Source organism: Vreelandella alkaliphila, from assembly GCF_016107625.1.
Taxonomy (GTDB): domain Bacteria; phylum Pseudomonadota; class Gammaproteobacteria; order Pseudomonadales; family Halomonadaceae; genus Vreelandella; species Vreelandella alkaliphila.
On record NZ_JABASV010000001.1, the window covers coordinates 173015 to 230008 of the forward strand.

The 56994-nt window shown below is 52.3% G+C and carries 55 protein-coding genes, 2 pseudogenes and 1 riboswitch (2 of these 58 only partly in view); of the genes and pseudogenes, 22 read left to right on the forward strand and 35 right to left on the reverse strand.

Features of this window, described 5'->3' with window-relative positions; translation table 11 throughout:
- Together JFC11_RS00765 and JFC11_RS00770 are read right to left on the reverse strand one after the other, a co-directional pair.
- Positions 1-122, reverse strand: partial view of a 6-pyruvoyl trahydropterin synthase family protein gene (locus tag JFC11_RS00765; protein ID WP_198348479.1) — the 5' end (the start) only. The gene continues 277 nt to the left of window position 1, outside the view; the window shows 122 of its 399 coding nt (coding positions 1-122); the start codon lies at positions 120-122; its stop codon lies beyond the left edge, outside the window.
- 77 nt (positions 123-199) lie between these two features.
- A complete protein-coding gene (locus JFC11_RS00770) occupies positions 200-1189 on the reverse strand; it encodes a zinc-dependent alcohol dehydrogenase (RefSeq protein ID WP_198348480.1) in 990 nt (329 codons plus the stop codon).
- 212 nt (positions 1190-1401) lie between these two features.
- On the opposite strand from JFC11_RS00770, the gene JFC11_RS00775 reads away from it, so the two are divergent.
- From JFC11_RS00775 to JFC11_RS00785, 3 genes are all read left to right on the forward strand, one after another.
- Positions 1402-2148, forward strand: a complete 747-nt coding sequence (locus JFC11_RS00775; protein WP_198348481.1) for a CDP-alcohol phosphatidyltransferase family protein — start codon at positions 1402-1404, stop codon at positions 2146-2148.
- A 500-nt stretch (positions 2149-2648) separates the two neighbouring features.
- The gene (locus JFC11_RS00780) at positions 2649-3209 is read left to right on the forward strand and encodes a manganese efflux pump MntP (protein WP_198348482.1); all 561 of its coding nucleotides are present in this window, start codon (positions 2649-2651) and stop codon (positions 3207-3209) included.
- A 155-nt stretch (positions 3210-3364) separates the two neighbouring features.
- Positions 3365-4186 carry an aldo/keto reductase gene (locus tag JFC11_RS00785; RefSeq protein ID WP_198348483.1) on the forward strand — a complete coding sequence of 274 codons (822 nt, stop codon included), beginning with the start codon at positions 3365-3367 and terminating at the stop codon, positions 4184-4186.
- A 133-nt stretch (positions 4187-4319) separates the two neighbouring features.
- On the opposite strand, the gene JFC11_RS00790 is transcribed toward JFC11_RS00785, so the two are convergent.
- From JFC11_RS00790 to JFC11_RS00820, 7 genes and pseudogenes are all read right to left on the reverse strand, one after another.
- The gene (locus tag JFC11_RS00790; protein ID WP_198348484.1) at positions 4320-4583 is read right to left on the reverse strand and encodes a Txe/YoeB family addiction module toxin; all 264 of its coding nucleotides are present in this window, start codon (positions 4581-4583) and stop codon (positions 4320-4322) included.
- Positions 4580-4822 (reverse strand): type II toxin-antitoxin system Phd/YefM family antitoxin, encoded by a 243-nt coding sequence (locus tag JFC11_RS00795; RefSeq protein ID WP_009722422.1) that lies wholly within the window; start codon positions 4820-4822, stop codon positions 4580-4582. The genes JFC11_RS00790 and JFC11_RS00795 overlap by 4 nt, the downstream gene beginning before the upstream one ends.
- A 144-nt stretch (positions 4823-4966) precedes the next feature.
- Positions 4967-5281, reverse strand: coding sequence for a HigA family addiction module antitoxin (locus JFC11_RS00800; protein WP_198348485.1), 315 nt, complete (start codon positions 5279-5281; stop codon positions 4967-4969).
- Positions 5282-5294: 13 nt separating this feature from the next.
- Positions 5295-5576 (reverse strand): type II toxin-antitoxin system RelE/ParE family toxin, encoded by a 282-nt coding sequence (locus JFC11_RS00805; RefSeq protein ID WP_198348486.1) that lies wholly within the window; start codon positions 5574-5576, stop codon positions 5295-5297.
- A 221-nt stretch (positions 5577-5797) separates the two neighbouring features.
- A pseudogene (locus JFC11_RS19165) lies at positions 5798-6090 on the reverse strand (transposase); the annotation flags it as partial.
- Between the two features lie 295 nt (positions 6091-6385).
- Positions 6386-7114, reverse strand: a complete 729-nt coding sequence (locus JFC11_RS00815) for a TIR domain-containing protein (RefSeq protein WP_198348488.1) — start codon at positions 7112-7114, stop codon at positions 6386-6388.
- An 86-nt stretch (positions 7115-7200) separates the two neighbouring features.
- Positions 7201-8301 carry a hypothetical protein gene (locus tag JFC11_RS00820; RefSeq protein WP_120385565.1) on the reverse strand — a complete coding sequence of 367 codons (1101 nt, stop codon included), beginning with the start codon at positions 8299-8301 and terminating at the stop codon, positions 7201-7203.
- A gap of 169 nt (positions 8302-8470) precedes the next feature.
- Here JFC11_RS00820 and JFC11_RS18930 point away from each other — a divergent pair.
- A pseudogene (locus tag JFC11_RS18930) lies at positions 8471-9122 on the forward strand (IS110 family transposase); the annotation flags it as partial.
- Positions 9123-9550: 428 nt separating this feature from the next.
- Here the strand turns inward: JFC11_RS18930 and JFC11_RS00835 are convergent.
- The gene (locus tag JFC11_RS00835; protein ID WP_120385566.1) at positions 9551-10030 is read right to left on the reverse strand and encodes a hypothetical protein; all 480 of its coding nucleotides are present in this window, start codon (positions 10028-10030) and stop codon (positions 9551-9553) included.
- Between the two features lie 125 nt (positions 10031-10155).
- Positions 10156-10869, reverse strand: a complete 714-nt coding sequence (locus JFC11_RS00840; protein WP_120385567.1) for a hypothetical protein — start codon at positions 10867-10869, stop codon at positions 10156-10158.
- A gap of 242 nt (positions 10870-11111) precedes the next feature.
- Here JFC11_RS00840 and JFC11_RS00845 point away from each other — a divergent pair, with 242 nt between their 5' ends.
- The 3 genes from JFC11_RS00845 (at position 11112) to thiC (ending at position 14328) form a co-directional block, all read left to right on the forward strand.
- On the forward strand, positions 11112-11300 hold the full coding sequence (locus JFC11_RS00845) for a phage integrase N-terminal SAM-like domain-containing protein (RefSeq protein ID WP_232482739.1): 189 nt from the start codon (positions 11112-11114) through the stop codon (positions 11298-11300).
- Positions 11301-11389: 89 nt separating this feature from the next.
- A riboswitch (TPP riboswitch) is annotated at positions 11390-11548 on the forward strand.
- 90 nt (positions 11549-11638) lie between these two features.
- Positions 11639-12337: a thiaminase II gene (gene tenA / locus JFC11_RS00850; RefSeq protein WP_198348491.1), complete on the forward strand. Its 699-nt coding sequence runs from the start codon at positions 11639-11641 to the stop codon at positions 12335-12337.
- Positions 12338-12381: 44 nt separating this feature from the next.
- Positions 12382-14328, forward strand: a complete 1947-nt coding sequence (gene thiC / locus JFC11_RS00855) for a phosphomethylpyrimidine synthase ThiC (RefSeq protein ID WP_232482729.1) — start codon at positions 12382-12384, stop codon at positions 14326-14328.
- A 59-nt stretch (positions 14329-14387) separates the two neighbouring features.
- On the opposite strand, the gene JFC11_RS00860 is transcribed toward thiC, so the two are convergent.
- From JFC11_RS00860 to JFC11_RS00880, 5 genes are all read right to left on the reverse strand, one after another.
- Entirely contained in the window at positions 14388-15467 is a 1080-nt protein-coding gene (locus tag JFC11_RS00860) for an NAD(P)-dependent alcohol dehydrogenase (RefSeq protein WP_198348492.1), read from the reverse strand.
- 223 nt (positions 15468-15690) lie between these two features.
- Positions 15691-16620 (reverse strand): carbamate kinase, encoded by a 930-nt coding sequence (gene arcC / locus JFC11_RS00865; protein WP_038482165.1) that lies wholly within the window; start codon positions 16618-16620, stop codon positions 15691-15693.
- 12 nt (positions 16621-16632) lie between these two features.
- The gene (locus JFC11_RS00870; protein ID WP_198348493.1) at positions 16633-17643 is read right to left on the reverse strand and encodes an ornithine carbamoyltransferase; all 1011 of its coding nucleotides are present in this window, start codon (positions 17641-17643) and stop codon (positions 16633-16635) included.
- A gap of 11 nt (positions 17644-17654) precedes the next feature.
- Positions 17655-18911 (reverse strand): arginine deiminase, encoded by a 1257-nt coding sequence (gene arcA, locus JFC11_RS00875; RefSeq protein WP_198348494.1) that lies wholly within the window; start codon positions 18909-18911, stop codon positions 17655-17657.
- A gap of 103 nt (positions 18912-19014) precedes the next feature.
- Positions 19015-20454, reverse strand: coding sequence for a YfcC family protein (locus JFC11_RS00880; RefSeq protein WP_198348495.1), 1440 nt, complete (start codon positions 20452-20454; stop codon positions 19015-19017).
- 406 nt (positions 20455-20860) lie between these two features.
- On the opposite strand from JFC11_RS00880, the gene JFC11_RS00885 reads away from it, so the two are divergent.
- Complete coding sequence (locus tag JFC11_RS00885) at positions 20861-22327, forward strand: DASS family sodium-coupled anion symporter (RefSeq protein ID WP_198348496.1); 1467 nt, start codon at positions 20861-20863, stop codon at positions 22325-22327.
- 65 nt (positions 22328-22392) lie between these two features.
- Here JFC11_RS00885 and JFC11_RS00890 read toward each other — a convergent pair whose 3' ends face one another.
- The 5 genes from JFC11_RS00890 to JFC11_RS00910 all read right to left on the reverse strand — a co-directional run bounded on the left by JFC11_RS00890 (position 22393) and on the right by JFC11_RS00910 (position 26652).
- Positions 22393-22572 carry a CsbD family protein gene (locus JFC11_RS00890; protein WP_038486547.1) on the reverse strand — a complete coding sequence of 60 codons (180 nt, stop codon included), beginning with the start codon at positions 22570-22572 and terminating at the stop codon, positions 22393-22395.
- 106 nt (positions 22573-22678) lie between these two features.
- Positions 22679-23752 (reverse strand): DUF2955 domain-containing protein, encoded by a 1074-nt coding sequence (locus JFC11_RS00895; protein WP_198348497.1) that lies wholly within the window; start codon positions 23750-23752, stop codon positions 22679-22681.
- Positions 23742-24803 (reverse strand): HlyD family secretion protein, encoded by a 1062-nt coding sequence (locus tag JFC11_RS00900; protein WP_198348498.1) that lies wholly within the window; start codon positions 24801-24803, stop codon positions 23742-23744. Before JFC11_RS00900 ends, JFC11_RS00895 begins: the two co-directional genes overlap by 11 nt.
- Positions 24804-25104: 301 nt before the next feature.
- Complete coding sequence (locus JFC11_RS00905) at positions 25105-25614, reverse strand: porin family protein (protein ID WP_038482147.1); 510 nt, start codon at positions 25612-25614, stop codon at positions 25105-25107.
- A 117-nt stretch (positions 25615-25731) separates the two neighbouring features.
- Positions 25732-26652 carry an EamA family transporter gene (locus JFC11_RS00910; RefSeq protein ID WP_095602502.1) on the reverse strand — a complete coding sequence of 307 codons (921 nt, stop codon included), beginning with the start codon at positions 26650-26652 and terminating at the stop codon, positions 25732-25734.
- A 154-nt stretch (positions 26653-26806) separates the two neighbouring features.
- Here JFC11_RS00910 and JFC11_RS00915 point away from each other — a divergent pair, with 154 nt between their 5' ends.
- Together JFC11_RS00915 and pta are read left to right on the forward strand one after the other, a co-directional pair.
- Entirely contained in the window at positions 26807-27991 is a 1185-nt protein-coding gene (locus JFC11_RS00915; protein ID WP_198348499.1) for an acetate/propionate family kinase, read from the forward strand.
- Entirely contained in the window at positions 27988-30171 is a 2184-nt protein-coding gene (gene pta, locus JFC11_RS00920) for a phosphate acetyltransferase (RefSeq protein ID WP_198348500.1), read from the forward strand. The genes JFC11_RS00915 and pta overlap by 4 nt, the downstream gene beginning before the upstream one ends.
- Before the next feature lie 179 nt (positions 30172-30350).
- Here pta and cyoE read toward each other — a convergent pair whose 3' ends face one another.
- From cyoE to JFC11_RS00950, 6 genes are all read right to left on the reverse strand, one after another.
- Positions 30351-31274 (reverse strand): heme o synthase, encoded by a 924-nt coding sequence (gene cyoE, locus JFC11_RS00925; RefSeq protein WP_038482136.1) that lies wholly within the window; start codon positions 31272-31274, stop codon positions 30351-30353.
- Positions 31232-31561 (reverse strand): cytochrome o ubiquinol oxidase subunit IV, encoded by a 330-nt coding sequence (gene cyoD / locus JFC11_RS00930; protein WP_009722391.1) that lies wholly within the window; start codon positions 31559-31561, stop codon positions 31232-31234. Before cyoD ends, cyoE begins: the two co-directional genes overlap by 43 nt.
- Position 31562: 1 nt before the next feature.
- Positions 31563-32174, reverse strand: coding sequence for a cytochrome o ubiquinol oxidase subunit III (cyoC, locus tag JFC11_RS00935; protein ID WP_038482132.1), 612 nt, complete (start codon positions 32172-32174; stop codon positions 31563-31565).
- A complete protein-coding gene (gene cyoB, locus JFC11_RS00940) occupies positions 32174-34201 on the reverse strand; it encodes a cytochrome o ubiquinol oxidase subunit I (protein WP_120385582.1) in 2028 nt (675 codons plus the stop codon). Before cyoB ends, cyoC begins: the two co-directional genes overlap by 1 nt.
- Positions 34202-34203: 2 nt before the next feature.
- Complete coding sequence (gene cyoA, locus JFC11_RS00945; protein ID WP_038482127.1) at positions 34204-35259, reverse strand: ubiquinol oxidase subunit II; 1056 nt, start codon at positions 35257-35259, stop codon at positions 34204-34206.
- Between the two features lie 274 nt (positions 35260-35533).
- On the reverse strand, positions 35534-36301 hold the full coding sequence (locus JFC11_RS00950; RefSeq protein WP_120385583.1) for a DeoR/GlpR family DNA-binding transcription regulator: 768 nt from the start codon (positions 36299-36301) through the stop codon (positions 35534-35536).
- Positions 36302-36561: 260 nt separating this feature from the next.
- Here JFC11_RS00950 and JFC11_RS00955 point away from each other — a divergent pair, with 260 nt between their 5' ends.
- The 7 genes from JFC11_RS00955 (at position 36562) to cdd (ending at position 43431) form a co-directional block, all read left to right on the forward strand.
- Positions 36562-37404: an outer membrane protein OmpK gene (locus tag JFC11_RS00955; protein WP_198348501.1), complete on the forward strand. Its 843-nt coding sequence runs from the start codon at positions 36562-36564 to the stop codon at positions 37402-37404.
- 33 nt (positions 37405-37437) lie between these two features.
- The gene (locus JFC11_RS00960) at positions 37438-38721 is read left to right on the forward strand and encodes a NupC/NupG family nucleoside CNT transporter (RefSeq protein ID WP_038482121.1); all 1284 of its coding nucleotides are present in this window, start codon (positions 37438-37440) and stop codon (positions 38719-38721) included.
- 83 nt (positions 38722-38804) lie between these two features.
- Positions 38805-39623, forward strand: a complete 819-nt coding sequence (gene deoC, locus JFC11_RS00965) for a deoxyribose-phosphate aldolase (protein ID WP_198348502.1) — start codon at positions 38805-38807, stop codon at positions 39621-39623.
- Positions 39624-40976 (forward strand): thymidine phosphorylase, encoded by a 1353-nt coding sequence (gene deoA / locus JFC11_RS00970; protein WP_083001712.1) that lies wholly within the window; start codon positions 39624-39626, stop codon positions 40974-40976.
- Positions 40976-42220 (forward strand): phosphopentomutase, encoded by a 1245-nt coding sequence (locus tag JFC11_RS00975; protein ID WP_198348503.1) that lies wholly within the window; start codon positions 40976-40978, stop codon positions 42218-42220. The genes deoA and JFC11_RS00975 overlap by 1 nt, the downstream gene beginning before the upstream one ends.
- Before the next feature lie 54 nt (positions 42221-42274).
- A complete protein-coding gene (deoD, locus tag JFC11_RS00980; RefSeq protein WP_038482109.1) occupies positions 42275-43000 on the forward strand; it encodes a purine-nucleoside phosphorylase in 726 nt (241 codons plus the stop codon).
- Between the two features lie 23 nt (positions 43001-43023).
- Entirely contained in the window at positions 43024-43431 is a 408-nt protein-coding gene (gene cdd / locus JFC11_RS00985; RefSeq protein WP_038482106.1) for a cytidine deaminase, read from the forward strand.
- A 4-nt stretch (positions 43432-43435) separates the two neighbouring features.
- Here the strand turns inward: cdd and JFC11_RS00990 are convergent, their stop codons facing one another.
- The 6 genes from JFC11_RS00990 to JFC11_RS01015 form a co-directional block, all read right to left on the reverse strand.
- Entirely contained in the window at positions 43436-44428 is a 993-nt protein-coding gene (locus JFC11_RS00990) for a LacI family DNA-binding transcriptional regulator (protein WP_038482103.1), read from the reverse strand.
- A gap of 76 nt (positions 44429-44504) precedes the next feature.
- Positions 44505-45767: an ABC transporter substrate-binding protein gene (locus JFC11_RS00995; RefSeq protein WP_120385586.1), complete on the reverse strand. Its 1263-nt coding sequence runs from the start codon at positions 45765-45767 to the stop codon at positions 44505-44507.
- A gap of 60 nt (positions 45768-45827) precedes the next feature.
- Positions 45828-46877, reverse strand: a complete 1050-nt coding sequence (locus tag JFC11_RS01000; protein ID WP_038482097.1) for a Gfo/Idh/MocA family protein — start codon at positions 46875-46877, stop codon at positions 45828-45830.
- Positions 46874-47653, reverse strand: a complete 780-nt coding sequence (locus JFC11_RS01005) for a ThuA domain-containing protein (protein WP_038482094.1) — start codon at positions 47651-47653, stop codon at positions 46874-46876. Before JFC11_RS01005 ends, JFC11_RS01000 begins: the two co-directional genes overlap by 4 nt.
- Before the next feature lie 194 nt (positions 47654-47847).
- Positions 47848-48537: a CBS domain-containing protein gene (locus JFC11_RS01010; protein WP_038482091.1), complete on the reverse strand. Its 690-nt coding sequence runs from the start codon at positions 48535-48537 to the stop codon at positions 47848-47850.
- A 123-nt stretch (positions 48538-48660) separates the two neighbouring features.
- On the reverse strand, positions 48661-50091 hold the full coding sequence (locus JFC11_RS01015) for a hypothetical protein (protein WP_038482088.1): 1431 nt from the start codon (positions 50089-50091) through the stop codon (positions 48661-48663).
- Positions 50092-50203: 112 nt separating this feature from the next.
- On the opposite strand from JFC11_RS01015, the gene JFC11_RS01020 reads away from it, so the two are divergent.
- Both JFC11_RS01020 and JFC11_RS01025 read left to right on the forward strand, forming a co-directional pair.
- Positions 50204-51202 (forward strand): J domain-containing protein, encoded by a 999-nt coding sequence (locus tag JFC11_RS01020; protein ID WP_198348504.1) that lies wholly within the window; start codon positions 50204-50206, stop codon positions 51200-51202.
- A gap of 65 nt (positions 51203-51267) precedes the next feature.
- Positions 51268-51699: a hypothetical protein gene (locus JFC11_RS01025; RefSeq protein WP_038482082.1), complete on the forward strand. Its 432-nt coding sequence runs from the start codon at positions 51268-51270 to the stop codon at positions 51697-51699.
- Here the strand turns inward: JFC11_RS01025 and JFC11_RS01030 are convergent.
- Positions 51616-54114, reverse strand: a complete 2499-nt coding sequence (locus tag JFC11_RS01030) for a mechanosensitive ion channel family protein (protein ID WP_038482079.1) — start codon at positions 54112-54114, stop codon at positions 51616-51618. The two genes, JFC11_RS01025 and JFC11_RS01030, sit on opposite strands and share 84 nt — an antisense overlap.
- 128 nt (positions 54115-54242) lie before the next feature.
- Here JFC11_RS01030 and JFC11_RS01035 point away from each other — a divergent pair, with 128 nt between their 5' ends.
- Together JFC11_RS01035 and JFC11_RS01040 are read left to right on the forward strand one after the other, a co-directional pair.
- Positions 54243-55250, forward strand: a complete 1008-nt coding sequence (locus JFC11_RS01035) for an amidoligase family protein (protein ID WP_038482076.1) — start codon at positions 54243-54245, stop codon at positions 55248-55250.
- Between the two features lie 29 nt (positions 55251-55279).
- Complete coding sequence (locus JFC11_RS01040) at positions 55280-55951, forward strand: gamma-glutamyl-gamma-aminobutyrate hydrolase family protein (RefSeq protein ID WP_038482073.1); 672 nt, start codon at positions 55280-55282, stop codon at positions 55949-55951.
- 21 nt (positions 55952-55972) lie between these two features.
- Here JFC11_RS01040 and tpx read toward each other — a convergent pair whose 3' ends face one another.
- Positions 55973-56476, reverse strand: a complete 504-nt coding sequence (gene tpx / locus JFC11_RS01045; protein WP_038482070.1) for a thiol peroxidase — start codon at positions 56474-56476, stop codon at positions 55973-55975.
- A gap of 136 nt (positions 56477-56612) precedes the next feature.
- On the opposite strand from tpx, the gene JFC11_RS01050 reads away from it, so the two are divergent.
- A protein-coding gene (locus tag JFC11_RS01050; protein WP_038482067.1) for a glutamine amidotransferase crosses the window boundary here: on the forward strand, positions 56613-56994 show its 5' portion. It continues 335 nt past the right edge of the window; 382 of the gene's 717 nt are visible here — the first part of the coding sequence; it begins with the start codon at positions 56613-56615; its stop codon lies beyond the right edge, outside the window.

Below are 56994 nucleotides of genomic sequence, written 5' to 3' on the forward strand. Positions count from 1 at the left end.
GGGCGCTGAAACACCACGTCTACTACATAGGTGGCACCGTGAGTGCGCTGGGCAGGGCCGAATATTTCCCCATTAAAACTGTGGGCAATCATGAAATGGTCGCGAACGCATAAACGATACATAGACACTCCTGTCGTATTAACCAGACCTTTTTAGCGAGGTCGTTCTAACTAATTCGCACTTAATTAAGCCGCATTAATTAAGCGGGTAATGGATAACGAATTCGATGGCAAAGCGCTGTGCTACCTGGCCCAAACAGAGCAGGTGCCAGCGTTGGAAAATCGGCAAAATCGCTCTCACCGCTGATCAGTGCATCTAACCGCTGGTCGGTGAGTAAGCGTAAAGCGAGCGCTAAACGGCGGCGATAATTCCAGCGTGGCTGCAACTTGGCAGGCAATTGCCCAACCTGGCTGGCACGAAGCGTTAAACGCTGGGAGTGAAAAGCGCCACCGAGCGGCAGCGACACATCGCCTTCGCCAAACCAGCTCATTTCAATCACGCGGCCTTCGTTGCCCAACAAGCCCATAGCCAGCCTCAGGCCATCCGGCTGACCACTAGCATGGATCACGCAATCTTGGTCGGTGGGTGCCTGTTCCAGCGTACAGAAAGGAATGCCTAAATACGTTGCCAGGGTTTCTCTCTGAGGATTAATGTCGATCAGGCGTACTTCTACACCTGGAATTTGCGCACACAGATACGCCACCAGTACACCGACGACGCCAGCGCCCACCACACACACACGCTCGCCAAGCATGGGGTTAGCATCCCACACACCGTTAATGGCAGTTTCCATATTGGCGGTTAGCACGGCACGGTAAGCGGGCACATCGTCGGGGAGCGCTAAAACAGCGTCGGCAGGCACGACGTAGTAGTCCTGGTGCGGAAAAAGGCAAAAAACGGTTTTATTAAATAAATGATCTGGCCCCTGCTCCACATAGCCAATGCTGCAGTAGCCATATTTCACAGGCGTAGGAAACTCCCCCGCTTGAAAGGGGGCGCGCATACGCGAATATTCACTTTCCGGTACTCGCGCGTTAAATACGAGCGATTCAGTGCCGCGGCTAACACCGCTGTATAGGGCACGAATCAGGACCTCATTTTCAGCGGGTAACGCTAGTGGCTCCTGCTTGAGCTCACCATGCGTAGGGTGGGTCACCCAAAAAGCCGTAGCGGTATCAGGCGGCAACATGACATTTCCTTATGGTTTAAGCGCTTCATCCATCCATACAGCGTAGCCTAGAAAGCGAAGCGGTTGCTTAACCCATGTAAGCGTGAAGATGATTTAAAACAAATGTATCCACATCATGGACAACCATACCTTCTTATACAAGAATGGTACATAGGAAATAATTTGCACACTTTAATTCAACCGCGGACCATTAAGCCGCTCTGCGAGTAAGCATGCCCTCTTTCTCCAACACCTCCAGCATCTCTTTACCCAAGCGGCTTTACACCTTGGCTGAGATAGCGCTGGCTAGCTTATTGCTCGTAGGCTTGGGCGCGATGCTGCCGGGATTAGTCGCCAGCGCTGCAAATTGGTGGTTGGCAGCTGGCTTCTACGTCGTGATGGGCGCACTGGTAGTAAGTTTTTGGCCCCATGGCCCGCTCGGTTGGGCAAACCGGGTAACGCTTGGGCGCGGCATACTCGTCGCCATCGTGGCAGGGGCGCTGGCAGCGAATGCTTTTACCAACGCGATTTGGCTATGGCTAGCGGTCGCTGTTATCGCGCTATTACTGGACGGTGTGGATGGATGGATTGCTAGACGCACAAAGACTCATACCCCGTTCGGTGCGCGCTTTGATATGGAACTGGATGCAGTATTAATCCTGATACTCTGCATCGGATTATTGCAGAGCGAACATCTAGGCGCTTGGGTACTACTCATTGGCGGCATGCGTTATTTGTTCATCGCCGCCAGCTGGCCTTTTCCGTGGTTAAAAGCACCGCTCTTTGACAGCTTCCGCCGTAAAGCAGTGTGCGTGTGGCAGGTTGTTGCATTGCTGCTGGCGTTAACGCCACTCACTTCTCCTTTCGCTGCAGGCCTGCTGGCACTGAGTGCATTAGTCACACTCAGCTACTCATTTGGCTTCGATGTGTGGTGGCTGTTTAAGCAGCACAAATGCCAAATCTCCTCTGCCGCTGATTGAAGAAAAACGATAATGACATCTAAAAATATAATCATGAAATAAAAGTCGTATTTAATTTTATTTTTAAGAATATTAAATACGACATAGGATTAGAAACAGCTCGCTATGTACTGCCGCCGATTATTGCACGCTTTAAACAGACATTCCCCAAGGTGCATCTAGAGCTTCATTAGTGTAACCCTGAGAAGATCTTCTCACTGTTAAAGGAGGAGTGATCAACCTACCGACCTTCCTTATAAAGACTATTTTTATATCTGAACATCATCAATATAAAAATCAATAAATAAACAAACTATTTAAGCTCAAAAAGCCAACAAAATCAGCTAACAGACACATTGTTAGCCAAGGCTATATTTATTCGTTATAACTAACTTTATTTTTTATTGACCAACTTGTTATCAAAGTAAAACCTGATAGGATTCAGCGCTATTCAAACCCTACTTTTATCACTCGAGCATCTTGTTTCACACCTTTTGTCTCATTAAACGAGCCCTTCTATCATGACACCTGTTGCCCTGCTTTTTTTAGCGGTTTCCATGTCAGCGGATGCGTTTGCGGCATCCATCAGCAAAGGGGCAGAGCTGCGCAAGCCCCGCTTCCGACACGCGGTAGGCATTGGTTTAATATTCGGCATTATCGAGGCCATCACCCCGGTACTCGGCTGGGTGGCTGGCAAGGCTTCTCAGCAGTACGTAGAAACCTGGGACCACTGGGTCGCGTTTACGCTACTGACCATTATCGGCCTGCACATGATAGTCGAAGGGCTGAAGAAAGAAGAAAAAGTAGAGCATCGCAAACAAACCCTGTGGCTGCTGGTACTAACCGCCACTGCCACCAGTCTAGACGCCATGGCCGTGGGCGCCAGCCTTGCGTTTATTGATGTGAACATCATTACCACCAGTCTCGCCATTGGCCTTGCTACTACGGTGATGGCTTCCATGGGAACGCTGCTAGGCCATAAATTTGGCAAATACGTAGGCCACTGGGCAGAACTCGCAGGTGGCGTTGTATTGATTGGGATTGGCGCGATGGTGGTGGTAGAGCATACGGTATTGATGTGACCTCCCCATCGATAACATAAATACTCCCTCGACGACTTAAACACTAACTTAACAGTGGTCGGTGGCGATGGTCTTACATGCCTCCTGGCCCGACGTCCCCCCCAATTTGAGTAGCGCTACACTTTATAGTCCGACCCTATACTAAGGAGATAGACATGCAGACGATTGAGCTAGGCGGAGACAGCGTACCCCGTATCGGCCAGGGCACCTGGCATATGGGCGAGGATGCCGGGCAGCGCCAAGCTGAAATCAGGGCGCTGCGTGAAGGCCTGGAACTGGGCATGACACTGATTGATACCGCTGAGATGTATGCCGAGGGCGGCGCTGAAGAAATTGTTGGCCAAGCGATTCGTGACCGGCGCGATCAGGTGTATCTAGTCAGCAAGGTTTACCCGCACAACGCCAGCACCCAGGGTGTTCAAGCTGCCTGCGAGCGCAGCCTACGCCGATTGGGCACCGATACGATTGATCTCTACCTGCTGCACTGGCGCGGACAGTACCCGTTACGCGAAACCATAGAAGCGTTTGAGCGGCTGCGCGAGCAAGGCAAGATTCTGCGTTGGGGCGTATCGAACTTTGACGTTGACGACCTAGCGGAGCTAAACGCGCCCGCGTGCGTCACTAATCAGGTGCTCTACAACCCCGAAGCACGCGGCATTGAATACGACCTGCTACCCTGGCAGGCGCAACACAACATGCCGCTAATGGCTTACTGTCCCATTGGGCAAGGTGGCGCGCTGCTGCGTAACGCCACCCTACAACGCATCGCTGACAAACACAGCGCCACCCCCGCGCAAATCGCCCTTGCCTGGGCACTGCGCCACCCCGGTGTGATTGCCATCCCGAAAGCCGTGAGCCTGGATCACCTCAAACAGAACGCCTACGCAGATAGCATCCGGCTCGACGAAGATGATCTGGCACAGGTAGACGCCGCTTACGCGCCACCAGTACGTAAACAGGGTTTAATGATGGTGTGAACAAGCGCGGCCCTTTCGAAGGTGTTAAACCAGCGCCCCAAAGACAGACTCGCGGGTTAATACAGAGCGTTGCGGCAATTTTGGAGCCGCGAGGCGGTGGAAAAACGGTCCGGCAACAGCGGCCAGTTATGCATTATTCGTAGTAGCTCCATAGCCTGAGGACTTTCACTACTTGCTCGTCTTCTAGCACTTGGTAGACCAAACGATGCTGAATATTGATGCGGCGTGAATAGGCGCCCGCAAGATCACCTATGGACTTCTCAAACGGGGGCGGCTTGCGGTACGGAGCTTCTGCAATTAGGGCCAACAACTCTTGGGCTTTTGGCTTGAGGCCGCTTGAAGCCAGCTTCTTTGCGTCCTTCTGGGCTTGTTTGGTGTAAACCAACGTCCATGTCACCAGTCCAGCTCCTCATCGCACTCATCCACGGAGGTATCCATTCCCTCACGAATAGACTCCCGCATACCCGGTACGGAGAGCAGGTAAAGCGTTTCCTGAATGGCGGACCAGTCTTCCTCGGAAACCAGGACGGCTTTGTTCCGCTTACCCATGATGACGATGGGTTGGTGGGACTCGGCGGTCTCGTCAATCAACCGATAAAGGTTGCTCCGCGCCTCCGTTGCTGTGATTCCGGTCATGACGTACCTCTTGCGTGTTTAATATTTTATCAGTTGTACGCCCTTTGGTACGTACGTCAAAACGAACGCTATGAATAACGCCGGCCGTCACCGGTGACAAAGCCGGAGCGAAGCGGAGGTTTTAGCATCCGGTGCACGGCTTGGTTATGAAGCATGTAGCGGCTTGATTCGATCCACTTCTTCCTTGACCGACTGAGCGGCAGTCCAAAGATCAACAGATCGCTGTGCGTTCAGCCAGAATTCCGGCGAGTTACCAAACAAACGCGCAAGCCTGAGCGCCATTTCAGGGCTGACAGCACGACGTTCGCGCAATAATTCATTAACTGACTGACGAGAGACACCCAGAGATTTGGCCAACCCCGAAACCGTCAGGCCATAGTCTGGAAGAAAATCTTCCCTCAGCATTTCGCCAGGATGAGTGGGTTTGCACTGCATACCGGTCGTATTAAGAATAGCCATATCATCACCTCACTCAGTGGTAGTCACACACTTCGACTTCATACGCATCGCCACCTTCAAAACGAAAACAAATACGCCACTGATCATTGATTGAAATTGCGTGCTGCCCCTGCCTGTTTCCCGACAGTGTGTGAAGGCGATTGCCGGGCGGCACTTTCAAATCCTCAAGCTGTACGGCCAGATCCACGTATTCAAGTTTTCTAGCAGCTCTCGGTGCGACATCCGCAGGAAATTTCTTTGACTTGCCCTTGGAGTAGAGTTCTTGGGTTCGTTTGTCAGCGAAGGATTTGATCATGGGGATAAGTGCATTCTGTCACGTGACACTTGTCAATGCGGCATAGAAGTGACTGCATAACGAGACTGTAGAAAAACCCGATCCACCGCCTGTTGTCCTTATTCATTTACCCAGCCGATCATCTGGCTGAGTAATCTTAATATCGGTATTTAGCCACTTGGGCACCCAGCTAAAGCTTGTTGAAGACGGCCTTTTGCTCTTAAAAAGCAACTTACCCCGCCCTAAGCCCTACATGACGCAGCCAAGTGGCCGTAATTCGCCAACTTCTCAATATTATGCACCAAGCAGTAGAGCTGCCACTGACCTTGCACTTTTTTCTTACCCCGAAGGCTGAACCGGTCCAGTCGTTCCGTCGTGCCAATATTGCCGAACACCGGTTCCACGACTGACATACGATGGCTGTAAATTTCTTTGCCCCTGGGCTATCCACTCGCTGCTTCATCCAATCAGTGTAATTGGGCAAGCGCTTGTTCTCGATAATAAAAGATACCTATCGACTGGCACCGTTCCGATGGCGCTTGCCACATTTGTCTTATGGAAAACCGATAAGTCGAGTTTATGCTCGATCAGGTAGTGCACAGCGTGTTCAAAGGTGCCTGGCTGGAGCTGATCTTGATAGTTGATCACCACCATGGCGTTCTGATCGTAGTTATAAGCCTTGAAGCGCGGCGTGCTGACCACTCCACGTATGTTTCCTCGATCCTACCAAAACTTAGCCGTCAGCGAAGTTTTTAAACAGGCTCAACGCATTGCGTCACAGGAGAGGACCGAAGAGAGCGAGTCCAGTGAGTGCATTTTTTATAAACCACCTAGAAATAGCTTCTTTCAACGTGAAACTTGAAAACATTGCCACCAGCAACGTTTATATTGAATATAGTGTTTCTCTTGAAAACCACGGGCAGTAGCCTCTTGGTAGATCCGAGTTCAAGCTTCAAATGATTATCAACATCTATATACTTTATCGCCACGCCTTCCTGAGCTTCGTTGTTTAACCAAGCTTCAAGCAGTGCTATTTTGTCTTCTTCGTCATAATTATCGTGATCATTGCCTGGAATTTTTTGCGGCTGTGATGAGGATTCGTTATGCAGTCCTTGCAACTTCATAGCTTGGCGTATTTCATGGCAAGCAGGGCCTAAGGCAGCAGCAATTTCTGAACTTTCTCGCTCACCAGAGTATTTTGCTGGTGTAACACCAACTAAGTCGCTTGGAATATGTAGTTCAACATTATCAGGCATGACTATAAAGCAGCGTCTTTTCCCAAGCCTTCCAACAAATAGGCCTAGCTCAAAAATGACATTATCTCGTACAGTATCTGTCACATTGCCACGCATCTTGGTTTCATCATCAGGACTAAATACGAATATACCAAAATCCGAAGAATGTAATGCTTCAGTTATAGAGTCAATAGGTGTAACTGAAAGCGAGAACACCCCCTGACTCCAAATTGTGATATCTGCATCGTGTTGAAGATTAACTTGCAGGGGATAAGCTATGTCTAATCCCTCAACTGATGATGCAACAAATGCTTTTGGTTTCAAATTATCACCTTACTTAAAGTAGTTTATAACTCCGCCATAATTTGCCGCCTGAAGTGCAGCGTAAGGCGGTCAAATTGATGACTTTGTTACACGTTTCTCATGCCAGAGTAATGTGCAATAACGCGGTCATTCCACTTTAAAATTAATTTTTTGCTCTTTGCATGACTCAGTTCTAGCTCTCTATTTTCTGCTAAAAACTTTCCCTGTTTGTAGATGAAATTTTGAAATTCATATACCTGCTGTACAAGTCTATACATTGGTTCTGAGTGTATTCCTGTACAATTTTCGAACTCTATCGGCTGATCAATATCATATATTGGTTCAACTCGATCCAAATGCTGGAAGTACAATATGCCTTTTCCCGAGGGGTAAGGCGGAAGCGTATTTTTAGCCAAATATGAATCAAAATTATTGTAATCACCTACGAAACCTGATTTAAATCTCTTATCTTCGGACTTGCCCATAATCGGTTGGTAAAGATGTATGGAGGGTTTAATTATTTTTTTTCTTATAAGTGGGTGTTTGATTTTCCTGGTGATCGAAAAATCACTAGTATGCATCATGTAAGGGTTTGCTCCATCAAGCATAGTGAAACAGCTTTTTGGAAATGGGAAACCGCAACGTGCGGAAAACAAAAAATCACTGGACATATTAATGATGAAGATATTATTTATTCTCAATCCCATACAAGATGGCTGACTATGAAATACTAGTGATTCTGTTCCTAAGGCATTTAAGCCAACCCCGTCACCCTCGATCGGGTAGATAGCAATCATTCGATCTTTTTGACTTATTCTCGTCTTAATATGGAAGCTGGGCTGAATTTTAGTGGGGTTACCTTGAATGAAATGATATGCAATCCAAAGACCAACTCGAACTTTATCCATCCAGTCCATAAAATCAATGTATTCAATGCTTGTTAGTGTGCCTCTATCAAGTAACGTCAGAACATAGGATTTAGCTCTACCTTCCAGATTTGAGTATTCCGTATTGCAACTCTCGCACGCTGGAACACAGAAATTTAACCAATCAAATCTAATAGTTCGCCCGTCTCTAAAATTAGTACCAAAATTCACAACCCTTTTTGGATCTCCAGTTAACTCAAGCAGCCACTGAGGAAGTATGTGCTCTCGATTCTTTTTTTCTGGTGGGTTTCCACAAAAAACACAGAATCTATTTGAGGTCATTCGCTATATCCATTGATGTATAACGCGGAGCTTTGCGGCAATTTTGGAGCCGCGAAGCGGTGAAAAAATTGTCCGGCAAGAGCGAATTGATACTCATTGAGCCTTCTCCCCCAACTCAGCCCGTTTGGCTAAGCTGAAAAGGCGACCAAACCTAGCAGGAGAAGACTCAATGAACTTTTACAATAGCACTCATCGTCACTACTGTGGCATTAATCTACATGCCAGAAGCCTTTATGTCTGTATCCTCAATCAACAGGGAGAAACCCTGTTGCATAAAGAGACTCCCGCTAGCCCAGAACCTCTACTTCGGCTAATCGACACCTACCTGGATGATCTAGTGATCGGCATCGAATGCATGCACTGCTGGTACTGGGTCGCTGATTTCTGTGAAGACCACGGCATTGCTTTCATTCTCGGTCATGCCCTTTATATGACAAATTCTTCTGGAAAGAATTTGGACAGCTTTAGCTGGCCCGAAGGGAAAAGTACAGGACGTACTTTTCAATGCCATTCATGGCGGTAAAACCAAGAATGATCGCGTGGATTCTTACAAAATTGCCGCGCTTATTCGCGGTGGCAACTTCCCCCTCGCTTATGTCTACCCACGCAACATGCGAGCTACCCGTGACCTGCTTCGCCGCCGAACTGGGCTCGTTCGCCACGGTGCTGATCTCAAAGCCCATGTAGTCAACACAACGAGTCAGTACAACCTGCCACCCAACAAGGTCAATTTAAAAAATGTCAGTGCCAGAGAACAATTGGGCAGGACCTTTGATGACCCGCTTGTTCAGCGCAATATCGATGCCGAAACTGGGTATCTACTGACTGGTTATTCAGACCTAAAACCCTGCTTATACACCCAACTCGAAGCCCGTCGCCTTGATTATCCATCCTGCTGGCGTGCACCAATACCCTGAGCGAGTGCGCTCACACCGGCGCTGAACCTGAAACTAACTGGGACTGTAAAGTAACCCGCTGTTTGAATAGGACAGATGCTGGTTAACTGATGAATGTCTAGTGCCCCAGACCAACTTGCAGGGAGCAACCCGGTTTGGCAGTGGTGAACTACCACGTTAGAGAGCCTCAATAGGCGATCGAAGGAAGTACCCTTGCGGTATTTTTGCTGTAAGCCATTCACAGCCAACGATGACAGATGAAGTAGGATCACTGGCTCAGGGACTTGATATTGACCACTTACGCGGCCAATAAAAACACTACGGCCTATTGACAGGCAGAAGGCTCATAGGTGTTATGCCCTTAATAGGGTTGAAATCAAATACAAAAGAGAACTCGCAAAAGCCAAAGCAGCTACTAATAACAGACTTCTGACAATGGTTCTTAAATTTCCGGTTAGTTCTTGAGCTTGTGCCAATTCACGTGACAGCTCGGAAACAGATGAGCGGTTCGTAACAATTGCAGTTGAAATCAAATTGGCACCAATTGCTGCGGTTGCAATAGGAAATATATATGTCCAAACCTCGTTATTGTGTTTTAGCTGCATAATCATTTCTTGTGTTAACTCTTCCCCTGGCTGCAGATTGCTCAATGGCACCTGCAAGCCAACTAACAAATCGAGACCGTGAACCCCAACTAGAATTAGAAAAAAGCCACAAAGAAACAATAGTATCGGTCGATCTGCAACCAACCGACCTAGATAAAAAAAATACAGTGTAGGAAGTCCTGCTCCTACCATAAGTACACTCAAAATATACCAATCAAACTTTGACACTGTGTCTCCTTTTACACGGCATAACGCCGCCAGCATGCGCGCCAACGGAATGGAGGCGAAGCCGCAATGTAGCTGGCGTCGCCATGCCTGGCTTGGTTATAAGTTGTCTGGCAGGAAACCAAGATCTATGCCGATTTCTCAAGCTCTTTAATGGCATCCCGTAAACTGCTTTGGCTCCAGCTACTCCGCATGCGATTAATGAGCTTTTCTGCATCGTATTCGAAATCGACCTCAATAGCCGACCGCTCTCCTTCCAAAAAATACTCAGCAGTTAATGTCGCGCCAACAATCGGACTTTCCCGCAATGCCCTGGCCAGTTTTACTCGATCTTCGATGTGGCCTTCACCTTCAAGGTTCACATCTAAGATTTTGGATTCTTTTGGCCCAATCTCAGCGCAAGACCCTACTGACTCTCCTGACCCCCAAATCAGCTTTGGCCGGCCTTTCAGTTTGAGCCAGGACGAACCCTGCTTTAAGTGCACTGCCACATTATCAAGTGCAATGGCTTTTTCAGAATTATTAGAGACAGCGAGCCTGACTGATACATTACTTTTCCTGAAAATATTTCCGGTGCCGGAGGAAAACGTAACGGTGCCTTTATCAGCTTTAAGAACAAGCGGCTCTCCTTCGTCCGGAGGCAAACTCTCTTCCCATGTCTTATAACCAGCCCAATAAAATGCGGCGATTCCGCCAACATATAGAGCCAGTGATACATAATCAGACACCTCCAAAAACACTGGCAGCACAAGGACCAGTACAAAGGAGATTGCACCTAAGTACACAGATCCATGGTGAAGGAGCTGCTTCAAATATCGCCGATGACCAGTGTCGCTGCTCATAAAGTCCTTTGCGTTGGGGATGACTTATAACAGTGATTATACGCCTCGCTACAAAACCTCAATAAACGCGACGGCACATTCATTGGGGTTTTATAGCCACCCAATTTGACTCTACCCCATTGATTCCCAAGAGAGCAAAGCCAATTTTGGCAGCCTATCCAAAATTCGCGTGCTTGCGTGTTTTTCCCTGCTCAATAATACTGTATCCATGAACAGTTACAAGAGTGGCTCTTATGAAACTAATGGAACGCGTCAAGGCGATCCTGCGGGTCAAGCGCTACAGCCTCCGTACTGAGAAAAACTATTGTTACTGGGTTTGCTTTTTCATTCGTTTCAACAGAATGCGTCACCCTGCCGCCCTGTCAGGCCATGAAGTGCGGCAACTTTTAGAGTGTCTGGCAATCGAGAGACGCGTGGCGACGTTAGGTTAGCCAAGAGCATCAACGTTTCTAAGAAGCCTGCTATTCACTCACTATCCCCCTTGCATCTCTTCTCTCCTCCTCCTAGACTGCTTGGCACTAACTGCTTGACGGGGTGCCGGTGAATCCGGCTGAGATGGCGCAGGGCGTATCCTCTTGATACTGCCAAAGCGCTGGTCCCGCTGAACCTGATCCGGCTAATGCGCTGCTCCTATGACGAGCACGCGGGTACCGGCGTAGGGATCAAGCGATGGCCTTGGCTAGCTCTTTCTCACGATCGCACGCCACCTTCAGCGCCATTCACTCGATCTCAATCGCTCGCCCTCCGGATCATTACTACCGGAGGCACCATGGGCTACCGCTTTGCTGATCTTACTAATTCCTGCCATGACGACTGGCGCGCCTATATTGAGCATGATTTTGTCCGTCAGTTGGGTACCGCCGCGCTACCAGAAGCATCCTTTCGACACTATTTGAAGCAGGACTACCTGTTTTTGATTCACTTCGCCCGCGCCTACGCGTTGGCCGCCTATAAAAGCCCTACGCTGGCTGATCTGCGCCAAGCCCATGAAGGTTTAAAAGCCATTGTGGATGTAGAGCTAGGCCTGCACGTGGGCTTTTGCCAGGAGTGGGGGATTTCCGAGCAAGAGCTGGCGGAGCTTCCCGAAGCCAGAGCCACCTTGGCGTATACCCGCTACGTATTAGACACCGGCAATCGCGGCGACCTGCTCGATTTACATGTGGCGCTGGCTCCTTGCTTAGTGGGCTACGGCGAAATCGCCAACTGGCTAAACGCTCAGCCTTCTACCCTACGCGGCAGCCAAAACCCGTTTGATGCCTGGATAGCGATGTACGAAAGCGAGGAGTTCCAGGCCGCCATGCAGGCTGAGCTTGAATGGCTCAATGCCCGCCTGGCCGATGTTACCCCCGCCCGCTTTGCCGAGCTGAGCAATATCTTCCGCGACGCAACGCGTCTGGAAATCGATTTCTGGCAGATGGGTCTGGATCTGATAGACAGCGATCTAACAGACAAAAGCCTCACCCATTAAGCCAACACAATAACCATAATCAACAACGAAGGAAGACGACCGTCATGACGAAGACTTTAGAAACTGAAACTGTAAAAACTAAGACCTCAAAAAGTAAAACCAGCCACTTTTTAGCGGAAACTGCCCAGGTCGATGCCGCTGCCATTCAGCCGCTGCCCGCCTCGCGCAAGGTGTACGTTGAAGGCTCACGGCCCGATATCTGCGTGCCGTTTCGGGAAATCACCCTATCGCCCACTAAAACCAGCAGCATTGATGAAGAGAACCCGCCGCTGCTGGTGTACGACACCTCTGGCCCTTACACCGACCCAGCCGCCAACAACGATTTACGCAAAGGCCTACCCGCCCTGCGCCGCGCCTGGATTGAAGAGCGCAACGATACCGAGTTCCTTGACGGCCCCACCAGTGAGTACGGCAATCGCCGCGCTAACGACCCCACGCTTGCTCAGTTGCGTTTTGATTTAACGCGCACCCCGCGCCGGGCAAAACCAGGTAAGAATGTCACCCAACTGCACTATGCGCGCCAGGGCATTATTACCCCTGAAATGGAATTTATTGCCATTCGCGAAAACCAGCGCCGCCAAACATTAGGCACCGCTGAAGTTGAGCGTATTCTTGGTCACCAACATCCTGGCCAAAGCTTTGGAGCAAAACTGCCGGAAGAGATCACGCCGGAATTTGTGCGCGACGAAGTCGCCCGGGGTCGCGCAATTATCCCCAACAATATCAACCACCCAGAATCCGAGCCGATGATTATTGGCCGTAACTTCCTGGTGAAGATTAACGGCAACCTGGGTAACTCGGCAGTTACCTCGTCGATTGAAGAAGAAGTCGACAAAATGACCTGGGGTATCCGCTGGGGATCGGACACCATCATGGACCTTTCCACTGGCCAGAACATTCACGAGACCCGTGAGTGGATTATCCGTAACTCGCCGGTGCCAATTGGTACAGTGCCGATCTATCAAGCGCTTGAGAAGGTTAACGGCATTGCCGAAAACCTGACCTGGGAAGTGTTCCGCGACACTTTGATTGAACAAGCTGAACAGGGCGTGGATTACTTCACCATTCACGCGGGTGTGCTGCTGCGCTATGTGCCACTAACCGCCAACCGGGTGACCGGCATTGTCAGCCGTGGCGGTTCCATTATGGCCAAATGGTGTCTGTATCATCACCAGGAAAGTTTCCTGTATACCCACTTCGAAGAGATCTGCGAGATCTGCAAACAGTACGACGTAGCGTTTTCGTTGGGCGATGGCCTGCGTCCCGGCTCAGTCGCCGATGCCAACGACGAAGCGCAGTTCGCCGAACTCGAGACCCTGGGCGAACTAACCAAGATTGCCTGGAAACACGACGTTCAGGTGATGATCGAGGGCCCTGGCCATGTGCCCATGCACTTGATCAAAGAGAACATGGATAAGCAACTCGAGGCGTGCCATGAGGCACCTTTCTATACGCTTGGCCCACTGACCACCGATATCGCTCCCGGCTACGACCATATTACCTCGGGCATCGGTGCAGCCATGATCGGCTGGTTTGGCTGTGCAATGCTCTGCTATGTGACGCCGAAAGAGCATTTGGGCCTGCCGAATAAAGATGACGTCAAAACCGGCATCATCACCTACAAGATTGCTGCCCACGCAGCGGACTTGGCCAAGGGTCATCCGGCAGCACAGCGTCGCGATAACGCGCTTTCCAAGGCACGCTTTGAATTCCGCTGGGAAGACCAATTCAATCTGGGGCTAGACCCGGACACCGCCCGTGAATTCCACGACGAAACCCTGCCGAAGGACTCTGCCAAAGTGGCTCACTTCTGCTCTATGTGCGGGCCGAAGTTCTGCTCCATGAAGATCAGCCAGGAAGTACGCGATACCTATCGGGACCGCGCGCCGGAAAATACCGCTGAAAGCGATTCCGAGGCAGTCAAACGTGGCATGCAGGAGCAAGCGGAGAAGTTCCGCCGCGAAGGCAGCGAGCTGTATCAGGAGGTGTAACGTAGCACCTTGCTGAACAGCCTCGCTGACTAACGTGGCCCTTGAATACAAAAGAAGCGCTATGAGACCTCAAGGGCCACTTTCAACACGCCATCACGTTGGTGGGAGAACAGGTCATAAGCATCGACAATTTTCTCCAACGCATAGCGGTGCGTGACCATAGGGCCAAGATCTAGTCGCCCTGCAGCAATGATGCTCATCAGCCTGCGCATTCGCTCTTTGCCGCCGGGACATAGCGACGTAATAATCTTGTGGTCACCTAGCCCAGCACAGAAAGCGCCCAGCGGAATCGTCAGGTCTTCAGAGTAAACGCCCAGGCTTGAGAGCGTGCCGCCAGGTTTTAGCACCCGCAAGGCCGATTCAAAGGTTTGCTGCAGGCCGAGTGCTTCAATGGCCGCATCCACACCGCGCCCGCCGGTCAGCTTTAGAATTTCCTCTACGACATCAACTTTGCGGAAATCCAGCGTCACGTCAGCGCCCATCTGCTTGGCCATTGCCAAACGTTCATCAACACCGTCGACAGCAATAATCATCCCCGCCCCACGTAACCGCGCACCTGCTGTCGCACACAGTCCAATCGGGCCTTGCGCGAACACCACCACCGTGTCGCCAATATTGATACCCGCTTTTTCGGCACCCGCAAAGCCGGTCGACATGATATCGGGGCACATCAGCACTTGTTCGTCGGTTAAGCCGTCTGGCACGGGCGAGAGATTGGCCTGGGCATCGGGCACCAATAGGTATTCAGCTTGGGCACCATCGATAGTGTTACCAAAGCGCCAGCCGCCCATCGGTTTATAACCGTGGCTGTGGTGGCCACCATCTTGCGAGGAGCAACCATCTTGGCAGGCATAAGAGGTGAAGCTCGGGCAAATCGCTCCGGCGATGACGCGCTGGCCTTCCTGGTAGCCCTTTACGTTGGCGCCCAGCTTTTCAATCACGCCCACCGGCTCATGGCCGATGGTTAAGCCTCGCTCAACGGGATATTCACCCTTGAGGATATGAATATCGGTGCCGCAGATTGTGGTAGTGGTGACACGCATCAGCGCATCATTGGGGCCAATCTCGGGAATGGGCTTGTCGTCAATCTCAATGCGGCCAGGCTCAACAAAAATAGCCGCTTTCATCATGGTAGGCATGGGACGATTCCTCTGTGCAGGGAGTCATAGCGCTTCACCACTCAGCTTAGGCGATTAATCGATGGCTGACGGCGGCTAAAATTGCGCCATATCAAGCTTTAGGCTACTAGGTGGGCAGCTTATTATTTGTCATAAGAAGCCACCACAGGAATACTTTTAAAAACAAAAGCTAATGCGAGGTTGCCAAACAAAGCTCTCTAACAAAGCTTCCTAGTAAAAGCACCTAACGGAAGTTAATGCCCTGTGTGTTGGTGCTAACACGGGTGCCGGCGGCTCCCTGAAGAATTTCTTCGATATCAGCCAATGCACCAATAACCGCTTCTTTACCGGTATTCCTGCTGTAGCTGCATGCTGCCTCTATTTTTGGCCCCATGGAGCCCGCCGCAAACTGCATGTCATCCAGCACATCCGGATGAGCACTCGCGATCGCCTTGTGGTTTGGCCCATTCCAGTCGACATACGCGGCATCAACATCCGTCGCAATGATCAGTAAATCAGCCTGCAACTGCTCAGCGAGTAGGGCCGAACAGAGATCCTTATCGATCACTGCCTCTACACCATTGAGTTTATTATTTTCGTCGTAGGCAGTAGGAATCCCCCCCCCGCCAGCACAAATGACGATCGTACCTTTTTCGAGAAGCCACTTTACCGGGAGAATCTCGAAAATCCTGTTGGGACGCGGACTGGCAACCACACGACGGAATTTGTCCCCGTCGGGTGCAATGCTCCAACCTTTCTCCTTAGCCAAGCGTTCGGCCTCGTCCGCTGTATAAACCGGACCTATCGGCTTGCTGGGGTGCTGAAACGCAGGGTCATCAAGGTCAACTTCCACTTGTGTTAATAAGGTAGCCAGCGGAACCTCAACAGGCAACAGGTTGCCGAGTTCCTGCTCAATCATATAACCGATCATGCCTTCCGTTTCTGCACCTAGAACATCCAGTGGGTAGGCACTAACATCCGTGTAAGCAGCCCCCTGCAGTGCCAGCAACCCAACTTGCGGGCCGTTGCCGTGGGCGATTACCAATTCATTACCTGGTGCGATCCTGGCAATTTGTTCACAGGCAATTCTAATATTTCCACGCTGAGCCTCTGCTGTCATCGGCTCTCCACGACGTAGTAAGGCATTTCCACCCAGTGCAACGACAATTCGCATCGACATTTCTCCTCAGACCCCACCCAAGGTGGCAACAAGCACCGCCTTGATGGTGTGCATGCGATTTTCCGCCTGTTCAAATGCAATACAGGCCGTCGACTCGAAGACCTCCTCGGTCACCTCAATGCCATTTGCCAAGTGCGGGTATTGATCAGCCACCTGCTTGCCGATTTTAGTTTCCGTATTGTGGAAGGCTGGTAAACAGTGCATGAATTTGACGCGCGGATTACCTGCACACTGCATCAGGCTGCTGTTTACCTGATAAGGCAGGAGCTGCTCAATCCGCTCCCCCCAGGCTTCGACTGGCTCACCCATCGAGACCCACACGTCCGTGTGGATAAAGTCGACACCTTTAACCGCCGCTTCTGGGTCCTCGGTCAACGTAATAGTGGCACCACTTTCCTCCGCAAAGCGCTGGCAAGCATCGATGTGTTCTTGAGAAGGCCACAACGCTTTGGGGGCAGCAATGCGTACATCCATGCCAAGCTTGGCACCAATTAATAGTAACGATTTGCCCATGTTGTTGTGGGCATCGCCCACATAGGCATAGCTGATCTGGTGTAACGGCTTTTGTGTATGCTCCCGCATGGTCATCACGTCAGCGAGCATTTGTGTCGGGTGATACTCCTCGGTTAAACCGTTGTAAACCGGCACGCCCGCATAGCTGGCCAGCTCTTCGACAACTTCCTGTTTAAAGCCGCGATACTCAATAGCGTCGTACATGCGGCCCAACACACGAGCGGTATCCTTCATGCTCTCTTTATGGCCAATTTGCGAGGAGCCTGGGTCAATGAAGGTAATATTGGCGCCTTGGTCGTATGCGGCCACTTCGAAGGCACACCGGGTACGGGTTGATGTCTTCTCGAAGATCAGCGCAATATTCTGCCCCTTGAGAAGTTGCTGCTCCGTACCAGAGTACTTGGCGCGCTTGAGGTCGCGGGCAAGATCAAGCAGATAGCAAAGCTCACGCTCGCTATGATGCATGAGGCTAAGCAGGCTACGGTGATGAATATTAAATGCCATGATGAACGCTCTCAGTAGTCAATGGGGTCACGAATGATCGGGCAGGTCATGCAGTGGCCACCGCCACGACCGCGACCAAGCTCACTGGCGCTAATGGTGATGACCTCTACGCCTGCCTTGCGTAGCAGCGTGTTCGTCGATGTATTGCGGTCGTAGCCAATCACCACGCCGGGCTCGAGTGCCACAACGTTGTTACCGTCATCCCACTGCTCACGCTCTGATTCGAAACTGTCACCGCCCGTTTCCACCACACGCAAGGCGGGCAAACCGAGCGACTCAGCGACCACCTCAAGGAAGCTATTTTCTTCTCGGCGTACATCGATCCCCCCTGGGCGACTTTCATCTGGCCGGAGGCTGAAGGCGACGATATTGCGTACGACTTCAGGAAAAATGGTTACCAGATCGTGGTCACAAAAGCTGAATACGGTATCCAGATGCATCGCCGAGCGCGATTTTGGCAGGCCTGCGACAACGATTCGCTTGGCCGCACCGGCAGAGAATAGCGCTTGTGCCACTTGGCCAATGGCCTGACGAGAGCTGCGTTCGCCCATTCCAATCAGCACAACGCCGTTGCCTATCGGCATCACGTCTCCACCTTCCAGAGTCGCTAGGCCATGATCCACATCAGGATCGCCATACCAGACCTGAAAGTCGGCTTTTTCAAACTCGGGATGAAATTTGTAGATCGCCGCGGTAAGCAGCGTTTCTTGGCGCCGAGCCTGCCAGTGCATAGGGTTCAATGTCACACCGCCATAGATCCAGCATGTCGTGTCACGGGTGAACTGAGTATTCGGTAGTGGCGGTAGAATAAAGCTTGAATGGCCCAGGTAATCACGAAACATTTTGAGGATTTCACCTCCCTGAGACCCCGCCATATCATTGGCTGACACCCCGCCGATAAGAAACTCAGCGAGTCGGCGCGGCTCCATCTCATCAAGCCAAGCACGTACTTCATCCTGTAGCCCTAACCCCACTTGATTGGCAGTAATCTTGCGGTCCAGGAGCCAACTGCGCGCCTCAGGAATTTTGAGGGTGTCCGTCAACAGGTTGTGCATTTCCAGCACTTCCACGCCACGTTCACGCATTTTGGTCACAAAATCGAAGTGATCACGCTTGGCTTGGCTGACCCACAGTACGTCGTCGAACAACAAATCATCACAATTACTCGGCGTTAGGCGCTGATGGGCCAACCCTGGCGAGCAGACCATTACCTTACGTAATTTGCCTGCTTCGGAATGAACGCCAAGCGTTGAGGCATTGGTAGACATTGCGTTTCTCCTTGTCGCATGCCAGTAGGCACGTATCGTTTCATCATTGGCTTAGCGGCTTGTGGCCACGACCAATACAAAGTTGAAGTACTGCCGACGAACCTCAGCCTATAAGAGCTGCCAGACTCAGGCAGGCAAGAATGATCACCGTCAGGATCAACAGCAGCGGCCACATGAATCGCAGCCAGCGTTCATAGGGCACACGCCCAATCGCCAACGCCCCCATGACCACGGCAAAGGTCGGGTTGATTAGGTTCACTAATCCGTTCGCCGATTGATAAGCGGTCACCACCAAATCTCGCCCCACTCCAGCGAAGTCCGCCATCGGAGCTAGAACAGGCATACTCATCACCGCCAACCCTGATGAAGAGGGGACAAAAAACGACATCATCACCTGTAACCAATACATCACGTTTATAAAGGCGATGCTGGAAAGACCACTCACCCGCTCTTCAGACCAATGCAGTAACGTGTCGGTGACAAGGCCGGCATCCATAATGACAACGATTCCTCTGGCCAAGCCGATAATCAGCGCCACGCCTAATAGCTCTTTGGCGCCGCCTACAAAGGAGTCGACAAAGCGCACCTCACCCAACCGGGAAACAACGCCGACCACTAGGCTGGATGCCAGAAAGAGTGCCGTCATTTCGCCCATCCACCAATCGGCTGCCAATACGCCCCACACCATAATGATGAAGGTGCACGCGAACAGAATGAGCACTAGCTTACGAGTGCGGGTAAACGGCAGCGTTTCCGCATCGCGCTGGCTCAGAAAATACTCGCGATCCGCCTCATACTGATCACTGACAATGGAAGCATCGTGACTGCGGCGAACACGGGCTGCATAGCGCATCACATATAGAACCGTCGCCACGAAACACAGCGCAAGAATCACCAGCCTCAGAACAAGACCTTCGGTGAAAGGGATACCAGCAGCATCAGAAGCGATGACCGTCGCGAAGGCATTGACTGTTGAACCCAACACCCCCACCCCTGCCCCTAGCAAGATAATGGCAACGGCCGTTACCGAGTCATAGCCAGCGGCAATGATGATGGGAATTAACAGCATGTAGAAGGCCAGCGTCTCCTCGGCCATTCCATAGGTAGAGCCACCGAGGGCGAATAGCCCCATTAGCAATGGAATTATCCATTTCTCATGCCCTACCATGCGTTTCATGGCTCGCCCAATACCGGCATCAATCGCCCCGGTAGCCGTCACAACACCAATAAAACCGCCAATAATCAGTACAAAAAGCGCCACATCGATTGCGTTGGCCACATTGGTCGCAGGGTCATAAAGCCCTGCTATTGGAGCCATCAACACATCCCAGGCATTTTGTGGATTAGGCGCTACTTCTTGATAGCTGCCCACCACGGTAACTTCTCGCCCCAACGATTCGTCAAATTCCCGCTCATACTGCCCCGCTGGAACAAACCACGTCATCACCGCAGCAAGGATAGTTAGACTAAATAAAATGGTAAAAGCCGTGGGAAAACGAAAGCGTTTTACTGCTTTATTATCACTCGTTTGTGCATTATCCATTGCTCTCCACCTCTAATAAATCACCATGCTATGCATTTTTTCAGGCTAAATAACAGGCACTTATTACGGCATATAACCACCAGCACTTAACCTTCCATGACGCTAACTATAGGCCAATATTTAAATAAAAAACTGATAAGCATCAAAAAAATAAAAAATAATTAAAACAGATCTAAATAAACCATTAGCTATTCATTTTAAAAAATACATTTGCAGCAGCAATCCGATTATAGAAAAAAAATAAAGCTTTTAAATTAGATGACTTACAGATCGTCACATAAAAAACAACTACACTATAAAATCATCTCTATTGAGCCAACAATTGACGTAGCGCAAGTTATCTAGCGTCAAAAAATATAAACTAAATCAAGAATTAAAGAGCTTTTTTAATCTATAGGTACCCATTATGTCGACACTACCTTTCAAACCCTGGTCGACCGCAATTGCTGTGGCCACCACTCTATTGATTTGGCTGGTGATTCCTTTGCCAGAAGGGCTGACGCCAAACGCTTGGCTTATGCTGGCAATATTTGTCGGCACTATTGTCGCTATCATCGGCAAAGCCATGCCTATTGGGGCGATCTCTGTGATTGCGATTTCTATTGTCGCGGCAAGTGGCGTGACCGGCGATACGCCAGGCGAGGCCATCAATGTCGCCTTAAGCAGTTATGCCAACCCACTTATCTGGTTAATTGCCATTGCGATTATGATTTCACGCGGGTTGATTAAAACTGGCCTGGGTGCACGTATTGGCTACTACTTCATCTCGATTTTTGGCAAACGTACACTGGGGATCGGCTATGGCCTCGCCTTTTCCGAGCTAACAATTGCGCCAGTTACCCCAAGTAATACGGCGCGAGGTGGCGGTATTATCCACCCCATTATGCGCTCTATCGCTCACAGCTTTGACTCACATCCTGAAGACAATACGTCTGGTAAAATCGGCAAATATCTAGCGCTGGTTAATTACCACAGCAACCCCATCACCTCGGCTATGTTCATCACTGCCACCGCCCCTAACCCATTAACCGTTCAACTTATCTCGTCCGCCACTGGAGCAGAAATACAGCTGAGTTGGTTAACCTGGGCGGTCGCCATGCTGCTGCCGGGCTTGGTCGCCATCCTGGCGATGCCGTACATTCTGTACCTGCTTTACCCACCAGAAATTAAAGAAACCCCGAATGCCACTCAATTGGCGAGAGACAAACTTGCCGAACTCGGAAAGCTAAGCCGAAACGAAGGCATCATGTTGCTCGTTTTCTTAGTGCTGCTTCTGCTTTGGGCGGATATCCCAGCGATTTTCCTGGGGGATGCGGTCACGCTTAATACCACCACGTCTGCGTTTATTGGCTTATCGCTACTCCTGCTAACAGGGGTTTTGACCTGGGAAGATGTGCTGAAAGAAAAAAATGCCTGGGATACGCTGCTGTGGTTTGGTGCTCTTATCATGATGGCTAGCCAACTTAACGAAACAGGCCTTATTAGTTGGTTTTCAGCGAATATGCAGAGCTGGATTACCACGATGGGGATTGGTTGGGCGGGAGCCTCTGCACTCTTAGTACTCACCTTTCTTTATACCCACTACTTTTTTGCCAGCACGACTGCACACATCACCGCGATGATGGCAGCATTTCTCACCGTTGGCTTAAGCCTCGGCGCCCCACCTATGCCTTTTGTACTGATTATGGCGGCCACATCTTCGATTATGATGACCTTAACCCATTACGCCACAGGCACCTCACCAGTCATCTTTGGCTCAGGCTACCTGACGCTGGGAGAGTGGTGGAAAGCAGGTTTCATTATGAGCGTGGTGAACCTGCTTATTTGGGTGGTCGTTGGTGGTTTATGGTGGAAGCTGCTTGGTCACTACTGAGTTACCACCTGAAAGCCAACAGAGGTTATTGACCTCTGTTGGCATTGAAATGCCCTGGCTAGACGCTATTTCTTAGCCTTCTCTTTGGCCTTACCTTTACCTTTCTGCAGTTCGCCCTTTACTTGTTGGGCTTTACCCTTAGCTTCTGTTTTACTACTTCCGGTTACTTTGCCAGCTGCTTCCTTAACTTTTCCGGCGGCCTTATTGACAGTACCTTTCACTTTATCTTCTTTGCCACTTGCCATGACGAACACCTCTAATCCGTTAGTGGGGATGATGTCGCTCACTAAGTGAATACTCACTTCGAATGGCGACACCTTCCTTAGCGTAGCCTTTGTTAGAAAAGTTACCTCAATTACTTTTAGGCAGGCGCGTTGGCTGCCAACTATTTAGCAAACAGTGCAAACAAGCCATGACCAACAAGGTACCCACGAGCGCAACGCTCATCGAAGAGAACCGATAAAGCGCACTATAAACAAGGTCTTGCTGCGGGCCTAACGATTGGCCAAAGAGAATACCCAATGTTGTCAGCCCTCCAAAGCCAATGCCTGAGCCGCCACCTTCCAAAATATGTTCTCTAGCAAACAGCATTAGTCCAAGCCAATAGAGCAAAATCACCAGCAAAAAATGATGGCTTTGGGTGTAAAGCAATAGCTGCATTGCCAGCGCCAGATTACAGCCCAGTAGCGTGCCGATGGCTCGCTTACCTGCCGACACTCGAGCGCCGGAATAACCTAAAGCAAACAGAATCAGAATGGTGGCCATTTGCGCTGACAGCGAATCGCGAAGGTCAAACATTTGGAACACTACAAACGAGAGTGTGGCCGTAATGCCGCCCATCAATGTTTCATGGCGAATTTGGGCTGCAGGCTTTGTACCACGCGGTGGTGGCTGGCGGGGTTCAACATCGGGAAATAGCGTATGCATCAACATGGCAATAAATACCGCCAGCAGGCTGGCCATAATATTACTCGCCAACAGATCGCTTAAATCAACACCAGGGTAGCTAGCAAAGTGCAGCAATATGCTTAGCGTCAACACGCCATTCGCGCCAAACAGAAACAGCGGGCCTTTTGCCATTAGATTGAAGCGCAGCAAAAACAGACCTAGTACGGCCAGCGTCATCACTACCGGCATATGCTTTAGAAGCCCCACCACCAAGCTGACTTCCAAAGCATTCAAGCTAACGTTCGCCAAAAACTGGCGAATGATGCTGCCATTTAAAATGGGTACCATACCCAACAAGAACATCGGGAAAACGGTAAAAAAAACGCCATAATTCCAGCCCATCAATTGGCTGATAATAAACCCCAGCGAACCGCCTCCCGCTACCCGCAGGCACTGGCGCAGGCCGTTTTGAGAGAGCGCTGGCTTATTAATGGGTGTTTTTTTAATAACCGTTTTAATAGCCGCTTTAGTAAACATAGTGCAGCCAACTAATCAGGTGCGCCTGCAACCATGCAAACGGTTTAGCCATGTCATGTTCGCCCGGCACTAGTTGCACTGTTGCCCGCGCACCACTCGGGGGTAGTTCAGTCAACGGCGTATCTAACGCCACATGAATACGCGCACGTTGCGCATCTCGTATCCAACGATCTGAAGCAGGAATATCCACAAGTTGACCATCCGCTGCCTGCTGGCCTGCGCGGGTGCCGGCGTCAAAGGCACTGACATGCCCTTCAAAAATTCGTCCAGGCAACGCATCGAATACCACTTTTGCTTCATCGCCAAGCGCCACATGGCGCAGGCTCTTTTCACGAAAATCAGCCACGACCTCTACCGTGCTCGCGACCAGCGCCACCGCAGGCTGCCCCGCCTGCACATAATGGCCAGGCTGTAGCTGAAGATTAGCGACCACACCGGACTCTGGCGCTTTTACCACCGTATGGGCTAAATCCAGTTCAGCTTTTTCAAGGGCATTATTCGCTTGGCGAAGGCGTAAGTTATCGTCGCCCTCTTCTCCCAACTGTACCTCTAAGCTTTCAATCTGTGCCTGGGCAGATGCCACAGCCGCCTGTGCGGTATGTTCGGCCGCGACCTGCTGTTCGTACTGCTGGCGAGAAATCCCCTGACGCCCAAGCAGCGCTTCAGCACGACGGCGCTCACCGCTGCGCTCATCGAAAGTAGCCTGTGCCGAGGCAAGTGATGCCCTGGCAGCCGCTAGCTCTGCATTTAAGCGGGCGTTTTCTTGCTCCGCTTGCTCCCGTTTTAATTGGGCTTGGGAGTGAGCGATTTGAAAGGGTGATGGGTCTAAGCGAAACAGCACATCACCCTGGGTTACCGACTGATGGTCTCTCACCACAACTTCTTGCACAGGGCCGCTTAGCTCAGGAGCAATGCTGGTGACGGGGCGCATTGCCCGCGCCTCAGGCGTCATGGGCATAAAGCTATCGGCCATTAAGAAGTAAACGAACAGCAATAAAAATACGGTCAGGGCTATTTTCACCCAGCGAGTAAATTTTTGATCAGGGGACATTGGGATTTCTCATTGACGAGCACCAAAGCGACGATGTCACCGCTTGGAGATATTATTAGGTGGAATACTTTAGTCTAACAAACCATTAGCACGCTAACAATATTTTCATTATGAACAAGCGCCCAATAAAGTCACTCCAATGACTTTCCCTCGATACATCAACTTATTATGCGAACCAGATACCCTTACCATTCGCTAGCAAGCCCCTTTTGCTTAGCGCAAAAAAAAAAAGCCCTATCGCTAGGGTTAGCAATAGGGCTTTGTTTCTGCTGGCAGGTTAATCAAGTGTTAGGCGATTGCCTTAAAAACGGTACTTTAGGCCTACACTGGCAGCATCAAAATCATAGGCAGATTTATCCAGATAGCGCATGTAGTCAGCGCCTACTGATACATTGGAACTGATATCCATTTCCGCACCGGCACCGTAGGAGAAACCGGTTTCACGGTCGTTGTTAATATCAACCTCAGTGAAGCCCGCTAAGCCATACAAACGCACTTCCGGTGCAATGGGTACGATGCCTTTCGCATAAGCACCCGCAACGTGATCTAGCTCGGCGCCACCATCTGAACCACCGGTGCCCAAATGACCTTCTAAGGCGAAATAGTCATTGAACTGTGCCCCACCACGGAGACGCAAACCAACGTCATCGCGTGAAGAACCTCTTTCTGGGTTCAGGCTCCAAAACATGGCATCGCCGCCCACATATCCTTGTGGGTACTGGAAGGATTGTTGCGCTTGAGCCGATGCCGCGAACGTACCCGCACCAACTAAAAGAGCGGCAGAGGTGAGTGATAATACGGTCATCTTCATAAGTTAAACCTCAGTTAAAAAACAGTGTTTCCTTACACTTTTTAATTGTGGCTCATACTTAAGGAGAACGCAATCTGCCGACCCAACTTGCATATAGTTTCCTTTTTCCTCTCCTGTTTACCTACCTTTAGAAAGGCTGAGCACAACAATGCCACCAACGACCACTGCTCCACCTACGAGTTGGCTTGGGCTTAGCATCTGACCTAGAACGATATAACCAAGCAGTAACGACGCTACTGGCTCGAAGTTCATAACCGGGGCATTGCGCGCCATGTCCAGGCGTGGCACAAAAATAAACAGTAGGGAAAAAGCACTACCGTATAGCAAGGCTAATAACGCTAGTCCTGTCCAGCCTGCGCTGTTATCCGGCAAGCTCATTCCCCCAGGAACCACCCCTAGCAACCCGCCAACGATCATGACAATAAACACCGTTTGCATGGTCAGCAGGCTACGTAAGGTGCTGCCAACCCTTGCTAATCGATGCTCGGTGACCCAAAGCGCGCAAGCAAACGCAAAAGCGGCACTTAGCCCGAACCCAATACCGACCAACCACTCGGACCCCATGGCATTGGCATCCGCGAACCAACTCGGTATATCGAGCACCACTAGCAGCCCAATCAAAATAGTGCCCATAATCAGGCAACTGCGCAGCGAAGGCCGAGGTCCGCCCAGCGCCCAACTCAATAGCGCCAATTGGATAGGAAAGGTGTTAACGAGCAACAATGCAATGACCACTGGCAAACGTGCAACCGCTGAATAAAGGCTCACACTTTGGATGGCAATCAGAAGCCCTACTGCCAACTGCCATGGCCATGTGCCGGGCGGTAGCCAAAGCCGCTTTTTTTGAACCACGACCAGTGTCAGCAAAATCAAACACGCCACGCCAGAACGCATCAATACCGCAAGAAGTAAGCCAGTACCATTATCAAACGCAAGCCGCGCGGAAACGTGGTTAGCTGCGAACATAGTAGCCACCGACATCATCAAAAAAATGGCTAGGTGGCGAGGCAGTAGCGTTGGTAACGACGTAGAAGGCATAGGAACAAAACGGCTCACGTTAAGTAGATTAAACAGCAGGATGACGACATTTTATGGTGAAGGCTAACGCAATACCGCGCTAATATCATGCAGCGCAGCATGTTATACTAAGGTCTATCCCCTCTTTTACGCTAACTACTTTACAAAGGTTGTTATGAACACACCGGTGCTGGTCATTAACTGTGGCTCTTCTTCTATCAAATATGCATTGATTGATTCTGACCCTCAGGCACCGCGCTTAGCTGGCATAGCAGAGCGTTTAGGGAGTAGCGAAGCCCGCTTAAAAGGCAAGAACGGCGCAGGTGAAAGCTTTACCCAAGCCCTGCCCAATGCTGATCACGCTGAAGCACTAAGCGCTATCCTTAAGCGCCTGGAGGGTCGAGTACCCAGCGCAGTTGGACACCGCATTGTTCACGGCGGCGAACACTTCACCCAGGCAGCTATGATTGACGATAGCGTTATAACCGCAATAGAAACCACAGCAGCGCTCGCCCCACTGCATAACCCTGCTAACTTGGCTGGCATTGCCGCCACCCGGCACGTCTTTCCAGACTTGCCTCAGGTAGCCGTGTTTGATACGGCCTTTCACCAGACACTACCGCCCCGCGCCTACCGTTATGCCCTACCGGAAGCCTTGTACACCGAGCACGGCATCCGTCGCTACGGCTTCCATGGCACTAGCCATGCGTATGTCAGTCAGCGCGCGGGCGAACTAAGTAGCCGCGGTGCAGGAGGTTGGTTAACCGCTCACTTGGGGAACGGCTGCTCTACTAGTGCTATATGGAACAATCAAAGCCTGGATACCAGCATGGGACTTACGCCGTTAGAGGGCTTGGTGATGGGAACCCGCAGCGGCGATGTTGACCCTGGCTTGCACGCTCACCTTCACCGCCAGCTTGGTTGGTCAATGGATGAGATCGATAACGTACTCAACAAGCAGAGTGGTTTGCTGGGCCTCTCCGGCCTAACCAATGATATGCGTGAAGTAGAAGACCAAGCGCTGGCTGGCCATAAAGGTGCCAAACTGGCGCTAGAGGTATTCTGTTACCGCATTGCTAAATCGTTAGCCGCCCTCTCTTGCGCCTTACCTCGACTCGATGGCGTTATTTTTACCGGCGGCATCGGCGAAAACTCACCGATCGTTCGCCGTGACGTACTGGCGCTACTGCCCCACTTCCATTTCAGTTTAGATGAAGTGGCTAACGAAGCCACTATTCGGGGCAAAGAAGGCAAGCTGGACAACACCGACCACGATGGCCCCGAAGTGTGGGTAATTCCTACGGATGAAGAGGGTCGTATCGCCATGGAAACCCGCCACTGCGTGGAGACGACTAAATGAACAACACCGTCGAGCAACCCCAAGCTATCTTACTGGTACCCACCAGCATGGGCGCTGGGCTAACTTCCGCTTGCCTTGGGTTAATTCAAGCACTGGATACCATCGGCTTAAAAGCCGGCTTTTTAAAACCATTTATGCAAAATGAGCTGAACGGCCCAGGGCTTGACCGCTCAACGGCCCTGGTGTCGCGCACGCTCAATCAACGCCCTCCGTCGCCTATTTCCCAGGCAAGGCTAGAACGCTTATTGCGTGATGATCAAACCGATGAGCTAATGGAGAACGTCATTGAGCTCTTTGAGCAGGTCACCCAGCAAGCCTATAAAGATGGCAGCGCACTAGATTTGGTCGTGGTAGAAGGCGTTGTTCCAACCCAACATACTACTTACGCCACCCAAACCAACGCTCAGTTGGCAGATGCGCTTAATGCGCGAATCATTTTGGTCGGCTCTGGCGATTTAAATGAGCCGCAACAGCTTGCCGAAGAGCTGGACATGCATGCCAGAAGCTTTGGTGGCGTTAGCTCCAGCCGCACGCTTGGCGGCATTTTAATGCGCATGAAAAACCTGCCTTATGGTCAGGAAGACGACCTTTCTGCAGCACCCGGCACGATTAAGCCCCACCTTGAAGAGCCGATACTGAATGAACTGCGTCGCTATTCGCCAGCGCTAGCAACAGACAGCTTTCACCTGATTGGCGTAGTGCCTTACAGCAATACGTTAAGCGCACCGCGCACCTTAGATGTAGCGCGAGCGCTGAATGCCAAGATGCTCAATGAAGGGGAAGCCGCCAGTCGTCGCGTGCTTTCTACTAGCCTGTGCGCACGAAGTGCCGCCAATGCACTGCATATTTTCAAACCGGGCAGTTTAGTTGTCGCCTCTGGTGACCGTGACGACGTAATGCTGGCGTCTGCCTTAGCAACCATGAATGGCACTCAGCTAGCGGGCGTGCTGCTCACGAATGGTTTCATGCCTAACGACAATATGATTGAAATGTGCCGCCCGGCACTAAAAACCGGCTTACCAGTACTGGCAGTGGAAACCGACAGCTTGACCACGGCGCAAAACCTGAGCCAGTTGAGCAGCGAAATCCCCATGGACGATTTCGAACGAGCTGAGCAGGTAGCACGTTATGTGGCTGCCCACATGGATTTAGAGTGGCTTAAGGCCAAGCTCAGCCGTGGCTATATCCATCGTTTGTCCCCATCAGCGTTTCGCCATCAGCTTGTCAAACTTGCCCAGCAAGCCAAGAAGCGCATTGTGTTGCCTGAAGGCGATGAGCCGCGCACCATTGAAGCTGCGATTGTGTGTCAGCGGCGTGGCATTGCCGACTGCGTATTGCTCGGTAAGCGTGAAGATATCGAAAGCGTTGCCCGTCATCGCGGCCTGACGCTGCCAGATTCGCTCACGATTATTGATCCTGAGAGCACCCGGGCCAGCTATATCAGCCCGATGGTAGAGCGTCGCCGCGGCAAACTGAACGAGCTAACCGCCGAGGCCCAACTCCAGGACAATGTAGTGCTGGGCACGATGATGCTGCAATTAGACGAAGTCGACGGTCTCGTATCAGGTGCCGTGCACACCACCGCCAACACGGTGCGCCCAGCGTTTCAGCTGATCAAAACGGCACCGGAATATAATCAGGTATCATCAATCTTCTTTATGCTACTGCCTGAGCAGGTAGTGGTATATGGCGATTGCGCGGTGAATCCTGACCCAGACGCCGAAACCCTAGCGGAAATCGCCTTACAAAGCGCCCGCTCCGCTGAAGCGTTTGGCATTGAACCGCGAGTCGCCATGATCAGCTACTCCACTGGCGACTCTGGCACCGGTGCGGATGTAGATAAAGTGCGCGAAGCTACCCGCATCGCCAAAGAGCGCGCCCCACACCTCGCAATCGATGGCCCGCTACAGTACGACGCGGCCGCCATTGATAGCGTTGGCAAGCAGAAAGCACCAGACTCCCCTGTCGCGGGCAAAGCAACAGTGTTTGTTTTCCCGGACTTGAACACCGGCAACACGACGTACAAAGCCGTACAGCGTAGTGCCCGTGTGGTCAGTGTTGGCCCAATGCTGCAGGGCTTGAACAAACCAGTGAACGATCTTTCCCGTGGCGCGCTGGTAGACGATATCGTTTACACCATCGCACTCACCGCGATTCAGGCGAGCCAGCGGGAAAGCTAGGCCACTAGCCACTCTTTGTACCCACTAATAAAAACGCCCCGAACAGTGAATAAACTGCTCGGGGCGTTTTAGGTTGAAGCCGCTATCAATGGTAAAGGGCTGAATCAACCCGAAGCGGGGGGGCTTTCGCCAGGGATGGGTTTACAGCGCCCCCGCCAAGGGTTTTCAGTCCGTTCTCTTCACGCCCACATCGGCACCATGGCTTCCAGTACCATCACTAAGCTCATTGCGGTAATCGTCAGAATCGATACACCGAACACCTTTTTGGCCCAGCGCACGTCATCACCTAGTCGAAAACCACACAGCGCTAAGTACAGCCAGTAGCCTCCCATTGCTAATGCAACACAGAGGTAGCCCGTACCCGCTTGACTGGCTAGCACCAAGGCAAGCGACGCGGGAATAAACGCGACGATGTAGCCCAGGATGTGGTGTTTTGCCCGTTTGATACCATGCACCACCGGCAGCACTGGAATCGATGCCCGGCGATAATCCGCATAGCGAAAAATCGCAATGGCATACGAATGCGGCATCTGCCAAAGGCAGAAGATGACCAGTAGCATGAAAGCACCGCTATCAAACTGCCCCGTCACCGCACAATAACCAACAACCGGCGGCATCGCTCCAGAAAGGCTGCCCACCAACGTGCCGTATTCAGAGTGCCGCTTCATATAAAGGCTGTACACCCCAACGTAAACGCCCCAGCCTATCACCGCTAATGCCACGGTTAAGCCGTTGGTGCCCAGCGCCAAACACACCACGCCCGCTACCCCAAGCAGCGCCGAAACGCCTAATGCCTGAGTAATAGAGATACGTCCTTTGGCCAGAGGGCGATGGCGCGTACGCGCCATCAAAGCATCAATATCACGGTCAATAACGTTATTACAGGCGCAGCCAGACGCAATGACCAGTGCAATACCCAACATGACCGTACTAAACGTGACCCAATCAAAGGTACCGTGGGCGGCTAAAAAATAACCGCCTAAGGTCGCAATGAGATTGCCGCCAATAATGCCTGGCTTTGTTAGCGCGAGCAGGTCACGCCAACGGCTAGGCACCACCGTTAACCGATCATCATGTTGAGATGCAGATGCTGCATGATCCATAAAGAGCCCCCTACCACCAAGACAAGTATCGTCAGCGTGAAAACGAAAGACATCACGTTCCACCCTTCGTCGGCTTTGGTGTTCATATGCATAAACATGACCAGCTGAACCAAAATCTGCAGCACGGCTGTTACTGCGATAACGACCACCGTTGTGGCGATGCTTAGTGCACCGCTCATAACGACCGCGAATGGAATCACGGTTAGCACTAAAGATAGCAGAAGCCCAGTCACATACGATTTAACGCTGCCATGGGAAGAAGTTGAATTAGATGAAGAATGGCTCATCTCACAGCACTCCCATTAAATAAACGAACGAGAAAACACAGATCCAGACGATATCCAAAAAGTGCCAGAATAGGCTTAGGCACAGAATTCTGGGGCGAGTCATCGGTGTTAGCCCTTTGGTAGAAAGCTGCACCAACATGACGAGAATCCATACCAAACCAACGGTCACGTGCAGCCCGTGAGTGCCCACCAGGGTGAAAAACGACGAGAGAAACGCACTCTGATCGGGTCCATACCCTTGATGAATCAAGTGCTGGAACTCATAAACTTCCATGCCAACAAACGCCGCGCCCAGCAGGAAAGTTATCGCTAACCACGCCTTTACCTGGCCAATGCGCTCAGCATTCATAGCCAACACGCCCATGCCGAAAGTAAAGCTACTAAATAGCAGCAAGAAGGTTTCGACTAGTACGAAAGGCAGCTCGAAAATATCTGCCGCCGTCGGGCCGCCCGCCGTGCCCTTCATGAGCACGGCGTAGGTAGCAAACAGTGACCCGAAGATCACCAGATCGCTCATTAGATAGACCCAAAAGCCAAATACTTTGGTGCCGCTGGCATCATGGTGTTCATGGGGCTCAGACGTTGCGCCATGATGTAGAGTATCGGTAGCCATTACGCTCGCGCCTCCGCATAGTTTGTCTGCTTACTATCAGTTGAGTCACTGGCGGGCGGTGCGGTTTTGCGCTGCTGGTGCTCACGCTCAATCCGCTCCACTTCTGCGGCGGGTACGTAGTAGTCGATATCATCGTTGAAAACACGCGCTAGGAAGCTGATGACTACGCCAAGCGCGCCCACCGCGGCTAGCCACCAGATGTGCCATACCAGTGCAAAACCAAGTACCAGGGCAAACAAGCTGATAATCGGCCCTGCCACGGTATTACGAGGCATGTGGATATCGGTATAAGGCGCTTCATCCAACTGCTCATTGCTACGCTGTTTTTGCGACCAGAAACTGTCGATATCGCCAACTTCAGGCAAACGGGCAAAGTTGTAGAACGGTGCAGGTGAGGAAGTTGACCACTCCAATGTACGGCCATCCCATGGGTCGCCAGTCACATCGGCATTCAGCTTGCGATCACGAATGCTCACCCAGAACTGAATAATGGTGCAGGCAATGCCCATCATGATGATGACGGCACCTACCCAGGCCAGGATCATCCACGACTGCCACTCTGGGTTGGCATAGGACTGCATGCGGCGCACCGCACCAAAGAAGCTCAACACATAGAGCGGCATAAAGGCGACATAGAAGCCAATAAACCAACACCAGAATGAACGCTTGCCCCACTTCTCGCTAAGCGTGAAACCGAATGCTTTGGGGAACCAGTACGTTAAGCCCGCCATCATGCCAAACACCACGCCACCAATAATCACGTTGTGGAAGTGGGCAATCACGAACAGGCTGTTATGCAGCACAAAGTTGGCCGCGGGTAGCGCCAGCATTACGCCGGTCATACCGCCTAAGGTGAAAGTAATAATAAAGCCTAAGGTCCATAGCACCGGCGAGGTCAGCTCCAGGCTGCCGCGGAAGATAGTGAACAGCCAGTTGAATACTTTCACCCCGGTAGGAATGGCAATAATCATCGTCATAATGCCGAAGAAGGCGTTGACGTTAGCGCCAGCCCCCATGGTGAAGAAGTGGTGCAACCAGACAATAAACGACAGCAGCGTGATCGCCACTGTGGCCCATACCATGGTGGTGTAACCAAACAAACGCTTGCGGGCGAAGGTCGCGATCACTTCAGAGAACACGCCAAAGGCTGGCAGGATCAGGATGTACACTTCCGGATGGCCCCAGGCCCAGATGAGGTTGACGTACATCATCATGTTGCCGCCAAAATCATTGGTGAAGAAGTGCATGCCGAAGTAGCGGTCTAGGGTTAACAGCGCGATAGTCGCGGTAAGAATCGGGAAAGAGGCAATAATCAGGACGTTGGCACAAAGCGATGTCCAAGTAAAAATAGGCATGCGAAACATAGTCATGCCTTTGGTGCGCATTTTCAGGATCGTGACAAAGAAATTAATCCCGGTGAGCGTCGTACCTATGCCGGATATTTGTAACGCCCATATCCAATAATCGACCCCCACACCAGGGCTAAACTCTATCCCCGAAAGCGGCGCGTAAGCGAGCCAACCCGTTTTGGCGAACTCTCCTACTACCAGGGAAATATTAACCAGAATCGCGGACACCGCGAACAGCCAAAAACTCAGGTTATTCAGGAAAGGAAAAGCAACGTCGCGGGCGCCAATTTGCAGCGGCACCACCAGATTCATCAAGCCGATGACCATGGGCATCGCAACGAAAAAGATCATAATCACGCCATGGGCGGTAAAGATCTGATCATAGTGTTCAGGAGGGAGGTAACCCGCGGCCCCGCCAGCAGCCATAGCCAACTGGGTACGCATCATAATGGCATCGGCAAAGCCGCGAAGCAGCATCACCAAGGCAACCACAAAATACATAATACCGAGCTTTTTGTGGTCAACGGAGGTAAACCACTCGCTCCACAGCCAGCCCCACTTTCGGTAATAGGTTAATGCGCCAATAAGCGCAGCACCGCCAATCGCCATCATGGCGGCAACGATCATGATGATCGGTTCGTGATACGGAATCGACTCTAACGTCAGTTTTCCAAACATGCTTAACCCCCCGCTTCAACGCTTGTGGGATGGCCGCTCATCGCGTGATCCTCACTAGCATGCTGATTGGTAACGTGGCCAAACGCGGCCTGATGATGGGTAGCGCCTGCGCTTTCTAGCTCGCCAGACTCGCCGTGGCTATCGTCAGTATCACTGACATCTTCAATGTGATTAGCATGGTCGCCATGACCACCGTGCCCGCTGCCACCGGTATGAAAGCTGGTCAGAATCGACGTATAGAGCGCCGGAGACACCTCAGAGAAGTACTCGACCGGGTGGTATTCACTCGGTTTGGCTAAATCGCTATAGCGTTCGGGATAGGACAGGGTTTCATTGGCAGCCCGCACGTTTTCAACCCACGTCTCAAAGTCTTCAGGGGTGGTAACGTGAGCATCGAAAGTCATTCCTGAGAAGCCCGCACCGCTGTAATTAGTGGAACGGCCAGGATAAACGCCGACGTCGTCTGCAATTAGATGAACATCGTTATCCATACCCGCCATGGCATAAATTTGGCTGCCTAAGCGCGGAATAAAGAACGCATTCATCACCGAGCCAGAACTGACTCGAAAACGCACCGGCGTATCCACAGGAAAGGCAAGCTCGTTGACACTGGCAATGCCTTGTTCGGGGTAGATGAACAGCCATTTCCAGTCCAGCGCTACCACTTGAATTTCCATTGCAGCGGTATCGCTTTCGATGGGCTTATGGGGATCTAAACTATGAGAGGTTTTCCAGGTAAGAAACGCTAAGACAGCGATGATTAAACAGGGCACTGTCCATACCGCGACTTCAATCGCATTAGAGTGCGCCCAGTCGGGTAGGTATTTAGCAACATTGCGATTGCTGCGCCGATAACGCCAACCAAACAGCAGCGTCATCACTATCACCGGAATAACTACAATTAGCATCAGCCCAAATGAGGTCAGTATTAGCGAGCGTTGCTCAACGCCAATCTGCCCTTTGGGATCCAACAATGCAGAACTGCAGCCCGTTAACAACAGGCACAACATGACGAGCACGAATGTGCCTCGCCTGCGCCAGAGGGTATGTCGTTGCATGGTGTGATCTCGTCAGAGAGTTGTCCAAAACAGCGCGCTATTTGACCAGCTGAATAGCCAGCTAAATAGCTCGCTAACTAACACCCCATACTTTTCCCAGAACAGTGAGGTACGTATGCGTTGCTCCGGGAAAAATATGCGCTACCGAAGGGATTGGCAGCGAGTCATAGCCAGCACACGCCAAGCGCGCATAAACTAAGACTAAAGTATTTTCTATTGATCTGGATCAATCAGAAAGAGGCGCTTTGCCGCACCCTGAATGCTCAAAAATATGTTAAGCGACTGTCACACTGGGTGATGCATGAGGAAGGCAATCTTGTACTTTCGGTGCATGCTCATCGTCGGTCACGACAATATCGAAATCGGATAACGCGGCAAAATAGGCTGGGCGCACTAAGCCAAATTTACTGGCATCAACAATCAACAGGCGCTGCATAGCGGTCGCAATGGCAGCCTGTTTTGGCGCCACCTCATGAAAATGGAAACAACTAACCCCACGTTCGCAGTCCACTCCTGCGGCAGAGATCAGTGCTTTATTAATGCCTAAACGCTCAATCGCAGCACGCATACCATCACTACCAAACGATTGTGACGAGGCATAAAACAGCCCCCCTAGCAGCACTAACCGCACATTAGGCAACGCGGCCACTGAGTTAGCCACGTTAAGGGCATACGTCACCACAGTGAGCTCGCGGAAATGGCTTAACTGACTAAGTAAAGGAATCAGTGTTGAACCGCAGTCAATGAATAGCGTATCGCCGTCTTCGATAAAGCTGGCAACTCGCTGACAGAGGCGGTGCTTAATCTGATAATGGCTGGCCTGTTGCTCAGTCAAGTCATAAACCGGCGTTACACCAGGATAGTTTGCCATGACCAACCGACCGCCCAACAAGCTAATCACCGAAGGCTGCGTAGTAACGTCCCGACGGATCGTCATTTCAGAAACACCGCACAGCTCAGCAGCATCGCGCAGATGCAATGTCCCCCCACTGGCAAGCGCTTCTTGCAACATTGCCAAACGCTGAGCGCTTCGGTCATTCATGGCAAACCTCTCCTTTAATCCCAAGTTCAGGCGTTATTTGTTATCAGCGGTTAGTGGGTATCCAAGGCCTATGCTGAGCCAGCCCTCATTATATTTCCACTGTCAGACGCTGCTCTTCGACTATTTGAGAGTCATATCACATATACAAAGCGTTGATGGGGTAATACTTGCAAATCAACGTTAAAAAAATAACACTCAATGTTATAATTTTAACATCAACGCCAGCCCACACGACTCATAACAACCCTGTTGAGGCTTCCATGACTGCTCAAACCCCTTCTCGCTCTTCTTTCGTCACGCTTGGCGCTGGCGTTTTACTGGCTAGCTCTGCGCTGGTAACGCCAGCGTTAGCAAACGACACCCCAGCGTCACCAACGACGCCCCTTTGGTCGTTTGCCAACGTTTCGGTGAACTACTTGGATTGGTCTAACGGTACTGAAGCGCGTACCGCTAGTAACGCAGCAAAAAGCGACTTCACGTTTGTCGAAATCGAAGGCGGCGTAGGTTACAGCTGGGGCGAATTCTACGGTTTCTTCGATTTCGAGAACCCAACCAACGACCAGTTTGACGAATCAAGCGGTGGTAAAGACAACTTTCGTACCGCAGGCAAAATCACTTCGCATATTTATTTAGGCGACAGCCCGCTATCGATCTACGCGCACCTGTACGACTTCCGCGATTATGGTTTCAACGCTCGCGAGCAGGATCAAATTCTCGGCCTTGGCTACCGCACGACGTTCGACAACGGCCTATGGTTCAAACCGTTTATTGGCGCAGCACGTGTACAGAGCGACGGCTACACTGGCATGAACGGCTTTATGGCGGGTTGGGTAGCAGGTTATGACTTCTCAGCACTCAACCAGAACTTCAGTTTCACTAACTGGCATGAACAAACCTTTGGCCGTGACGACGAGTACCTGGAACAAAACTACGTGGGCGGTAAAGCGGGCAGCGTGGGCACCAACGGCGCGCTTAGCTTGTGGTGGCATCCTTCTGAGCTGATTACCACCGGCGTGCAGTATCGCTACTCAGATAATAAGCTGGGTACCCCGGACGCTTACCAAAATGCGATGATTTACTCAGTAAAATTAAACTTACTGTAATCGCTTCACTTCACACGCTCGGAAGGTACCCACATGACTCTCATCATGAGCTTGGTAGGCATGGTTACGCTGGTAACCATCGCACTTATCTTCTCTTACGACCGTAAATCAATTCGGCTGCGCACCGTGCTTGGCGCGTTTGCCATCCAGGCGGGTATTGGTGCATTTGTACTTTATGTGCCCTTTGGCCAAGCAGTCCTGCAAGCCATTTCGTCCGGCGTTAGCCAAGTACTGGTCTACGCCAATGACGGCATTGGCTTTCTGTTTGGCGGCTTAGCCGATGTCGATAACGTCGGCTTTGTTTTTGCCATAAAAGTACTGCCAGTGATTATCTTTTTTTCGTCACTCATCGCGGTACTTTACTACATAGGCATTATGCAGTGGGTCATTCGGATTTTAGGCGGCGCGCTGCAAAAAGCACTCGGCACTTCTCGCACCGAATCGCTTTCTGCCACGGCAAATATCTTTGTTGGCCAAACCGAAGCGCCGCTGGTGGTACGTCCGTTTATCGCTCGCATGACGCCTTCTCAGCTATTTGCAGTGATGTGCGGTGGCCTGGCATCGGTGGCTGGTTCGGTACTGGCGGGCTACGCCGCCTTGGGTATTCCGATGGAATACTTGGTCGCCGCTTCCTTTATGGCGGCACCGGGTGGCCTGCTGTTTGCCAAGCTGATCATGCCTGAAACCCAAGACGCAACCGATAGCGACAGCGTTTCTAAAGTAGAAGAAGAGCTTAAAGAGCAGGAAGACAAACCCGCCAACGTATTGGATGCAGCAGCAGCGGGCGCTACGTCAGGCATGAAACTTGCCGCCAACGTCGGTGCCATGCTGCTCGCGTTTATTGCACTTATTGCCCTGATTAACGGTATTCTAGGCGGCATTGGCGGTTGGTTTGGCTTTGAATCGCTCAGCCTTGAACTGATTCTCGGCTGGCTATTTTCACCGCTTGCCTTCTTACTTGGCGTCCCTTGGGAAGAAGCCACCCTGGCGGGTTCGTTTATCGGTCAAAAACTGGTGGTGAATGAGTTTGTAGCCTTTATCAACTTGGCTCCCTACATTGATGGGGAACAGGTGGTGGCCGCCACGGGTCAAATGATGACTCCACACACCATGGCGATTCTTTCCTTTGCGTTATGTGGCTTTGCCAACCTGTCATCCATTGCTATTTTGCTAGGCGGCTTAGGCAGCATTGCCCCTACACGCCGTAAAGAGATTGCCCGCTTTGGCGTGAAGGCCGTATTGGCCGGTACACTCTCTAACCTAATGTCGGCCTCAATTGCAGGCTTCTTTATTGCGTTGAGTAGCGCCACGGCTTAACGCAGCGAGCACGACACTTTGCAACGGGCGCTGCTGTTTTCACGCAGGGTCCGTTTTGTCTTTTATTAATTTACGAGAATTCCATGACTGCGACTGCCTCCTCTCAGCACACTCAAGCCCAACTTACCCAAGCTGCCCGTCAAGCACTCACCCTCATGGATCTAACGAGCCTGAACGACAGCGACACCGATAGCACGATTGAAGCGCTCTGCCAGCAACTTAAAACACCCTTTGGCAACCCAGCAGCGGTATGCGTTTATCCGCAATTTGTGGTTACCGCGCAGCGGGCACTAACCGCTCACAAGCTCAATGACCACGTTAAAATTGCCACGGTTACCAACTTCCCAGATGGTGGTGACGACATCATGGGCGCTGCCCGTGAAACCCGCGACGCTGTCGCTTCCGGTGCCGATGAAGTCGATGTGGTCTTCCCCTACCGCGCATTGATGGCAGGCGATGAAGCAATCGGCCTAGAGCTGGTCGAAATGTGTAAAGCCGCCTGCGCTGGTCAAGCACGCTTAAAAGTCATCATTGAATCGGGCGAACTCAAAGATCCCGCGCTTATCAAGCGTGCCAGTGAACTGGCGATTGAAGGCGGCGCTGACTTTATTAAAACATCGACAGGCAAGGTCGACACAAACGCCACCCTGGAAGCCGCTGAGATCATGCTCAACGCGATTAAAGCCAGCGGTGAAGATGTCGGGTTTAAAGCCGCCGGTGGCGTGCGCACCACTGAAGAAGCCGCCGAGTATCTAGCACTTGCTACGAACATTATGGGCGCGCAGTGGGTAACGCCTGAGCACTTCCGGTTTGGTGCCTCCAGCCTGCTGGGTAATTTATTGAATACGCTAAGCGGCGCCCCACAAACCGCCCCGCTCGCCACGACTAACGGAGGCTACTAAATGTCATCTACCGCTTCTCATCACGCTCTCCTGCCCCAGGAACTGATTCGCCTGAAGCGCGATAGTCAGCCGCTACCCGCGGAAGAGATCAAAGCCTTCGTGCAGGGCATTGCCGATGATCGCATCAGCGACGCCCAGATTGGCGCCTTCACCATGGCGGTGTTCTTAAACGGCATGAGCCGTGAAGAAGTCGTCGCCCTGACAACGGCTACCCGCGACTCGGGCCATGTCATGCAGTGGGACTCCCTCAACCTGCCCGGCCCAATTGTCGATAAACACTCTACCGGCGGCGTTGGTGATTTAGTGTCGTTGGTGCTCGGCCCCTGGGTTGCCGCTTGCGGCGCCTTTGTGCCGATGATTTCCGGCCGTGGCCTTGGCCACACCGGCGGCACACTGGACAAGCTGGAGTCGATCCCCGGTTACGATCCCTACCCAGCGCCGGAACGCTTTAGCAGTGTGGTGAAATCCACCGGTGTAGCGATTATCGGCCAAACTGGCAATCTGGCCCCCGCCGATAAACGCATTTACGGCGTGCGTGATGTGACCGCCACCGTGGAGTCTATTCCACTGATTACCGCCTCTATTCTGGGTAAAAAACTGGCCTCTGGTTTAGATGCCTTAGTGATGGACGTTAAGGTTGGCAGCGGCGCCTTTATGCCAACGCCGGAAAAGTCCCGTGAGCTAGCCAAAAGCATCGCCAACGTGGCAACCCAAGCCGGCACGCCGACCACTGCTCTGCTCACCGACATGAGCCAGCCGTTGGCCCCTTGCGCAGGTAATGCAGTCGAAATTGTCGAGACCCTAGCCCTGCTACGCGGCGAACGTGCCAACAGTCGCGTTATGCAGGTCACCCGCGAACTGGCTGTGGAAATGCTGATCGCTGGCAAACTGGTCAACAACCGTGAAGAAGCCCTAACTAAGCTGGAAAAAGCGCTCACCTCGGGTGCGGCAGCCGAAGTCTTCGCCCGGATGGTGCGCGAGCTGGGCGGTCCCGCCGACTTTATGGAACGCTCGGATAGCTACTTGGCCACCGCACCGGTCATTCAGCCGGTATACCCCGAGCAGAGTGGCATCGTACAGCGCATCGACACCCGTGCCGTCGGTATGAGCGTGGTCGAGCTGGGTGGTGGCCGCCTGCGCAACGATGCTAGCGTCGATCACAGCGTTGGTTTTAGCGATATTGTCGAGATTGGTGACCGAGTCGATAGCCAGCGTCCGTTAGCCATCGTTCACGCCCGCAGTGAAGATGCGGCCAAGCGTGCCGCTGCTCAGTTGCGTGCCGCCATGACGCTTAGCGAAGAGCCTGCCGCAGCGGACACACTGCTTCAAGACACCTTCCGAGGAGAAGCCTAATGCGTCGTGCGATTGTATTAGTCCTTGATTCGTTTGGGATCGGTAGCGCCCCCGATGCTGACAAATTCGGCGACCAGGGTGCTGACACCCTGGGCCACATCGCTGCCGCCTGCGCCCGCGGTGATGCTGATACCGCTGAGCGCTCAGGCCCCCTAAAACTGCCCAACATGGCGGCGCTAGGCCTGTTCCACGCCCACCGCGACGCAACGGGAAGCGTCGCCGAAGGCGTTAACTTGCCAGCTCAATTAACAGGTGCGTACGCCCACGCCAAAGAGATCTCCAGTGGCAAGGACACTCCCTCCGGCCACTGGGAAATTGCTGGCGTACCGGTGCGTTTTGACTGGGGTTATTTTCTTGATAAAACCAACAGTTTCCCCCTTGAACTGCTCGACGCCATCGTGCAAGAAGCCGGCCTCACTGGGGTGATTGGCAACTGCCACGCTTCGGGCACCGAGATCATCGCCCGCCTGGGTGAAGAGCACATAGCCACCGGCAAGCCAATTGTGTATACCTCGGCAGATTCGGTGTTTCAGATTGCCGCCCACGAGGAGCACTTTGGCTTAGAGCGTCTCTACGCGCTGTGCGAAACCGTGCGCGAGCTTCTCGAGCCCTACAACATTGGCCGTGTGATTGCCCGCCCGTTTAACGGCGATGACAGCGCCAGTTTTGCCCGCACCGGCAACCGCCGCGACTACAGCGTTGAGCCACCCAGCCCCACCGTATTGCAGAAACTGGCCGATGCAGGTGGCGAAGTGGTCTCGATTGGCAAGATTGCAGATATTTACGCGCATTGCGGCATTACCCATAAGGTCAAAGCCAGCGGCCACGACGCCCTGATGGAAGCCACGCTCGCCGAAGTAGCCCGCACCACGAAAGAAACCAGCGACCGCCCAACCATGATCATGACCAACTTTGTTGATTTTGATTCGGTTTACGGCCACCGCCGTGACGTGCCGGGCTACGCCGCCGCGCTTGAGCATTTCGATGCTCGCCTGCCGGAACTGCTTGCCGCACTGAACGATGATGACCTGTTACTGCTCACCGCCGACCACGGTTGCGACCCCAGCTGGGAAGGCACCGAACACACCCGCGAATATGTGCCAGTGATGGTGCATGGCGCAGGGTTTGCCCCCGGCCCGCTAGGCGAGCGCGACACTTTTGCCGATATCGGCCAGACATTAGCCGCCTTCTTCGCCGTTGAAGCGATGGAAGACGGCAAGAGCTTTTTGCCCAACGCTGCCTGAACCGCAGCGTTGAGCAAATTAATCTGATTAAAAAACGATCAATAGGAGCGTTTTATGGCAACACCACATATCAATGCTGAAATGGGCGATTTCGCGGATACCGTTCTGATGCCCGGCGACCCACTGCGCGCCAAGTACATCGCCGATACCTACCTGGAAAATGTTCGCCAGGTCAACGATGTACGCAGCATGTTCGGCTACACCGGCACTTACAAGGGCCGCGAAATTTCGGTCATGGGCCACGGCATGGGCATTCCGTCGGTGTCTATTTATGCCAAAGAGCTGATTACCGACTACGGCGTTAAGTCGATTATTCGTGTAGGTTCCTGCGGCGCGGTGCGCGACGACGTCAACGTACGTGACGTGGTTATTGGCATGGGTGCCTGCACAGATTCCAAAGTGAACCGCATGCGCTTTAATGACCACGACTTCTCGGCCATCGCTGACTTTGAGCTTACAAGCCACGCCGTTGCTGCCGCCAAGGCGCAGAATGTGCCAGTAAAAGTCGGCAATATTTTCTCAGCGGATCTGTTCTACAACCCGCAGACCGACATGGCTGAACTGCTCAAGCGCTACGGCATCGTGGGTGTGGAAATGGAAGCGGCAGGCCTTTACGGCGTGGCAGCAGAGTTTGGTGCTCGCGCACTAACCATCTGCACGGTGTCCGACCATATCCTGAAAGGCGAGTCGCTCTCCAGCGCCGACCGTCAGACCACCTTCAACGACATGATGACGATTGCGCTAGACACCGTATTGCGTGACGACGCTGCTAAGGCCTAATAGCCATTGATGAGGATAACGCCATGAGCCAAGCGGATCAGGCACTGGTTGACACGCTGCTGACCACTTTGGGCAACGCTTATGCGCCCTACTCCAACCACCCAGTCGCCGCGGTGATGGAGTGCCCGGATGGCCAGCAGTTTGCAGGCGCTAACGTAGAAGTGGCGCACTACAAAGGGCTGTGCGCGGAAGCCTCAGCGATTTCCGCCATGATCACCGCTGGCCAGCGTGAGCTTGCCAAGGTGTACGTGATGGGACCAGGCGAGCACCTGTGCACACCCTGTGGCGACTGCCGCCAGCGCATCCGTGAATTCGCCACCCCAGAAACGCAAATCATGGTGCTTTCTCACCAGGGCGGCGTGCTGAAAACCTACACTATGGAAACACTACTGCCCGATGCCTTCGGCCCCGAGCAACTGCCACCGCGCTAAGTGTTCAGGCTGTTTCCCGCAGTACCAGCGTCACCGGCAGCGATACATGCCGGGGCGCTTTGTTTGCTAGCGCTTCGCCCAACAGCTCCACACTCATTGCCGCAATCGCTGCAATATCTTGGCGAATGGTGGTTAACCCAGTGGCAAGGGTTGGCAGGTCATCAAAGCCGGTCACTGCGACTTGGTGAGGCACGTCGACTCCCCTGTCTTCTAGCGCAGCGACGCAGCCCAGCGCCAGCTCGTCGGTGGCGCATACTAGCGCATCAAATGGCAGCGTTTGGCCAGTTGTGATCTGCGCCAACGCGCGATTTAAATAACGATAGCTGGTCAGTGAGTCTGAGCTGAATCGATGTGGCAGGCTAATTAGTTGCTCACAGAGTCCAGCCTCATCAAGCGCCCGTCGGTACCCCTCTAAACGGCTGTGAGGACGCGGTATTTCCAACTCACCGCCAACAAAGGCGAGCTGTCGACGCCCTTGCGCGATGAGGTGGTGCGTCATTTCATAAAACCCTTGAGCATCATCCGGTGCGACCGAAAAACCTCGCCCTGGGTTGCCAATGCGCACAAAAGGCACGCCAGCGCCTTCTAGCAAGGTAGGGCGCGCATCCTCAGAGGTTTCCCCCAGTAGAATAGCCGCGCCCGCCCGTTCTGGAAGCTCGGCAGTTTGATCGTGGTGGAAAAAGATCGGCACCATGCCCTGCTGGTGCAGTGCCACAGTTAAGTGCTGATACAGCAAAATATAGTAGGGACGCAGCTCTATATCCTGGCGTCCCAGGGAAATTCCTACCACTGCGGCCTTGCCACTAATCAGTTGCCTGGCCGCTGCGCTGGGCTGGTACGCTACCTCGCGGCTGATGGTAAGAATTTTTTCCCGCAACGCGTCGCTTAGCCCTGGCTTACCATTAAGTGCCCGACTGACCGAAGCAATGGATACATCGGCCCGCCGGGCTATTTCGCGTATGGTCGCCGTTTGAGCGCTCTGTTTGGTCTGTTTCATGCCATGCCTCAGCGATTCGGCCTATGATTGTGCCAAAAATTGTGCCGAAAATCGCTGAGCATTGCGGCAAATCCAGCTACCAACCACGCCTACCTATACGGGCAAGCTCACTATCGAGCTGCTGAATTGCTTGTTCGGGGGAAATATCACCGGATAGGGCGTCATGCACACGGTTGAACACGGCGTTAGACACCCGCGGATACGCTTCTCCAGTAACGCTCGCAGGACGTGGCACACCGTTCATAACGGTTTCATAAAGTTCGCCAATAAACGGATGGGCTTCCAGCACCTCGGCATTTTCATAGAGCACAGGCCGCGTCGGGTTTCGACCAAACTCAATGGCGTGAGCTTTCTGTTGCTCTTCAGCGGCGAGATAAGCCACTAGGTCGGCGGCGATGTCAGGGTGCTCTGAATAGCGCGAAACCGCCCAGTTCCAGCCGCCAAGCGTCGCGACAGACTGCCCTTCGGACCCGCGGGGTAACGGCGCGACGCCAAACTTGCCTTGAATGGGCGTGCCATCTGCCTGCCCCAACGACCAGACATAAGGCCAGTTGCGCATAAACACGGCATTACCCGCCTGGAACACCCCACGTGCTTCTTCTTCCATGTAATTGCGCACACCCTCAGGGCTAATATCACCCACCCAAGAGGCTGCTAGCGTGATGGCCTCTACGGCTTGGGGATTATCTATGGTGACTTGCCCATCGGCATCCACAAAAGTGCCGCCACCGTAGCTGGCTATCCACTCCAACGCATTCGTGGTCAGCCCCTCATAAGCTCGCCCCTGAAACACAAACCCATGCATGCGCGCATTACCTGCGTCGCGCTCAGCCTGCTGGATACGCCGCGCAGTATCAGTCAACGCCTGCCAAGTTGCTGGTACGTCGGCAGCGTATTTGTCCAACAAGTCCTGCCGGTAATAGAGCAAGCCTGCATCCGTAAACCACGGCAACGCCACCAGCTTGCCCTGCACGGTATTGTTATCCATCAGCGAGGGAATAAAGCCGTCAGCCGCGCCTTCCGGCAGGTAGTCGTTTAGGTCAACCAAATGGTCGGCAAGTAGCCCTGGCCACACAATATCCACCATCAGCACATCCACATCTTGAGATTGGCTGCCTAATAGTTGCTGATAAAGCGACAACTTCTCAGTGGGTGATGCCGGGGTGGTGACGATATTCACTTGGTGACCATTAGCATCGGCCCACCGTTCTGCCAGGGTTGGGCAAAAATCTGCTGCCCCACCATCGCCACAGGCAATGGTAATTTCAGCCGCCATGGCAGGTAGCGTTGCGGGCAGCAGGGCAAACAGTACCGCTGACGAGCGCAGGTAATAACGCATAGCATTCACCTCTATTATTATTGGTAGGTAGGGAGCTAGTTAAAGGGTCGAGCCATCCACCTAGCTGGCAATCGCTAGGCTGCGGTCTTCCTGGCTTGATACGAAACAGGCATCGAGCACGGTTTGAATCGCCGCGCCGCGGGCAAAATCCGGTTGATCGTTATTCCCACTGCGAATGCTCTCGACGAAGCGCTGGTAAATACTCGGCGTGGACGGTGCTTTCACAGTGCTCCAGCGAGCGGGATGTACATCATCATCGAGGCATACCTGCACGTCATCTTTTGAGGCGTCCAGGTCAATACGAATCGCGCCTTTATCGCCGTGCACGCTCAGCGCCAGCGAGTTGTGATGCCCTGTTGCCCAGCGAGTGGCCTGAATAGTGCCCCTCGCACCATTGGCAAATGTCACCCTCATCAGCGCCGTATCATTGGCATCCAGCACATACTCACCAATGCGATTGTCTGGGGCTTTTTCAAAGCAGGTTAACTCGCAGTTAACTCGGGTAATATCGCCAACGGGGAAGCTGGCAAAGTCGACAATATGCACACCAACATCGCCTAATACGCCTTTGCTGCCGTGGGCTTCAGAAAGCCGCCATAGCCACTGGCTATCTTCATTCCAGCGCCCCCAGGCGTTACTCACTAGCCAGCTTTGTCGGTAACTGGCATCGACATGACGAACTTGACCAATCGCCCCTCCCGCAATCAGTGCACGCGCGTGTTGAATCGCCGGGGCATCGCGGTAGCTTAGGTTGACCATGTTGATCACGTTAGCGGCCTGAGCAGCGGCCGCCATTTCATGGGCATCTTGTGCATTTGTCGCCAGCGGTTTTTCACACAAAATATGCTTACCTGCGGCAATGGCGGCCAGCGACGTGGCTTTGTGAACACCATCTGGGGTGACGTTACTTACCGCGTGAATATCATCCCGAGCCAGCATGGCATCCAGGTCTTGATAAACGTCGGCAATGCCATGATGCTCGGCAAACGCCTGAGCTTTGGCAAGGTCTTGGTCACACACAGCCACCACTTCGATGCCTTCAAGACGGCCAAAATGCTTGGCGTGCTCGCCAGCCATGCTGCCTGCACCAATTATCGCTAAACGGATCATTTAAAGCCCTCCTCACCGGGTTTATGCAGGCTTTCGCCTTTAATCTCGACCGGATTAGGCGCTTGGTCAGCGGGTACATTAGGGCAACTGTCGATCCATCGTGAACCTTCCGGGCGTGCCCAGTTCACGGCGTTTTTCAACACGGTTTTCACCTGGGCATCGTAATAAATCGGATAGGTTTCATGGCCAGGGCGGAAGTAGAAAATCTTGCCGTTGCCGCGTTTGTAGGTCAGTCCGGAGCGGAACACCTCGCCTCCCTCAAAGGCACTGATAAAGATCACTTCATCGGGGTTGGGCACCGCAAACGGTTCGCCGTACATTTCGGTATGGGGCAGCTCAATGTAGTCCCCCAGGCCCTGAACAATCGGGTGACCTGGGTTCACTACCCACAGCCGTTCCCGCTCGCCCGCTTCACGCCACTTGAGTGAACACGTAGTTCCCATTAAGCGCTTAAAAATTTTCGAGTAGTGCCCCGAGTGCAGCACAATCAAACCCATGCCCTGGAGTACGCGTTTTTGAACGCGATCAACCGTCTCCTCTAACACATCGCCATGGGCGGCATGGCCCCACCATAGCAGCACATCGGTGCTTTCAAGCGTTGCTTCGCTCAAACCCTGCTCTGGATCTTGTAATGTGACAGCAGCGGCATTGATACCTTCTGCTTCGTTTAAACCTTCGGCGATGCACTGGTGCATACCCTTAGGGTAAATACGCGCCACGATGTCATTGGTCTGCTCGTGGACGTTCTCTCCCCATACGGTCACGTTAATGCTCATAGACTCTCCTTGCGACATATAACATCTTAAAAAATGACAGCTGAGGCTTAAAGTAAACGTTTACTCGAAAAGAGTAAACGTTTACCCAAATACAACTTTAGTCGCTTCACAAGAGTAAAAAGAGTGCGCATTAGCGCCTACAAAAAAGCCCGCTGCACTAAGCAACGGGCTGTTTAGTTAAGAAACACAGCGTATTAGAAGTAGCCCGCTCCACGAGGCATCATGCCAAGGTGATTTTCAACACGCTTGACGCCCTGGGTATTTTCAGCCGCTACGGTCACTGCCTGTTTCTGTTCCTCAGACTCTACTAGCCCCCAAATCTCTACGTTTCCGCCATCGACAATCACACTAAAGCTTTCGGTTCGTACGCCGGTGTTATTGTCGATCTCTTTAAGAATGGCTTCACGGATAGAGCGATCATCCTCCGGCGACTGAGTGGGCGCTACAACCGCGTTAGCAATCCCTTGAAGTAGGTTTGCGCGACTGACAATACCGACGAGCTTACCGTCTCGCACCACTGGCACCCGCTTGATGTGATGCTTCTCCAGCAAACGAGCAATGCTATGCAGCGGTGCATTTTCTTCGACAGTTAGTGGCTTGGAGGTCATTACCTCATGCGCCTTACGCCCATGGGATTTAATATATGTCCCCGCGTCTTTACCGCCACTGAAGAGCGAGAGCCACCAAGAGCGGTTATCATCCGTTTCATCTTTCACTCGACGCATCAAATCGCCTTCACTCACGATACCCAACACTCTACGCTCATCATCGACGACCGGTACGGCACTAATGCGGTTTTCGAGTAGCAACTGCGCTATATCGCGCACGTTTGCGTCGGGCCCTACACACACCACGTTGGGTGTCATAATGTCGATAGCTTGCACAGTATCCTCCAGGCGACAGGGTCGCAGTCGCAAATTATATTGCTCACCTTTGAGACTAGTGTGCTACTGGTGATTTCGCTATGCAGGCCCGGTCTCAGTGCCAGTCTATTGATCCAACGCAGTTTATTTGCTGGTTTTCTCTACACTTTCCTCAGCGACTTTCTCGACATCGACAATGCCAGAACGGCTCACAACCACTTTCCAGCGAGCTAGGTAGGTTGTGTCCTCACTACCCGTCTCACGAATGACCAAGTTAAACAGGTGACGTCTCTCGACACTTTCTCTAACGGCCTGCCCTTCCTTCAGACGGTAAATGAAGTGCTTCTCTTTGCTCATTAAGCGCGTCAGCATGGAAAGATCGATATGCAGCGTTTCACGGGTATGCTCATAACCGCTTAAAAAACGGGTAGGCGACATACGCGAGCTGGAACGATAGTGAAGTACTTCTTCTTCACGCTGAGCGACCGTGCGGCGGCGCATTTGTTGGATATCAGCATCTAGTGCGGCATAGCGCTTATAGTCGAACCACTCTAACTGCCGGCCCACCGATTGATTGCGCGTGGGGTCGATATATTGCCGCCGCCACTTTGGCCTTCCACGCCGAAGCCAGCGCCATAACGTGTTACGCAGGTCGTCTTTAAACACTTCCCGCATCGCATAAAGCAGCGCCAACGCCAATACAAACAACGCAGTGACATCGCCCAGCACACTTCGCAAGTGGAGCACACCAAGCGATACAAAGGTCATTACCACTGCCGTCGCCAACGCTTTTACTGCCTTCTGCTCGCCGCTCCCAAGCTCTAGAGCACGCTGTTTGAGCGTAATGGGATGCTCTATAAGCCGCCTTAGCAAGCGCATTTTATTCGACATCCGAGTGGGGTCTTCCATCACCCGTTCAGCGTTATACTCTTGCTCTTTTCGATAGTCGCTCTCACGCTGGCAGACGATGATAAAGCGACGCTTTATCTCACTAAACTCGCCGCCACGAGGCATATGCGCTACCAATGCCAGCAGTTGCTGCTCGGTAAACCAGGAAAGGTAATTATCGATGTTGGCAAAGTATTTATAGAGCCGCTCGTCGGTGGGCGAATTGCGCCGCAACCGTTTAAGAATGCCGTCACTCAAATCGCTCATTTCATACAGTTGGTCACGGAGCGCATCGGCAAGCTCTTGAAGCTCGCCGCTCTCCTGGCGCTGATCGCTAGTGGCATGGCGTAGTTTTCGGGCGCTGGCCAGCATTGCCTGAGTCGTTCGCTCTAACGCCCCAACATATTGATAAGCATACAAACTTAAACTTAATCGATAGGAATCACTGCCTAACTGATTACGGCTCGCTAAACGGCTATGGACCAACGGTAAATGGTACTCATCACTGTAGTAAGTGCGTGAAACGCTGATCGCGCCGTGATAAAACGCCTCTTCTGAAATGACATGGGTGCTAAGCCCAAGCTCTTTGGGCACAAATAGGTAAACATCGAGCGTGTGCGACGTTTCTTCCTTGAGCCGCCGAGTGAGCCTCAGCTGGAAGCTATTTTTACGCTCAACATTGATCACCTAACGAATCTCCTACTTCATTGCGTAACGCGATGATATACCATGGCCAATCATTATCAGGATGGCCGTTAAAGCACTTCTGCGGTTAACCTCTTTGCCTTGGAGCCAGGGAATGTCCATTGCCCGTTTTTCACCCTTTGAGCTGTTGCTGCTAAAGAGCCGCAGCCAAGTGGATACGGCAACACTACTACTGTTAGCCTGGGTGCTTGTACATCGCCAGCAGGTGTCTGAAGGCCAGCGGCGACGCCGACTGGCTCAAGTCACCGCGCAATTTCGTCACGGACACGAACTTGGGCCGGTGATGAGCATTGCCCATAATCAAGACCTTCAAGCTATTCAGTTAGCGGCCGAAGTTGTGCGCAAAGAGTGCTCCAATGAGCGCAGTCTCAGCATACTTTACCAAGCGATCACTGTAGCCACCGACGATGGCGAGCTATCTCTGAATAACCATTACATTCTGGGCTTTCTCGCTGATTTGCTAAATGTCACACCTGCCACATTCAGCACTCTCTTTCATGAGTTAACGGGCAAGCCACTGCAATCAGCAGAGGACCCCAGTCGAGATGCTTATTGGCAGGTGCACGATCCAGAATATCACGCGCGCAAGGCACGTGATGCACACGCGGCTGAGCAGAAAGCAAAAGAGGCCGAAGAGCGCCAGCGTGCTAATAAAGAACAACAGCAACAAAAGCAGCAGAATAAACAACGCCAACAGGAAGAAGCACACCGTGAGAAGGCAAAACAGGAGCAGGCCAAGCAAGAACAGAACAAGCGGGAACAGGACAAACAACAAGAGCGCCGCAAACGACAGGAACAGACCCAACAGCAAGAGCGTCAGCGCTGGCAACAAGAGCAGAAGCGTCAGGAAGAAGCCCGTCGCCAACAGCGGGAGCGCCCCTCTTCACCACCCGATCGCAACACACGGGCGCTGGCAGTATTAGGACTAACACCAGGGGCTAATCGTGCCGATATCCGCCGTGCCTATCGCCGCATGGCGCAGCTACACCACCCTGACCGTTTCTATTCGGGTAGTGAACATCAAATAGCACTGGCATCAACGCGCTTTCAGCGCATCAAAAGTGCCTACGATTATTTGATGCAAAATACCTGATTAGCCAACTGTTAACGATTAAGGGCAGAGCACCCAAACCGACAGTGAGTATCGACTCGAATATTATGCGCGATTTGTATCAACGACTGACACTAACACCCGATGCGAGCGATCAAGAAATCAATAGCGCGGTGGCCCGCTGCCCAAACAGCGCGTTGCGCCAGGATGCTGAAACCGTACTTGGTGTTGCAGAACATCGCGACGCTTATAACAAGCTCCACAAAACAGTCAGCGACATAGGACAACTGCGGGCAAGGCTTGGACTCACCCACGCGGCTCATTGGCAAGGCGATGTAGCCAACGACTTTTCCCTACCACCCGATCATGCTATTTCGCGCCATGACGAGCTGATTGATCGCGTTAGTCTTGCGGTATCGCTTTATAACCGCTGGAGGCGTTTCAAAGGCCCGTGGCTACTCGTCGCCCTGTTCACCATTGGTGCTAGCATAGGTCTCGCCTTTGGGCTCGCCTTGGGCCTTGGGCTTAGCATAGGTTGATGGCTCTGCCCGCTCGCGCTCATCTCGGCGGGTTTCAGCTTCTGTCGGGCGCGGAGCAGGTTTTGGCGGCGCTGGCCGCTTTCGCGGGCTATCCCCGTCTTCATCACTGATCTTCCCTCCCCTGCTCTTGTCACCCGGCTCATCGAGCGTGAAATCCGTGCCGGTGCGCTCTTTTCCCGTAGGCTCTTCTCTCGCAGTCTCATCGGGCATACGATCTTGCCGACGATTTTCTGAACGCGCCTCCATGCTGACACTGAGACGCGGTACGCCCAGATCGATTTCCTGCGCTTCCATGCGTTGCTTCAATAGCAAGTTAAAGGCACGCGATACGTCCCACTGCATTTCTGGTGCTGTGCGAAAACGCATGCGCAAAATAGGGCAACCATCTTCAAAGCCCTGTACACCCTGCATTTCTAAAGGTGACCAAATATAGTGACGCATCATAGGGTCTTTGCGTAACTCTTGTGCTGTCTCTTGCATCAGCGTAATTGCATCATCGATTTTCATCGCATAAGGGATACGAATCCGCATTAGCGCAATACCGAATTGGCGCGACATGTTATGAATCGACTCAATACGGCTAAAGGTAATGATATGGACAACCCCATCTAAATCACGCAGCTTTACAGTACGTAGCGTTAAGCCCTCAACAGTCCCCATATGACCATTAATCTGAACGAAGTCATCCACCGCCAGGGAGTCTTCAATCAGAATAAAAATCCCGGTGATTAAATCCTGCACCAACGTTTGAGCACCAAAACCAATCGCCAGACCGATGACACCCGCACCCGCGAGTAGTGGTGTAACATTAACGCCAAGATTTGCTAACCCGGCAATCACCGCAATAATCAAAATCGTCACAAAAATAACATTACGAATCATCGGCGTAATGGTTTGCGCCCGGGCTTGATTCACTCGCCTACCGCGAGAACGCGCGGGTGACGTTAGCGCCCGTTGAATAGCCGTATCAGCAAAGATCCATACCAGCCAAGCCAGCAGAATAGTTGCCCCTAGACTTACCAATGCTTGACCAATGCGGGCACTGGCTACCGCTTGCTGACCAAGGCCAAACAGCGAACCGCCCCAAACCTGCATAAACAGTTCAGCGAATACCATCCAGGCGCACAGGTGGGCAAGTACAAAGCCGAAGCGCTCTAAACGCTTACGATATTGGCTGTAACGACGGCGATGACGGCGTTTACCCAAGCGCTCTGACTGACGTCTCAACAAGCCCGTCACCACTAACGTCAACACTAATAAGCTTGCCGAGATAATCGAGCGCGCAAGCGCTGTACCCACATCGCCCACGGTGATAAAGATCGCCAATAATGAGCCACCCACCATCAGCAGCGCAGGAATATGCCAGAGGCCGCCCAGCGCACGGACCATCTCAACGGCGGCACTCGCATCACGGCGCTGCTTGTAAGGGCGGTTACAGATCAAATGACGAACAGGTCGTTTAAACTTAAAGATAAAGCGCGCCGACAGCAGCGCAGCCAACATATTCGCAAGCACAGACACTAAGCTGGAAAGCTCACTACCCAGCAACTCAACCAAGCGGGTAGAGTTAACCGCGTCGCCCAAAGCGATTAATGCGCCAATGACAAACAGACCACGCAAGGCTTTTTGTTGCAGCACCTGTACCGCTGTAAAACGATGGCCGCGGCTGAAAAACGCAATGACCGTTTCAATCACCACCGACAACGCGCGACCACACACACAAACGTAAGCCACAACCAATACAACCGCTCGGCCTGGGCTGTAAGGTAATATCTGCCCAATCCCTAGCGTAATCGCGAATGACAGTGCCCAAGGCAGCATGCGACGTAAAAAGTGCACCGCCAATAACCATGCTTTCGGGTCTCGAGGCAAATCAAGCGGCCATTCTCGTCGTGTGGCGATCAAACGCCCAAACGCAATCATAACGACCAGCAGCGTCCCCCAAATGACACCAAGGACGGCGCCTTCAGCCACTGCGCGTAACGCCTCCCCCTGGTCAGCACCATCATTTAATGCGCGTAAATCCTCAGCCCCTTGAACCAACTGTCGTGACCATTCATCAACCGGCGAATCGCCAGCCTGAGCCTGCTCGCCAATATCGGTCAGCGTATCGGCTAATGCGCCCAGCAGGCCTTGATGAACGATTTTGTCCTCTTCGCTAGCCTCGGTGGCAAGCTGCAATTCACGCAGAGAGTCGAGCAGCGCTCTACGCTGCTCTTCATTCTCCAGCATTGCAATCACATCGCTAAGCGAGCTTTGGAAGCGTTCACTACTGACACTCTGCTCTTCTGATGCATCACTGCCTCCCCCCAGGCTTGGCAGAGAAACGCTCTGCGCCTGAGCGAAGGTCATCACACCTATGAGTAGCGTCAAAAAAACGCCTAACACGATATTGATTGTCCAGTGCTGTCGCACGCTTGACTCCCGAAAATGAACTGACATAACACGCCGATTAGTGAGCGTTTACTTAACTTTATACTCTCAGCCTTAATGCGTGACTGTGATAGGCTGTTGGCTTAAACGTTCACCTCAAGGATACCGAGATGACGCTGCAAGCTCCTCCTAACCGTACCAATAGTGATGGAAAAACAAGGCGTGTCGGTGTGGAAATCGAATTCGCCGGACTTCCGCCGCATGATACCGCTGAACTGGTACGCGAGCTATTTGGGGGTGAGCTTAACGTGGTAAGTCCCCATCGGCTACTCGTTGAAGCGACTCGATGGGGCAAGTTCGGTATTGAGCTGGATACTCAGTATGCTCATCCTGATAAAACGTTACTTGAAGAACACCATGAAAGCGACAGTGAATGGGCACGCCAGCAGCGCCATCGGCGAATAGAGTTCCATCAAAAAACCCGTGAACTAATTGGCGACATGGTGACGGGCTTAGTGCCTACTGAAATTGTCTGTCCGCCGATTCCCTGGAATGAGCTAGAGGAACTAGACCAGTTATTTGGTGCTCTGCGTGACAAAGGCGCGAAAGGCACCGATGCCAGTTTACTCTACGGATTTGGCTTGCATCTAAATCCTGAAGTAGAACGGTTTGACGTTGGTTACCTTCTGGCCATGATGCAAGCGTACTTGCTGCTCGCCAGCTGGCTGCGCGATGAGATCAAAGTCGACATTACCCGTGAAGTACTGCCTCACGCCAATCCATTTCATAAAGAGTACGCCCTAAAAGTCCTGGACTCTGGTTATCAGCCTGATTTAGATACGTTTATCGATGACTATCTGCACTACAACCCAACGCGTAATCGAGAGTTAGACCTACTGCCGCTGTTTGCGCACCTGCGTCCTGACCATCCCCATGAGCTGCTTCATAGCCAGCTCACTAAACCACGCCCAACGTTTCATTACCGGCTACCCAATGCGCAACTTTCTCAGCCCAGTTGGGGGTCAGTTGTGGAGTGGAATCGCTGGGTTGAGGTAGAAAAGCTAGCCGCAAACAGTGACGTGCTGCGTGCTCGCTGCGATGAGTATATTGCTGAACACAGCCAACCGTGGTGGAAACGCTGTAAAGCGAAGCTGCTTGGCCTATTGAAGTCATCCTAAACACACTGCCTTAGTGAGAACGTGCCAGCATGTCTCGACCGCTTATTGGGATTACAACCTCTGATCAAAAAAGCCATCTAGCGTGGTGGTTTGACTGGTTCGCCGTATGGCGACATGGCGGCCAACCGCTTCGCTTGTCCCCTTCACGCCCCTTACCTGCCCACCTTGACGGGCTAATTATTGGTGGCGGCGATGATATTCAAGCACATCTTTACGGCGGCGAAGTACAGCTGGATGTGCGGCTAGACCCAGCCCGCGATGAACTAGAGCTCAATCTACTCGGCCGATTTATTCCGCAAAATACTCCTGTATTGGGAATTTGCCGGGGGGCGCAGCTAATCAACGTCCATTTAGGTGGCACCCTCGACCCTGATATTTACACCACCCATGAAGGTCTGAAACGACGGCGTACTGTGCTACCGCGTAAGACAGTAGATATTGTCGGAGGTAGCAAGCTTTATCAGCTATTAGGCGTCACATGGTGTCGCGTGAATAGCCTGCACCATCAGGCGGTCAATCAAGCAGGTGGCGGCATCAATATTGTCGCCCGCGACCGAGACGGGCTAGTCCAGGGAATTGAGTCGACAAAACATGATTTTTTGATTGGCGTGCAGTGGCATCCCGAGTGGCTTATTTTCAACCGCCCCCAGCAGCGTTTAATTAGTGCACTGGTGGCGGCAGCGAAACAAGGTGCAGGTTAGAAACCTGCGTACCGCCTCTGGCTAGCCTTTTAAGGCTGCCAGCGCGGCCTCGTAATCAGGCTCATTTTTCAGCTCGCCTACCAGCTCACTGTGCAACACGCGGTTGTCTGCATCAAGCACTACCACGGCACGGGCGCACAATCCTTCCATTGCACTATTAGCCAATGCGACACCCCAAGCTTCTTGGAACTCTCGATGGCGGAAGGTAGACAAGGTTTCAACGTTATCTAACCCTTCTGCACCGCAAAAGCGCTTGGCTGCAAATGGCAGGTCAGCAGACACGACCAGTACAACGGTATTATCCAATTGCGAGGCCAGTTCATTGAACCGTCGAGTAGACACCGCACAAGTGGGCGTATCCACACTGGGGATAATATTCAGCACTTTGCGCTTGCCCGAATAAGTATCGAGGGTAACATCTTCTAAATTGGCATTGGTGAGCGTCATCAGCGGAGCAGTTTGACCTGGAGCAGGTAGCATCCCTGCCACATCCATGGGCTCGCCAGCACGCGTTATCTGTTGCATATTAGGCTCCTAATATAAAGCTAAAAAGGTGTATGGTGAGGGCTACCACCTTACAGGGCAATGCCCTGATTGGGCTAACCTTTCCTCTCTAACCTTTCTTCGCTAACCTTACCTCTGACAGGACAACGAGAACGCCATGACCTCTTTAGTCATTATCAAAACCGGTGACGCCTTCCCTGAAGTGGTCGACCAATACGGTGATTTCGAGCAACTCTTTATCAATCAGCTTTCGACGGCACTGCCGACACATCTGTCACTCAAGGTTTGGGATGCACGCAAACAAGGTGTTCCTCCTTCACCCACCTCATTCGCCGGCATTATGCTCACGGGTTCCCACAGCATGGTGAGCGAACAGGAGCCGTGGAGCGAGGCGCTAAAACCTTGGCTTGAGCAAGCGTTAGCCGAGAACGTCCCTATGCTTGGCGTGTGCTATGGTCACCAGTTGATGGCGTCAGCATTCGGGGGCATTAGCGATTACCACCCTGCTGGAAGAGAATCAGGAACGCGCAATGTTCGGC

What these genes read in the sequence shown, in the direction of transcription:
- cyoC (WP_038482132.1), bottom strand. Translation starts at nt 32,174, where the DNA reads ATGGCTACCGATACTCTACATCATGGCGCAACGTCTGAGCCCCATGAA.
- JFC11_RS00770 (WP_198348480.1), bottom strand. Translation starts at nt 1,189, where the DNA reads ATGTTGCCGCCTGATACCGCTACGGCTTTTTGGGTGACCCACCCTACG.
- JFC11_RS01020 (WP_198348504.1), top strand. Translation starts at nt 50,204, where the DNA reads ATGTCCATTGCCCGTTTTTCACCCTTTGAGCTGTTGCTGCTAAAGAGC.
- JFC11_RS00950 (WP_120385583.1), bottom strand. Translation starts at nt 36,301, where the DNA reads ATGAATGACCGAAGCGCTCAGCGTTTGGCAATGTTGCAAGAAGCGCTT.
- JFC11_RS00845 (WP_232482739.1), top strand. Translation starts at nt 11,112, where the DNA reads ATGGAACGCGTCAAGGCGATCCTGCGGGTCAAGCGCTACAGCCTCCGT.
- cyoE (WP_038482136.1), bottom strand. Translation starts at nt 31,274, where the DNA reads ATGGATCATGCAGCATCTGCATCTCAACATGATGATCGGTTAACGGTG.
- JFC11_RS00905 (WP_038482147.1), bottom strand. Translation starts at nt 25,614, where the DNA reads ATGAAGATGACCGTATTATCACTCACCTCTGCCGCTCTTTTAGTTGGT.
- deoD (WP_038482109.1), top strand. Translation starts at nt 42,275, where the DNA reads ATGGCAACACCACATATCAATGCTGAAATGGGCGATTTCGCGGATACC.
- JFC11_RS01040 (WP_038482073.1), top strand. Translation starts at nt 55,280, where the DNA reads ATGTCTCGACCGCTTATTGGGATTACAACCTCTGATCAAAAAAGCCAT.
- JFC11_RS00805 (WP_198348486.1), bottom strand. Translation starts at nt 5,576, where the DNA reads ATGATCAAATCCTTCGCTGACAAACGAACCCAAGAACTCTACTCCAAG.
- JFC11_RS01005 (WP_038482094.1), bottom strand. Translation starts at nt 47,653, where the DNA reads ATGAGCATTAACGTGACCGTATGGGGAGAGAACGTCCACGAGCAGACC.
- arcC (WP_038482165.1), bottom strand. Translation starts at nt 16,620, where the DNA reads ATGCGAATTGTCGTTGCACTGGGTGGAAATGCCTTACTACGTCGTGGA.
- JFC11_RS00890 (WP_038486547.1), bottom strand. Translation starts at nt 22,572, where the DNA reads ATGGCAAGTGGCAAAGAAGATAAAGTGAAAGGTACTGTCAATAAGGCC.
- JFC11_RS00915 (WP_198348499.1), top strand. Translation starts at nt 26,807, where the DNA reads ATGAACACACCGGTGCTGGTCATTAACTGTGGCTCTTCTTCTATCAAA.
- JFC11_RS00990 (WP_038482103.1), bottom strand. Translation starts at nt 44,428, where the DNA reads ATGAAACAGACCAAACAGAGCGCTCAAACGGCGACCATACGCGAAATA.
- JFC11_RS00955 (WP_198348501.1), top strand. Translation starts at nt 36,562, where the DNA reads ATGACTGCTCAAACCCCTTCTCGCTCTTCTTTCGTCACGCTTGGCGCT.
- deoA (WP_083001712.1), top strand. Translation starts at nt 39,624, where the DNA reads ATGTCATCTACCGCTTCTCATCACGCTCTCCTGCCCCAGGAACTGATT.
- deoC (WP_198348502.1), top strand. Translation starts at nt 38,805, where the DNA reads ATGACTGCGACTGCCTCCTCTCAGCACACTCAAGCCCAACTTACCCAA.
- cdd (WP_038482106.1), top strand. Translation starts at nt 43,024, where the DNA reads ATGAGCCAAGCGGATCAGGCACTGGTTGACACGCTGCTGACCACTTTG.
- arcA (WP_198348494.1), bottom strand. Translation starts at nt 18,911, where the DNA reads ATGTCTACCAATGCCTCAACGCTTGGCGTTCATTCCGAAGCAGGCAAA.
- tenA (WP_198348491.1), top strand. Translation starts at nt 11,639, where the DNA reads ATGGGCTACCGCTTTGCTGATCTTACTAATTCCTGCCATGACGACTGG.
- JFC11_RS00995 (WP_120385586.1), bottom strand. Translation starts at nt 45,767, where the DNA reads ATGCGTTATTACCTGCGCTCGTCAGCGGTACTGTTTGCCCTGCTGCCC.
- JFC11_RS01000 (WP_038482097.1), bottom strand. Translation starts at nt 46,877, where the DNA reads ATGATCCGTTTAGCGATAATTGGTGCAGGCAGCATGGCTGGCGAGCAC.
- JFC11_RS00860 (WP_198348492.1), bottom strand. Translation starts at nt 15,467, where the DNA reads ATGCCTACCATGATGAAAGCGGCTATTTTTGTTGAGCCTGGCCGCATT.
- JFC11_RS00800 (WP_198348485.1), bottom strand. Translation starts at nt 5,281, where the DNA reads ATGGCTATTCTTAATACGACCGGTATGCAGTGCAAACCCACTCATCCT.
- JFC11_RS00900 (WP_198348498.1), bottom strand. Translation starts at nt 24,803, where the DNA reads ATGTCCCCTGATCAAAAATTTACTCGCTGGGTGAAAATAGCCCTGACC.
- thiC (WP_232482729.1), top strand. Translation starts at nt 12,382, where the DNA reads ATGACGAAGACTTTAGAAACTGAAACTGTAAAAACTAAGACCTCAAAA.
- JFC11_RS00870 (WP_198348493.1), bottom strand. Translation starts at nt 17,643, where the DNA reads ATGGCATTTAATATTCATCACCGTAGCCTGCTTAGCCTCATGCATCAT.
- tpx (WP_038482070.1), bottom strand. Translation starts at nt 56,476, where the DNA reads ATGCAACAGATAACGCGTGCTGGCGAGCCCATGGATGTGGCAGGGATG.
- pta (WP_198348500.1), top strand. Translation starts at nt 27,988, where the DNA reads ATGAACAACACCGTCGAGCAACCCCAAGCTATCTTACTGGTACCCACC.
- JFC11_RS00975 (WP_198348503.1), top strand. Translation starts at nt 40,976, where the DNA reads ATGCGTCGTGCGATTGTATTAGTCCTTGATTCGTTTGGGATCGGTAGC.
- JFC11_RS00880 (WP_198348495.1), bottom strand. Translation starts at nt 20,454, where the DNA reads ATGGATAATGCACAAACGAGTGATAATAAAGCAGTAAAACGCTTTCGT.
- JFC11_RS00795 (WP_009722422.1), bottom strand. Translation starts at nt 4,822, where the DNA reads ATGACCGGAATCACAGCAACGGAGGCGCGGAGCAACCTTTATCGGTTG.
- JFC11_RS00895 (WP_198348497.1), bottom strand. Translation starts at nt 23,752, where the DNA reads ATGTTTACTAAAGCGGCTATTAAAACGGTTATTAAAAAAACACCCATT.
- JFC11_RS01035 (WP_038482076.1), top strand. Translation starts at nt 54,243, where the DNA reads ATGACGCTGCAAGCTCCTCCTAACCGTACCAATAGTGATGGAAAAACA.
- cyoD (WP_009722391.1), bottom strand. Translation starts at nt 31,561, where the DNA reads ATGAGCCATTCTTCATCTAATTCAACTTCTTCCCATGGCAGCGTTAAA.
- JFC11_RS00840 (WP_120385567.1), bottom strand. Translation starts at nt 10,869, where the DNA reads ATGAGCAGCGACACTGGTCATCGGCGATATTTGAAGCAGCTCCTTCAC.
- JFC11_RS00775 (WP_198348481.1), top strand. Translation starts at nt 1,402, where the DNA reads ATGCCCTCTTTCTCCAACACCTCCAGCATCTCTTTACCCAAGCGGCTT.
- JFC11_RS01025 (WP_038482082.1), top strand. Translation starts at nt 51,268, where the DNA reads ATGCGCGATTTGTATCAACGACTGACACTAACACCCGATGCGAGCGAT.
- JFC11_RS00960 (WP_038482121.1), top strand. Translation starts at nt 37,438, where the DNA reads ATGACTCTCATCATGAGCTTGGTAGGCATGGTTACGCTGGTAACCATC.
- JFC11_RS00910 (WP_095602502.1), bottom strand. Translation starts at nt 26,652, where the DNA reads ATGCCTTCTACGTCGTTACCAACGCTACTGCCTCGCCACCTAGCCATT.
- JFC11_RS00885 (WP_198348496.1), top strand. Translation starts at nt 20,861, where the DNA reads ATGTCGACACTACCTTTCAAACCCTGGTCGACCGCAATTGCTGTGGCC.
- JFC11_RS00780 (WP_198348482.1), top strand. Translation starts at nt 2,649, where the DNA reads ATGACACCTGTTGCCCTGCTTTTTTTAGCGGTTTCCATGTCAGCGGAT.
- cyoA (WP_038482127.1), bottom strand. Translation starts at nt 35,259, where the DNA reads ATGCAACGACATACCCTCTGGCGCAGGCGAGGCACATTCGTGCTCGTC.
- JFC11_RS00820 (WP_120385565.1), bottom strand. Translation starts at nt 8,301, where the DNA reads ATGACCTCAAATAGATTCTGTGTTTTTTGTGGAAACCCACCAGAAAAA.
- cyoB (WP_120385582.1), bottom strand. Translation starts at nt 34,201, where the DNA reads ATGTTTGGAAAACTGACGTTAGAGTCGATTCCGTATCACGAACCGATC.
- JFC11_RS00785 (WP_198348483.1), top strand. Translation starts at nt 3,365, where the DNA reads ATGCAGACGATTGAGCTAGGCGGAGACAGCGTACCCCGTATCGGCCAG.